The 57,331-nt window shown below is 70.5% G+C and carries 48 protein-coding genes and 1 pseudogene (1 of these 49 running past the window's edge); 28 read left to right on the top strand and 21 right to left on the bottom strand.

Annotated features, from left to right (window positions below; genetic code table 11):
• A protein-coding gene (locus tag TFC3_RS22155; RefSeq protein WP_153040331.1) for an App1 family protein crosses the window boundary here: on the top strand, positions 1 to 276 show its 3' portion. It extends 765 nt beyond the left edge of the window; only the last 276 of its 1,041 coding nucleotides appear in the window; its start codon lies off the left edge, out of view; the stop codon is at positions 274 to 276.
• 21 nt (positions 277 to 297) lie between these two features.
• Here TFC3_RS22155 and TFC3_RS22150 read toward each other — a convergent pair whose 3' ends face one another.
• Positions 298 to 480: a hypothetical protein gene (locus TFC3_RS22150; protein ID WP_067503183.1), complete on the bottom strand. Its 183-nt coding sequence runs from the start codon at positions 478 to 480 to the stop codon at positions 298 to 300.
• Between the two features lie 17 nt (positions 481 to 497).
• On the opposite strand from TFC3_RS22150, the gene TFC3_RS22145 reads away from it, so the two are divergent.
• Positions 498 to 1,139, top strand: coding sequence for a hypothetical protein (locus TFC3_RS22145; RefSeq protein WP_067503180.1), 642 nt, complete (start codon positions 498 to 500; stop codon positions 1,137 to 1,139).
• A gap of 72 nt (positions 1,140 to 1,211) precedes the next feature.
• Here the strand turns inward: TFC3_RS22145 and TFC3_RS22140 are convergent, their stop codons facing one another.
• The gene (locus TFC3_RS22140; protein ID WP_067503177.1) at positions 1,212 to 2,846 is read right to left on the bottom strand and encodes a DEAD/DEAH box helicase; all 1,635 of its coding nucleotides are present in this window, start codon (positions 2,844 to 2,846) and stop codon (positions 1,212 to 1,214) included.
• A gap of 246 nt (positions 2,847 to 3,092) precedes the next feature.
• Between TFC3_RS22140 and TFC3_RS22135 the strand changes: the two genes are divergently transcribed.
• The gene (locus TFC3_RS22135) at positions 3,093 to 3,935 is read left to right on the top strand and encodes a sigma-70 family RNA polymerase sigma factor (RefSeq protein ID WP_067503174.1); all 843 of its coding nucleotides are present in this window, start codon (positions 3,093 to 3,095) and stop codon (positions 3,933 to 3,935) included.
• 102 nt (positions 3,936 to 4,037) lie between these two features.
• Complete coding sequence (locus TFC3_RS22130) at positions 4,038 to 6,356, top strand: ATP-binding domain-containing protein (RefSeq protein WP_067503172.1); 2,319 nt, start codon at positions 4,038 to 4,040, stop codon at positions 6,354 to 6,356.
• Between the two features lie 49 nt (positions 6,357 to 6,405).
• Here the strand turns inward: TFC3_RS22130 and TFC3_RS22125 are convergent, their stop codons facing one another.
• Together TFC3_RS22125 and TFC3_RS22120 are read right to left on the bottom strand one after the other, a co-directional pair.
• Complete coding sequence (locus TFC3_RS22125; RefSeq protein WP_067503169.1) at positions 6,406 to 7,308, bottom strand: sigma-70 family RNA polymerase sigma factor; 903 nt, start codon at positions 7,306 to 7,308, stop codon at positions 6,406 to 6,408.
• Between the two features lie 168 nt (positions 7,309 to 7,476).
• Positions 7,477 to 8,106 (bottom strand): PIG-L deacetylase family protein, encoded by a 630-nt coding sequence (locus TFC3_RS22120; RefSeq protein WP_067503165.1) that lies wholly within the window; start codon positions 8,104 to 8,106, stop codon positions 7,477 to 7,479.
• Positions 8,107 to 8,239: 133 nt separating this feature from the next.
• On the opposite strand from TFC3_RS22120, the gene TFC3_RS22115 reads away from it, so the two are divergent.
• Positions 8,240 to 8,737, top strand: a complete 498-nt coding sequence (locus TFC3_RS22115; protein WP_067507245.1) for a DUF456 domain-containing protein — start codon at positions 8,240 to 8,242, stop codon at positions 8,735 to 8,737.
• Positions 8,738 to 8,752: 15 nt separating this feature from the next.
• Here TFC3_RS22115 and TFC3_RS22110 read toward each other — a convergent pair whose 3' ends face one another.
• Together TFC3_RS22110 and TFC3_RS22105 are read right to left on the bottom strand one after the other, a co-directional pair.
• Positions 8,753 to 10,138: a D-alanyl-D-alanine carboxypeptidase family protein gene (locus tag TFC3_RS22110; protein WP_067503162.1), complete on the bottom strand. Its 1,386-nt coding sequence runs from the start codon at positions 10,136 to 10,138 to the stop codon at positions 8,753 to 8,755.
• Positions 10,135 to 10,641 carry a hypothetical protein gene (locus TFC3_RS22105; RefSeq protein ID WP_236718251.1) on the bottom strand — a complete coding sequence of 169 codons (507 nt, stop codon included), beginning with the start codon at positions 10,639 to 10,641 and terminating at the stop codon, positions 10,135 to 10,137. Before TFC3_RS22105 ends, TFC3_RS22110 begins: the two co-directional genes overlap by 4 nt.
• Positions 10,642 to 10,878: 237 nt before the next feature.
• Here TFC3_RS22105 and TFC3_RS22100 point away from each other — a divergent pair, with 237 nt between their 5' ends.
• Positions 10,879 to 11,226 (top strand): Lsr2 family protein, encoded by a 348-nt coding sequence (locus tag TFC3_RS22100; RefSeq protein WP_067503159.1) that lies wholly within the window; start codon positions 10,879 to 10,881, stop codon positions 11,224 to 11,226.
• A 306-nt stretch (positions 11,227 to 11,532) separates the two neighbouring features.
• On the opposite strand, the gene TFC3_RS22095 is transcribed toward TFC3_RS22100, so the two are convergent.
• From TFC3_RS22095 to TFC3_RS22080, 4 genes are all read right to left on the bottom strand, one after another.
• Entirely contained in the window at positions 11,533 to 12,408 is an 876-nt protein-coding gene (locus tag TFC3_RS22095; protein WP_082772220.1) for an LLM class flavin-dependent oxidoreductase, read from the bottom strand.
• A 26-nt stretch (positions 12,409 to 12,434) separates the two neighbouring features.
• Positions 12,435 to 12,899, bottom strand: coding sequence for a MarR family winged helix-turn-helix transcriptional regulator (locus tag TFC3_RS22090; protein ID WP_067503153.1), 465 nt, complete (start codon positions 12,897 to 12,899; stop codon positions 12,435 to 12,437).
• Positions 12,900 to 12,965: 66 nt separating this feature from the next.
• Complete coding sequence (locus TFC3_RS22085) at positions 12,966 to 14,063, bottom strand: PP2C family protein-serine/threonine phosphatase (protein WP_153040330.1); 1,098 nt, start codon at positions 14,061 to 14,063, stop codon at positions 12,966 to 12,968.
• A gap of 84 nt (positions 14,064 to 14,147) precedes the next feature.
• A complete protein-coding gene (locus tag TFC3_RS22080) occupies positions 14,148 to 14,549 on the bottom strand; it encodes an ATP-binding protein (protein WP_067503149.1) in 402 nt (133 codons plus the stop codon).
• A gap of 232 nt (positions 14,550 to 14,781) precedes the next feature.
• Here TFC3_RS22080 and TFC3_RS22075 point away from each other — a divergent pair, with 232 nt between their 5' ends.
• Together TFC3_RS22075 and fgd are read left to right on the top strand one after the other, a co-directional pair.
• Positions 14,782 to 16,638 carry a sigma-70 family RNA polymerase sigma factor gene (locus TFC3_RS22075; RefSeq protein ID WP_067503146.1) on the top strand — a complete coding sequence of 619 codons (1,857 nt, stop codon included), beginning with the start codon at positions 14,782 to 14,784 and terminating at the stop codon, positions 16,636 to 16,638.
• A 9-nt stretch (positions 16,639 to 16,647) separates the two neighbouring features.
• Positions 16,648 to 17,652 carry a glucose-6-phosphate dehydrogenase (coenzyme-F420) gene (gene fgd / locus TFC3_RS22070; RefSeq protein ID WP_067503143.1) on the top strand — a complete coding sequence of 335 codons (1,005 nt, stop codon included), beginning with the start codon at positions 16,648 to 16,650 and terminating at the stop codon, positions 17,650 to 17,652.
• Here the strand turns inward: fgd and TFC3_RS22065 are convergent.
• Positions 17,642 to 18,589, bottom strand: coding sequence for a glycosyltransferase family 2 protein (locus TFC3_RS22065; protein WP_067503140.1), 948 nt, complete (start codon positions 18,587 to 18,589; stop codon positions 17,642 to 17,644). The two genes, fgd and TFC3_RS22065, sit on opposite strands and share 11 nt — an antisense overlap.
• A gap of 200 nt (positions 18,590 to 18,789) precedes the next feature.
• On the opposite strand from TFC3_RS22065, the gene TFC3_RS22060 reads away from it, so the two are divergent.
• Both TFC3_RS22060 and TFC3_RS22055 read left to right on the top strand, forming a co-directional pair.
• Positions 18,790 to 19,656, top strand: coding sequence for an LLM class F420-dependent oxidoreductase (locus tag TFC3_RS22060; protein WP_067503138.1), 867 nt, complete (start codon positions 18,790 to 18,792; stop codon positions 19,654 to 19,656).
• Positions 19,653 to 20,309 (top strand): HAD family phosphatase, encoded by a 657-nt coding sequence (locus tag TFC3_RS22055; protein WP_067503129.1) that lies wholly within the window; start codon positions 19,653 to 19,655, stop codon positions 20,307 to 20,309. The genes TFC3_RS22060 and TFC3_RS22055 overlap by 4 nt, the downstream gene beginning before the upstream one ends.
• On the opposite strand, the gene TFC3_RS22050 is transcribed toward TFC3_RS22055, so the two are convergent.
• Positions 20,281 to 21,450, bottom strand: coding sequence for an FAD-dependent monooxygenase (locus TFC3_RS22050; RefSeq protein ID WP_067503127.1), 1,170 nt, complete (start codon positions 21,448 to 21,450; stop codon positions 20,281 to 20,283). The two genes, TFC3_RS22055 and TFC3_RS22050, sit on opposite strands and share 29 nt — an antisense overlap.
• Before the next feature lie 78 nt (positions 21,451 to 21,528).
• Between TFC3_RS22050 and TFC3_RS22045 the strand changes: the two genes are divergently transcribed.
• On the top strand, positions 21,529 to 22,167 hold the full coding sequence (locus TFC3_RS22045) for a TetR/AcrR family transcriptional regulator (protein WP_236718250.1): 639 nt from the start codon (positions 21,529 to 21,531) through the stop codon (positions 22,165 to 22,167).
• On the opposite strand, the gene TFC3_RS22040 is transcribed toward TFC3_RS22045, so the two are convergent.
• Positions 22,151 to 24,745 (bottom strand): glycoside hydrolase family 97 catalytic domain-containing protein, encoded by a 2,595-nt coding sequence (locus TFC3_RS22040; RefSeq protein WP_067503121.1) that lies wholly within the window; start codon positions 24,743 to 24,745, stop codon positions 22,151 to 22,153. The genes TFC3_RS22045 and TFC3_RS22040 overlap by 17 nt on opposite strands.
• Positions 24,746 to 25,051: 306 nt before the next feature.
• Here TFC3_RS22040 and TFC3_RS22035 point away from each other — a divergent pair, with 306 nt between their 5' ends.
• The 8 genes from TFC3_RS22035 (at position 25,052) to ggt (ending at position 37,744) form a co-directional block, all read left to right on the top strand.
• Complete coding sequence (locus tag TFC3_RS22035) at positions 25,052 to 26,731, top strand: sodium:solute symporter family protein (protein WP_067503118.1); 1,680 nt, start codon at positions 25,052 to 25,054, stop codon at positions 26,729 to 26,731.
• Positions 26,732 to 26,740: 9 nt separating this feature from the next.
• The gene (locus TFC3_RS22030; RefSeq protein ID WP_067503116.1) at positions 26,741 to 27,061 is read left to right on the top strand and encodes a hypothetical protein; all 321 of its coding nucleotides are present in this window, start codon (positions 26,741 to 26,743) and stop codon (positions 27,059 to 27,061) included.
• A 114-nt stretch (positions 27,062 to 27,175) separates the two neighbouring features.
• Positions 27,176 to 27,424 (top strand): hypothetical protein, encoded by a 249-nt coding sequence (locus TFC3_RS22025; RefSeq protein ID WP_236718249.1) that lies wholly within the window; start codon positions 27,176 to 27,178, stop codon positions 27,422 to 27,424.
• Positions 27,425 to 27,543: 119 nt separating this feature from the next.
• Positions 27,544 to 30,588, top strand: coding sequence for a M14 family metallopeptidase (locus TFC3_RS22020; RefSeq protein ID WP_067503114.1), 3,045 nt, complete (start codon positions 27,544 to 27,546; stop codon positions 30,586 to 30,588).
• An 89-nt stretch (positions 30,589 to 30,677) separates the two neighbouring features.
• The gene (locus TFC3_RS22015; protein ID WP_067503111.1) at positions 30,678 to 32,171 is read left to right on the top strand and encodes an alpha/beta hydrolase; all 1,494 of its coding nucleotides are present in this window, start codon (positions 30,678 to 30,680) and stop codon (positions 32,169 to 32,171) included.
• A gap of 24 nt (positions 32,172 to 32,195) precedes the next feature.
• The gene (locus TFC3_RS22010; protein WP_067503108.1) at positions 32,196 to 33,965 is read left to right on the top strand and encodes an ABC transporter ATP-binding protein; all 1,770 of its coding nucleotides are present in this window, start codon (positions 32,196 to 32,198) and stop codon (positions 33,963 to 33,965) included.
• Between the two features lie 2 nt (positions 33,966 to 33,967).
• Positions 33,968 to 35,902, top strand: a complete 1,935-nt coding sequence (locus tag TFC3_RS22005) for an ABC transporter ATP-binding protein (RefSeq protein WP_236718433.1) — start codon at positions 33,968 to 33,970, stop codon at positions 35,900 to 35,902.
• A gap of 39 nt (positions 35,903 to 35,941) precedes the next feature.
• Positions 35,942 to 37,744 (top strand): gamma-glutamyltransferase, encoded by a 1,803-nt coding sequence (gene ggt / locus TFC3_RS22000; protein WP_067503102.1) that lies wholly within the window; start codon positions 35,942 to 35,944, stop codon positions 37,742 to 37,744.
• Here ggt and TFC3_RS21995 read toward each other — a convergent pair.
• Both TFC3_RS21995 and TFC3_RS21990 read right to left on the bottom strand, forming a co-directional pair.
• Entirely contained in the window at positions 37,735 to 37,962 is a 228-nt protein-coding gene (locus tag TFC3_RS21995; RefSeq protein WP_201787196.1) for a hypothetical protein, read from the bottom strand. The genes ggt and TFC3_RS21995 overlap by 10 nt on opposite strands.
• Before the next feature lie 216 nt (positions 37,963 to 38,178).
• Positions 38,179 to 40,173, bottom strand: coding sequence for an IPT/TIG domain-containing protein (locus TFC3_RS21990; protein ID WP_161952656.1), 1,995 nt, complete (start codon positions 40,171 to 40,173; stop codon positions 38,179 to 38,181).
• Between the two features lie 173 nt (positions 40,174 to 40,346).
• Between TFC3_RS21990 and TFC3_RS21985 the strand changes: the two genes are divergently transcribed.
• Positions 40,347 to 41,894, top strand: coding sequence for a methyl-accepting chemotaxis protein (locus TFC3_RS21985; protein WP_067503094.1), 1,548 nt, complete (start codon positions 40,347 to 40,349; stop codon positions 41,892 to 41,894).
• Here the strand turns inward: TFC3_RS21985 and TFC3_RS21980 are convergent.
• Entirely contained in the window at positions 41,877 to 42,632 is a 756-nt protein-coding gene (locus tag TFC3_RS21980) for an alpha/beta hydrolase family protein (RefSeq protein ID WP_067503092.1), read from the bottom strand. The two genes, TFC3_RS21985 and TFC3_RS21980, sit on opposite strands and share 18 nt — an antisense overlap.
• A 216-nt stretch (positions 42,633 to 42,848) precedes the next feature.
• On the opposite strand from TFC3_RS21980, the gene TFC3_RS21975 reads away from it, so the two are divergent.
• From TFC3_RS21975 to TFC3_RS21950, 6 genes are all read left to right on the top strand, one after another.
• Positions 42,849 to 43,496, top strand: coding sequence for a hypothetical protein (locus tag TFC3_RS21975; protein WP_067503089.1), 648 nt, complete (start codon positions 42,849 to 42,851; stop codon positions 43,494 to 43,496).
• A gap of 189 nt (positions 43,497 to 43,685) precedes the next feature.
• Positions 43,686 to 44,648 (top strand): PD40 domain-containing protein, encoded by a 963-nt coding sequence (locus tag TFC3_RS21970; RefSeq protein WP_067503086.1) that lies wholly within the window; start codon positions 43,686 to 43,688, stop codon positions 44,646 to 44,648.
• 37 nt (positions 44,649 to 44,685) lie between these two features.
• Positions 44,686 to 45,354 carry a tRNA (guanosine(46)-N7)-methyltransferase TrmB gene (gene trmB, locus TFC3_RS21965; protein ID WP_236718248.1) on the top strand — a complete coding sequence of 223 codons (669 nt, stop codon included), beginning with the start codon at positions 44,686 to 44,688 and terminating at the stop codon, positions 45,352 to 45,354.
• A gap of 59 nt (positions 45,355 to 45,413) precedes the next feature.
• A complete protein-coding gene (locus TFC3_RS21960; protein WP_067503079.1) occupies positions 45,414 to 47,495 on the top strand; it encodes an ATP-binding protein in 2,082 nt (693 codons plus the stop codon).
• A 24-nt stretch (positions 47,496 to 47,519) separates the two neighbouring features.
• A complete protein-coding gene (locus tag TFC3_RS21955; protein WP_067507234.1) occupies positions 47,520 to 48,161 on the top strand; it encodes a hypothetical protein in 642 nt (213 codons plus the stop codon).
• 7 nt (positions 48,162 to 48,168) lie between these two features.
• Positions 48,169 to 49,551, top strand: coding sequence for a selenium-binding protein SBP56-related protein (locus TFC3_RS21950; protein WP_067503073.1), 1,383 nt, complete (start codon positions 48,169 to 48,171; stop codon positions 49,549 to 49,551).
• Positions 49,552 to 49,554: 3 nt separating this feature from the next.
• Here the strand turns inward: TFC3_RS21950 and TFC3_RS21945 are convergent, their stop codons facing one another.
• From TFC3_RS21945 to TFC3_RS21930, 4 genes are all read right to left on the bottom strand, one after another.
• Positions 49,555 to 50,400, bottom strand: a complete 846-nt coding sequence (locus TFC3_RS21945) for a hypothetical protein (RefSeq protein ID WP_067503070.1) — start codon at positions 50,398 to 50,400, stop codon at positions 49,555 to 49,557.
• Positions 50,401 to 50,411: 11 nt separating this feature from the next.
• Entirely contained in the window at positions 50,412 to 51,317 is a 906-nt protein-coding gene (locus TFC3_RS21940) for a proteasome assembly chaperone family protein (RefSeq protein ID WP_067503067.1), read from the bottom strand.
• A gap of 108 nt (positions 51,318 to 51,425) precedes the next feature.
• Positions 51,426 to 53,060, bottom strand: a complete 1,635-nt coding sequence (locus TFC3_RS21935) for a methyl-accepting chemotaxis protein (RefSeq protein ID WP_082772218.1) — start codon at positions 53,058 to 53,060, stop codon at positions 51,426 to 51,428.
• A 99-nt stretch (positions 53,061 to 53,159) separates the two neighbouring features.
• Positions 53,160 to 55,478 carry a bifunctional diguanylate cyclase/phosphodiesterase gene (locus tag TFC3_RS21930; protein WP_161952655.1) on the bottom strand — a complete coding sequence of 773 codons (2,319 nt, stop codon included), beginning with the start codon at positions 55,476 to 55,478 and terminating at the stop codon, positions 53,160 to 53,162.
• Positions 55,479 to 55,736: 258 nt separating this feature from the next.
• Between TFC3_RS21930 and TFC3_RS21925 the strand changes: the two genes are divergently transcribed.
• Both TFC3_RS21925 and TFC3_RS21920 read left to right on the top strand, forming a co-directional pair.
• Positions 55,737 to 56,342, top strand: coding sequence for an EcsC family protein (locus TFC3_RS21925; RefSeq protein WP_236718432.1), 606 nt, complete (start codon positions 55,737 to 55,739; stop codon positions 56,340 to 56,342).
• Positions 56,343 to 56,412: 70 nt separating this feature from the next.
• Entirely contained in the window at positions 56,413 to 57,027 is a 615-nt protein-coding gene (locus TFC3_RS21920; protein WP_067503064.1) for a fibronectin type III domain-containing protein, read from the top strand.
• Here the strand turns inward: TFC3_RS21920 and TFC3_RS38185 are convergent.
• Positions 56,997 to 57,331 (bottom strand): annotated as a pseudogene (locus tag TFC3_RS38185) (NAD(P)-dependent oxidoreductase); the annotation flags it as partial. The gene TFC3_RS21920 and the pseudogene TFC3_RS38185 sit on opposite strands and share 31 nt — an antisense overlap.

Genomic DNA, 57,331 nt, shown 5'->3' with positions numbered 1-57,331 from the left:
CGGCTGTCCAACGAGTTCCCGCACATCCGCTGGCTGCTGATCGGCGACGACGGGCAGCACGACCAGGAGATCTACTCCGCGTTTGCGAACGCCCACCCGGACAACGTGGCCGCGGTGGCGATCCGGCGGCTCTCGCCCACCCAGGCCGTGCTCGCCGGTGCCATCCCGGGGCCGTCGGGCACCCCCGAAGCGGTCGGCTCCGGGGGCAAGACGTGGTTCGCCGCGCCCGACGGGGCCGGCCTGTGGTCGCTGCTGCGGGATTCCGACGTTGTCTGACCCCGCGGCGGCGGTGCGGGGTCAGTCGTCGCCGGCGATCACCGACTCAGGAGTATTCTCCGCTTCGGCGACCCGCGCGTGCAGCCGCTCGCGGATCTCCTCGGGCGTGTACGCCCGGCGCCGACGTTCCTGTCGTGCCAGCACCGCTCCGGTGGCGGCGATGCCCGCCAGCCCGGCCAGTCCCGCTACTTTCCACAGACGCATCAGCCGAGGATAGACAAGTGGTTGCCGATATCAGTCTCGAAGATGCCATCGACTTGACCCGCACCGGGGATATCTGGATTTTCCGGGGTCGCTCCGGGCCCGACCGCGCCATCCAGACCATGACCAACAGCCCGGTCAACCACGTCGGCATGTCGATAGTTGTCGAGGACATGCCCCCGCTGATGTGGCACGCCGAGCTAGGCAAGTCGCTGCCCGACATGTGGTCCGGCACATTCCAGCGCGGGGTGCAGCTGCACGACCTGCGCGACGCGGTAACGGTCTGGGCCCATCGCTACGGCCAGCGCGGGTGGCTGCGCCAGTTGGAGCAGCCGGTCACCAAGGAAATGGAAGACAAGGCGCTGAGGACGGTGGCCCGCCTGGACGGCACGCCGTTCCCGTCGAGCACCCAGCTCGCGTGGCGCTGGGCGCGGGGCCGGGTGCCGCAGATCCGGCTGCCCTGGCAGGAATCGCGGGCCACGGCCGACCCGGAGACGGCGTACTGCGCGGAAGTGGTCGCGGTGACGTACGAGGAAATGGGTCTGCTGCCGCGCGGGCGCAAGGCCAGCTGGTACGACCCGGGCCGCTTCTGGAGCGGGGACGAGCTGGAGCTGTGCGACGGATACCGCCTGGGCGGGGAGATCGCCGTCGCAACGCCGTAAAGGGCCGCCGGCAGAGCAGCGTCCGGGAGCTTGAACACAGCTCCCGGACGTCAATTCTGGTGGCGAAGGACCTCAGCGGCCGCGGCGGCCACCGACGCGGCTGCCGGCGGAGAAGGCCGCGGCGCCGCCGGACTGCGTGGTGTGCACCGGGGTCGAGCCCGTGCCCCCACGCCGGCTGCGACCCTGACCGCTGCCGCCGCCACCCTGCGCCGCCTGCGAACCACCACGCGCCGAACCCTGGCCGCCCTGAGCCCGCCCAGCACCCTGCGAACGGCCACCCTGCGGCGAGCCGCCCAGCGAAGGACCGCCCTGAGCCCGCCCGGCCCCGCCGGCACCGCTGCGCGAACCCCGGCCCGAGCTGCTGCCGCGGGAAGAACCCGGTGCGGAACCGCCGGTCGGCTCGGCCCGCCCGCTGCCACGCCGGCGTCCCCGCCCGGCCCGGGCGCCCTCAGACGACGAACCAGCGGAAGACGACGCAGCAGAGGATGAGCCGCCCGCCGGAGCAGCCGCGTCCATTACCGACGCGAAGTCGGCCGGCGCGGTGTACGAGCGTTCGCCCGGCGCCAGCTCGGCCAGCAGCGCGTCGCCCGGGCGGGTCTTGGTGGTGGTCGGCTTGATGCCGGCCTTGCGGGTCAGGTCGCGCACGTCGCCCTGCTGGTCGTCGGTCATCAGCGTGATGACCGTGCCGTGCGCGCCGGCCCGGGCCGTACGGCCGGAGCGGTGCAGGTAAGCCTTGTGCTCGACCGGCGGGTCGGCATGGATGACCAGCGCCACATCGTCGACGTGGATGCCGCGGGCCGCGATGTCGGTGGCCACCAGGGTCTGGGCGCTGCCGTCGGAGAACGCCGACAGGTTGCGGTTGCGGGCGTTCTGCGCGAGGTTGCCGTGCAGCTCGACCGCCGGCACGCCGGCCTGCACCAGCTGGCGGGTGAGGGTCTTGGCGCGGCGCTTGGTGCGGGTGAACACCACCGTGCGCCCGGGGGCGGCGACGAGGTCGACCAGCACCGGGAAGCGGTCGTCGTGGCGTACGTGCAGCACGTGGTGCGACATCTGCACCGGCGCCTCGGCCGCGGAGTCCACGTGGTGCGTGATGGGCTGGCGCATGTAGCGCTTGACCAGCACGTCCACGCCGTTGTCGAGGGTGGCCGAGAAGAGCAGCCGCTGGCCGTCGCGCGGGGTGGCGTCCATCAGGCGCCGGACCACCGGCAGGAAGCCGAGGTCGGCCATGTGGTCGGCCTCGTCGAGCACGGTGATCTCCACCGCGTCGAGGCTGGCGTGCCCGCTGCGCAGGTGGTCATCGAGGCGCCCGGGGCAGGCGACGAGGATGTCGACGCCGTTCTTGAGCCCGCGGATCTGCGGGTTGGCGCCCACGCCGCCGAACACGGTGAGCGTGCGCAGGCCGAACGCGGTGGCCAGCGGGGCGACGGTGGCCTCGATCTGGGTGGCCAGCTCGCGGGTGGGCGCCAGGATCAACGCGCGGGGGCGGCCGGGGCGCCGGGGTGAGCCGGAGGCGGCCAGCCGGGCGACGACCGGCAGGGCGAACGCGTAGGTCTTGCCGGAGCCGGTGCGGCCGCGGCCGAGCACGTCGCGTCCGGCCAGGGTGTCGGGCAGGGTGGCGGTCTGAATCGGGAACGGGCTGGTGATGCCGAGGCCGGACAGGACCGAGTCGAGCTCGGCGGGCACGCCGAGGTCGGTGAACGAGGTCATCAGGTGGGAACTCCGTATGTCTTTGGGGGTCAGGGTCCTTCCCGGCGCGGGCCGCGCGGCTGAAAAAGAACCGCGCGTGAGTCGCTGCTCGTGGAGGCCGACCCGAAGGCGAGATCAAGTGTACGCGCCCCCCCACCGCAACCCGGCTGCACCCGAACGTGACCCTGGCTGCACTCAGCGAGCCGGACCGTACTCCTCAATGCCGGTGTATCCCCCGAACCGGCCGGTACCTCGAGGAGAACCCCCATGAGCGGTGTTGCTGAGACCGATCGCCGTCGCGACGACGTCGTCCGGGCGCACATGCCTCTCGTCGGTCACCTGGTGCGCGAGATGCTCGTCCGGGTGCCCGCCCACGTCAACCGTGACGACCTGTTGTCGGCTGGTTACGCGGCCCTGGTTGCGGCGGCTCGCGGGTTCGATGACTCGCGTGGCGTGCCGTTCGCCCGGTTCGCCGCGGCGCGGGTTCGTGGCGCGCTGCTGGACGAGCTGCGTGGCCTGGACTGGGCGAGCCGCTCGGTCCGCCAGCGGGCCCGGCGCACCGACTCGGCGCGCCAGGAGCTGACCGCCGAGCTGGGCCGGACGCCGACGGTGGCCGAGGTGGCCGAGCGGCTGGGTTGCATGCCCGAGGACATCGAGGCGGCCGATGACGACGTGCAGCGCGCTGTGGTGTTCAGCCTGCAGGGCTTCGCCACGGCCGGCGCCGACGACATGGTGACCGAGCCCAGCGCCGGCCCGGAGGAGATGCTGATCCGCCGCGAGCGCCTGGGCTACCTGCGGCACGCGGTGGACGTGCTGCCGGACCGGCTGCGCGCGGTGATCACCGGTTACTTCTTCGAGGAACGGCCGATGGCGGCGATCGCGGCCGAGCTCGGGGTTACCGAGTCGCGGGTGTCGCAGCTGCGGGCCGAGGCGTTGTCGCTGCTCAAGGACGGTCTCAACACGCACCTCGAGCCGACGCTGGCCACCGACGTCAAGGACGGTTGCGTGGCGCGGCGCCGGGCGGCGTACTACGACCAGATCGGCACCCGCGGCACCCTGCACGAGCGCCTGGCCCTGACCGGCGTCGACGGACTGCCGGTAGCGGCGTAAGGGGGGCAAGAAGCGGCACTGCCGCCGGTGACACTCGTGGGCTATTCTTTTCGTTTGCACCGGAACGAAAAGAGCGGCCGTTAAAGGCCGCTGACCTGGCGAATGTTACCACAGCAGGGAGTGGTTTTGTCAAGCTCCGCCGATACCGACCTCGAGTCTGAGCAGACCTATCTCACCGCTCTCTATTCCCGTCTGGACGTGCTCCGGGAGCAGGCCGCCGACCGGTTGCGCGGCATCCTGCTGGAGGACGGCGGCACACCGCAGGGCCGTTCGCAGCGCGAGGCCGTGCGCAGCCACTGGGCCGAGCAGGTCGCGCAGATGAACTCCGTGGAGAACGCGCTCTGTTTCGGCCGGCTGGATTTCACTGCAGACAACCCCCGCTACATCGGCCGCATCGGACTGTTCGACGAGGACCGCGAGCTCGATCCGCTGCTGATCGACTGGCGGGCGCCCGCCGCGCGCCCGTTCTATCTGGCCACCGCCGTGTCGCCCGAGGGGGTGACCCGGCGCCGGCATCTGCGTACCCGCGGGCGTCAGCTGGTGGACATCGATGACGAGGTGCTCGACCTGGACGCCGGGGGCACCACCGGGCGCGAGGACGTGACCGGTGAGGCTGCGTTGCTGTCCGCGCTCAACGCCGGGCGTACCGGGCGGATGCAGGACATCGTCGAAACCATCCAGGCCGAGCAGGACGAGGTGATCCGTTCCGGGTTGCCCGGCATCATGGTCGTGCAGGGCGGGCCCGGCACCGGCAAGACCGCCGTGGCGTTGCACCGGGCGGCGTACCTGCTCTACACCTATCGGGCGCAACTGACCCGGCAGGGCGTGCTGATCCTCGGTCCTAACGCGACGTTCTTGCGCTACATCTCGCAGGTGCTGCCCTCGCTTGCCGAGACCGGTGTGTTGCTGGCCACTCTCGGCGACATGTTCCCCGGGGTGGTCGCGCGCGCGAACGAGGCGCCCGAGGCGGCCGCCGTCAAGGGCCGGCTGGGGATGCTCGACGTGCTGGCCAAGGCGGTGGCCGACCGCCAGGAAGTGCCTGACGACTTCATCGAGGTCGACCACGACGGTTACCCGCTGCGCATCGAGCGCGCGGTGTGCGAGGACGCGCGCGCCGCAGCCCGGCGTTCGGAACGCCCGCACAATGTGGCCCGGCAGATCTTCGTGACCGAGGCCATCCACGCGCTGTCGCTGCAGATCGCCGAGCGCATCGGTGCCGACCCGCTGGGCGGGGAGAACCTGCTGGAGGAGGCGGATCTCGCCGAGACGCGCCGGGAGCTGCGCGAGGACCTGGACGTGCAGCAGGCGCTGTTCGACTTGTGGCCGGTGCTGACCCCGCGGCAGGTGCTGCGGGACCTGCTCAGCGACGCCGACCGGCTGCAGTCGGCCGGTGTCGAGCTCAGCACGGCCGAGCGGGAGCTGCTGCTGCGTGAGCGCGACGGCAAGTGGACACCGGCGGATGTGCCGCTGCTCGACGAACTGGCCGAGTTGCTCGGCGTGGACGACACCCTGCGGGCGCGGGCCGTGGCGCAGGAGCGGCGGCAGGCGATCGAGTATGCCGAGGGCGTACTCGAAATTGTCGAAGGTTCGCGGTCCTTGGATTTCGAGGACCAGGAGGAAGAGATCCTCTCGGCGACCGACGTGGTGGACGCCAGTGCCTTTGTCGAGCGCCATGAGGTGCTGGACACGCGCACGGCGGCCGAGCGGGCGGCGGCGGATCGCACGTGGGTGTTCGGGCACGTGATCGTGGATGAGGCGCAGGAGTTGTCGCCGATGGCGTGGCGGTTGCTGATGCGCCGCAACCCGAGCCGGTCGATGACGGTGGTCGGCGATGTGGCCCAGACCGGTGACCTGGCCGGCACCACCACCTGGGATCAGGTGTTCGAGCCCTACGTCGCGCAGCGCTGGCGGCTGGCCGAGCTGAGCGTCAACTACCGCACGCCCGCGGAGATCATGGCGGTCGCGGCGGACGTGCTGGCGTCGGTGGACCCGTCGCTGCAGCCACCCCGCTCGGTGCGGGAGGCCGGTGTGGCGCCGTGGGCCCGGCGGGTGGGGCCGGCGGCGCTTACCGAAGAACTGATTGCGACGGTACGGTCAGAGTCCGCCGTTGTTGCCGATGGGCGCGTCGGTGTGCTCGTACCGGATGCGCTGGAGCAGTCCCTCGGTGATGCGCTGACCGCAGCGATTCCCGGGGCGGCCGTGGGGGAGCAGCCCGACCTGCTCAACCATGTCGTGCTGATGACCGTGAAGCAGGCCAAGGGGCTGGAGTTCGACAGCGTGCTGGTCGTGCAGCCGGACCAGATCATCGCCGAGAGCCCGCGGGGCCTGAGCGACCTCTACGTCGCCGTGACCCGGGCCACCCGTCGCCTCGGCGTGCTGCACACCGCCGAGCTGCCCAAGGAACTCAACTCGCTGGCCTGACGCGAAGGGCCGGTGCACCAGGCACCGGCCCCATCGTCGAGAAGTCCGGTCAGGCGACGGCCGCCGCGAGCGTGGTGTGGCCGTACGCGTTGGTCAGGGCCAGCCGCGAGTGCAGGTTGGTGTTGCCGGCGATCGAGGAGTAGTAGGAGGCGCGGCGGCGGGCGGTGATGCCCTCCGGGTTCTCCGGGACCGGCGCCAGGTGCGGGTCGAGGTGGGTGTTGAGGCCGTCCTTGAGCAGCGACAGCGCCTCGGCGCGCAGCTGCGACACCCGTGACTCGGTCACGCCGAGGTCGGCGGCGATGTCGGCCATCGGGCGCTCCTTGAGGAAGTACTCGGTGATGACCAGCTGCAGGCGCTCGGGCAGCGAACCGATCGCGTGGTGCAGGTAGCCGATCTGCTCGCGGCGGATCAGCATGTCCTCCGGGCCCGGCGCGGCCTCGGTGACCAGGTCGTCGGCGCTGCTGGTGGTGAAGCCCTGCAGCGACAGCACGGTGGCGCGCTGCACGTCGTTGTCGGTCTGGTTGAGCTCGGTGGTGGTGGTGCCCAGCGCCTGCGCCAGCTCCTCGGCGGTGGGCGTACGGCCCAGCGTGGTCATCAGGCTCTGCCGGGTGGCGTCGGTGTTGCGGGCCTTGCTGCGCACCGAGCGGGTGGCCCAGTCGAGCGAGCGCAGCTCGTCCAGGATCGCGCCGCGGATGCGGGTGCTGGCGAAGCGGTGGAACGGGATGCCGCGCGTCGGGTCCCAGCCGCGGGCCGCGGTGACCAGCGCGTGCAGGCCGGCGCTGGTGAGGTCGTCGCGGTGGATGTGGTTCGGGATGCGGGTGAGCATGTCGCGCACCAGGTGGCCGACCAGCGGCATGTGCGAGCGGATCAGCTCTTCCTGCTCCGCGGCGGACAGGGCCGGCACGGCGGTCGTGGTGTCGGCAGTGATGTCGGCAACGATCGTGCTGGTCATGTCGTTTCCCCCCGGAAGCGCTGGTCGGCAGGCCCGATGTGCGGGGCCGTACCGGCTGACAGGGAGAACTTTCGAGGACGTGGGGTTCACGTTCCGGTCACGCTTGGTTGCGTACCGGTTGCTCTCGGACTTTCTGCGGCGGCGGCAATCCGAGTCCCGGGCTTTTCCTCAGCGGCGGTCCAGGTCCCAGACGAAGCGGTCGGGGGCGAAGGCCTCGGCGTAGCGCACCCGGGCCTGGGCGCCGAAGTGCCGCGCGGTCGCGGTGGACAGCTCCGGGTCGGCGGAAACTTCGAGCTTGTGCTGCAGGTACGGCGTCACGTCGACGTACAATGCGGGGTCGAAGCGCAGCGTGGATTCCCCGGCGTAGTGCAGCACCCGGCTGTTGTGCCGCGCCGCCACGATCGTGGCCTGTGCGGCCGCCCGGCGTTCGGTATTCGCGTCCTCCGGGGCGTGCACGTAGATGACGTCCGCGTCGACGCCGGTCAGCACGTTCTCGATGGCCGCGGTGACCGGCGGGCGCCCGGGCATGACCCGGCGCTCGCCGGCCCCGCGTTCCCGCTTGCGCCGGTCCACCGCATGCCGGCGCTCGGCCGCCTCGGGACCCCAGAGCAGCAGGCAGTCCAGCGACTTGGCAGCGGCCTCGGCGCGCTTGGTCGACGGCGCATCGGGGCCGTCGCAGGCCAGCACGAGCATGGTGACGAAGTCGCTGGCGGCCCGGTGCGCGGCGAGCGTGCCGGCGCAGCCCAGCTCCAGGTCCCCCGGGTGCGCGCCGACCGCGAGAACGCTGCGCGGGGTCATCGCTCATCCCGTTCGACTCGGCCCATGACACACCCTCCGCTCGGGCGCCGCGGATGGTGGCGGCGCTAGCTGTCCATCGGTTGCCCGGGACCCGGCTTGAGAGTTGTTGCGCGACTACGGCACGGTTGAGCCCATGGACCTCAGTGACAGCGGTACGACGGTCACGCTCATTGCGGGCATCGCGATGCTCGTCGGCGTGCTGGGCGTCGTCATCCCGGTGCTGCCCGGTCTGCTGCTGTGCTGGGCGGCAGTGCTGCTCTGGGCCCTGCTGGGCGATGCGGGCGGCGGCCGCTGGGTGGTGCTGGCCCTGGCCACGCTGCTCGCGCTGGCCGGCACGCTGATCAAGTATCTGTGGCCGGGTAAGCGGCTCAAGAACACCGGCGTGCCAACCACGTCGCTGCTCGCCGGGGGCGTGCTCGGGGTGATCGGCTTTTTCGTGGTGCCGGTCGTGGGGCTGGTGCTCGGCTTCGTGCTCGGGCTCTTCCTGGCCGAGCGGGTCCGGCTGGGCCCCGGGCAGGCGTGGCCGTCAACCCGGGCGGCGCTCGGCGCGGTGGGGCTCTCGCTGCTCGTCGAGTTCACCGCCGCGCTCGGCGTCGCCGCCATCTGGGTCGCCGGGCTGATCTGGGCCTAGGTTCTGGCGAGCCGGTCAGTAGAACGCTTGCGAGCGGCGGCGGGTGCGGCGACGCAGACGGCGGCGGCGCTGGGTCAGCAGGAGCAGCAGCGGGGCGGCGGCCAGCACCACGGCGACGACGGCCGCGACGGCCAGGGGGAAACGGGGGCCGGCGGCCGGCTGGGCCGCTGCGGGCGCCGGTTTGGTGGCGTCGGGTGAGGCTGCGGCCGGGGCGTCGCTCGCGGCGGTGGCCGTGCCGGTGGCGTCCTTGCCGTCCGGGGCCACCAGCTTGCCCACCGAGGCGTCCTTGGGCTGGGCGAAGCCCCAGTCGAGCAGCGCCGCGCCCTGCTGCCAGCCACGCAGCGGGGCCGCCTCGGCGCCGAGCAGGGTGGCAACCAGCCGGCGCCCGCCGCGCTGGGCCGCACCGACGTAGCTGTGCCGGGCCAGCTTGGTGAAGCCGGTCTTGCCGCCCAGCGCGCCCGGGTACGTGAAGATCAGCTTGTTCTCGTTCTGGATCTGGAACCCGCCCTTCTTCAGCTGCTTCTGCGCCGGGATCTGGGTGTTCCTGGTCAGCGCATACTTTCGGAAGTCGGGCTTGGCCAGCACGTCGCGGGCGATCAGGGCCAGGTCGTACGCGCTGGTGAACTGCCCGGGCCCGTCCAGCCCGGATGGCGTGACCGCATGCGTCTGGTACGCCCCCAGCTCCTTGGCCTTGGCATTCATCGCCGCCACCGTGCCCGGCACCCCGCCGGCACCGCCGCCGAGCCGGGCGAGCGCGTTCGCCGCCTCGTTGCCCGACTGCAGCAGCAACCCCAGCCACAGCGTGGCGATCGTGTACCTGCCACCCTTGAGCAACCCCACCGCCGAGCTGCCCGGCTCGATGTTCAGGTCCGCGTCGGTGACGGTGATCGTCTTCTTGGCGTCGAGCTTGTCCATGACCGTCGCCGCGAGCAGCAGCTTCTGCACGCTGGCGGGGGTGCCGTAGACGTGCGGGCCACAGGCGCCGAGCACCTCGCCGGTGTCCAGGTCGGCGACCAGCCAGCTGGTGGCGGTCAGGGCCGGGGGCTGCTTGGCGCCCGCGGGCACGACCAGCCCGTTGGTGTTCAGGTCGTCACCGCCGACCGCGCGCAGCACCGGGTCGTCCTTGGGCGGGGTGGGCCTTGCCGGACGCCCGGCCGGCGGCTGCACGTCCGGCTTCGGGCACGGCACCTCCGCCTTGCGCGCCGCAGCTTTCCCGGCCGTCGCGCCTTCCTGTAACGGCGCCGCGGCGTGGCCGGCGGATTGCAGCGCCGCGGCGTGCCGGGAGGCTGGTGGCGGCGCGGCGGCTGCGGGACCGGACAGGGCGCCGACAGCCAGGGCGGCAGCGGACAGGGCCGCGAGCGCGCGACGGCCGGACGGGGATGCGGTGAAGCCAGAACTCACGGCCAGAGGGCTCCTGCGGTCAAGCGGCGCTCCAGCAACTGCGCCAGGGAAACGGTTTCGCCATCGCCGCCGCCCGCCCCGACCACGAGCCGGGGGGTGCTGGGCGCCACGCTCGCTCCGGTGAAGCGGGCGCGCAGCGACGAGGGCACGGTCAGGATGTAGTAGCCGCCGTCCGACCCGACGGCCACCGAGCGGTTGGACTTGAGATACCAGCCTTGCAGGGTTGTGCGGAACGTGGAGTGCCCATCGAAGGAGATCGCTCGCAACGGGTGCGGGGCTAGACCGGTCCGGGCGGCCTGCCGGACGAAATCCGCGAGCAGCGCGCCCGCCTTCGCCGCTTCGGCGGCCCGGTCGGCCGCCAGCGCCGCTGCGTGCCCGGCCACGGCCTGCCGGCGCTGTGCCGGCCAATCCCGCGGCCCCGGCGCAGCCGCGTCAGCCTCGGACAGGACGGGGGATGGGCCAGGCGGGACGGCGTGCGAGGGGGCACGGTCGTCGGCGTCCATGGCGACGACCCTAACGGCATCCGGCGCCCAGTGCCCACCCGGCGGTGGGTACGCAGTTGCGGGCCATACCGGGCCCGCTGATTTGCCGCCAATAGTGGGCGCGCAATTCTGGTGATGGCGGTCGGCGTTAATTGGCTGGGCTCGCCGATATTCTGAGAAATTCGGCAGAACTGTTGCGCATACCGTGCCGCACAGGCCAGACTGAGCGCGTTCTTCGGATTCTTCTCAGGAGTCGTTATGGCGCGGCAGGTAATCACCACCCTCATCGACGACCTCGATGGAAAGCCAGCCGATCGCACGGTCGAGTTCAGTCTCGACGGCACGGCATACACCATCGACCTTTCCGAGGCCAATGCCGGCAAGCTGCGCAAGGCCCTGGATCCGTTCATCAGCGCGGGCACGCGAATCGGCCGCACCGGCGCGGCGCGAGTAGTGGGCCGGCCGGCTCCGGTGCGCACCGCGGGCAGCCGGGACGAAAACCGGCTGATTCGTGAGTGGGCGGCCGAGCACGGTCACCAGATCTCCGAGCGGGGTCGCATCCCGCAGAGTGTCAGCAGCGCCTATCGGGCCGCGCACGGCCGCTGAGCAGCGCACAACGCAATACCGTGGCCGGCCGGAAACGGCCGGCCACTTTGGTGAGCGGATCGGATGCCCGAGCTCGTCACCATTGTTGATCGGGTGGCCGCACGCACCGGTGGACGGGGATGTCCCCGCCGGTGCGGGCGGCCATTATTGCGTCGAAAGGCGGCCGATCGCGTGTCCGCCGATGCCTTACCGGGGGAGAGAATGAGCGAGGCGGGTACTACGCGATAAGGCTAGAACTTCTACGCGATACGCATCGTCCAACGTCGCTGCGTACCGGAAAGATTGCAGGGAGTGGCGGTAAGCAGTTCAGGAATCGCGGAGTTGCGCCAGCATGGTGGCAACAGTTTCCAGCACCTTCTCGTCTCCGGCGTACCAGCTGGACTCGCGCGGCCAGTGTGTGAGTACGTCGGTAAAGCCCAGTTCGCGTGCCCGGCCCACGGCATCTGCGAACGCTTCGGAACTGCTCAGCGAATACACCGGTGACGAGTCGAGATTGAGGTATCGGTCGACGCCGGTGCGGCCTGCACCGGCCAGTGCCGCGGTGAAGCGTTCACCGGTTTCGGCCACCGACTGCCACCACGCCCGCTCGTCCCCGGCGCCCTGCATGCCCGTGGTCACCCAGCCGTCACCGTGGCGGGCGGCCAGGCGCAGCGCCCGGGGCCCGTTGGCCGCCACGATCAGCGGCGGGCGCGGCTGCTGCACCGGGCCGGGCAGCGTCCGGGCGTCCACGGTGCGGTAGTAGCTCCCGTCGTACGAGACGTGGTCCTCGCCCATCAGCCGCCCGAACAGCTCGAGGAACTCGGCGAAGCGGTCCACCCGTTGCCGCGGGGGCAGCTCGGGCTCGCCGAACACGCCGGTGTCGAAGCCTGTCCCGCCGGCGCCCACCCCCAGCAGCAGCCGGCCGCCGGAGATGTCGTCGAGCGCCAGGGCCTCCCGGGCGAAATGCACCGGGTGCCGGAAGTTGGGCGAGGCGACGAAGGTCCCCAGACGCAGCCGGCTGGTGACCCCGGCGGCCGCGGTCAGCGTGGGGACCGCGTCGAACCACGGCCCGTCGACGAGGTCACGCCAGCCCAGGTGGTCATAGGTCCACGCGTGGTCGAAGCCGTATTCCTCGGCGCGACGCCAGCGGGGAGCGGCCCGGGACCAGCGCCGGTCGGGAAGGATCACGATGCCGATACGCACCGGGCGACCGTACCGGAAAAGGATCTTCAGGCGGTTCGCAGCCCGTCGGCGGGTTCCTCGGTGGCCGCGCTCGCGGCATCCTCGAAGGCGGCCAGCGACCGGACCAGCTCGATGCGCCGGGCGGGCGGCATCCGGTCGAGCACCTCGGCCAGCGCGGCACGGCGGCGCTCGCGCAGCTCATCGAGCAGGCGGCGGGCGGCCGGCGTGGGCAGCAGCCGCACCTCCCGGCGATCGCGGGGATCCGGTACGCGCCGCAGCAGCCCGGTGGCCTCCAGCCGGTCGCACAGCCGGCTGGCCGAGGACGGGACCACGTCGAGCATCTCGGCGAGCCGGCTCATGTTGACGTGGTCGTTGCGCGAAATGATGGTGAGCACCCGCAGCTGAGCCGGGGGTGTCGCCGGGGTCTGTGCGAGCCTGGCGTTCTCGAACACGCCCAGCAGCGAGTCCACCGTCGACTCAACTGCCGCGGCGATGTCTGTGGCGCGCTCCATGCCGATGCCCGTCTGAACGCAGGGACTGATTCGCCACCCCTACCCCCTGGGCGGGGATTTGATGCGTCATCGTCGCCAGTCAAAGCAAACAGTGACGGCGTCATCGTCGGGGTCCGACCCCCTGTGGTACTCCCGGAGGCTGCGCATCACCGTACCGACTGCCTCGGTGGCCGGCTGCAACCGCGTCCCGCGCAGCGCGCTCAGCAGCGTGGATTCACCGTACGGGGGTCGTCCGCCCGGACTGGCCGCGTGCACCCCGTCGCTGACCACGAGCAGCCGATCGCCCGGTGCGAGGGCGAAGGACTGGATCTCATAGCGGGTCTCGCCGAACATGCCCATCGGTAGCTGCTGCTCCAGGGTGACCGCGCGGACCTCACCTTCGCGGGCGATGATCGCGCGCGGCGACCCGGCGTCCACCGCCTGCACCGCCCCGCTGACCAGGTCGACCTCCAGCAGCAGGGTGGCGGGGCAGGCGGCGCCGCCGTAGCGGGCGTAAATGGCGTCGGAGGCGAGTTCGGCCTGTTCGACGATGCCGGCGCCGGAGCGGCGGGCGTTGCGCATGGCGTTGACGGCTACCGTGCTGAGCACCGAGGCGTCGAGGCCGTCGCCGTCGCCGTTGAGCACCGTCACGGTGAGCAGGTCCCCGCTCAACGACCAGTCGAAGTGGTCGCCGTGCACCGCGTACGCCGGTTCGAGCTGCCCGGCGATCAGGAACCGCTCGTCACCCAGCGAGCGGCCGGGCAGCAGTTCCCACTGCAGTTCGGCGGCCATGGTGAGGCGCTGGCGGCGGATGGCCCGGCGATAGCGGTCGGTGACCACGTCGGCGGCTCGCAGCGCTACCGCGAGTTCGTCGGCGGTGGCGCTGAGCTGGTCGACCGAGGCGTCGTCCGAGGCCTCGGCCGTCAGCACGCCGAGCCGTTCGCCCCAGACGGTCAACGGGAGGAAGGCCGTGCGGGCCTCGATGACCGGGCGCTGGCTGCCGAAGCACCGCTGCGCCGGGCCGGTCTCGAACCGCCGGGCCGGTTCGATCAGCGGCCACAGCCCGGTGAGGGTGAGATCGCCGAGCAGCACTTCCACACCGTTAATGCCGTAGTGGCGGCGCAGCTGCTCGGCCACCACCTCGGGCAGGCGATCGGGGGGAGCCGCGCGGAGCACTGTCCCCACGGCGGTACGACGGTCCGGCAAGCTACCCACTTTCTCGTTCGCGCCACGGCTTATTTGCCGTAGGGCAACGATGATAGGGGTTCCTCAGCGCGCTCCCGCGAACGCCTTCTCGAAGTGGATGAGGCTCCCGCGCCGGGGCGACGACTGCATCCGCACGTTCTCGCTGAGCGCCTTGATCAGAAACAACCCGCGGCCGTGCTCGCCGGCCGAGGTCGGCTCGTCGACCGCGTCGGCGTCGAAGCCCTCGCCGTTGTCGGCCACATCGATCGCGCACCGGTCCTCAGCCACGTCGAGACGCACCTCGATGGTGTCCGCACCCTCGGCGTGGCGCACCACGTTGGCGCACGCCTCGGTCAGCGCGATCTCGAGATCGTTGCCGATCTCCCGGTCCACCTGGAAGGTGTCCAGCGCGCACCGCAGCAACCGGCGCACCGCCGGGACGCTGTCGACCTCGCGCGGCAGGTTCAGATGAAGCGAAACGCGCATGCCGCCGACCCCTTCCGCTGACTCGTATGATCCTCGTCTGCCGATGGCGTTGATGTTCCCGGTCCGAGCCGGTGCTAACCATGGGTGCGGTTGGCATTGCCGTGTGCGAGGTGGTGAACATTTTCCCGAAGTTCCTGTTATCGCAGGCTAGGCGGGCCGTCTCCCTTCCCGTGGCCGGCGAAATCGCTGACGCGAGCAATGATCGATGCTCCACGGAGAGGCACTGACACCCATGGCGTTACAACCGGACACCGCGACGGTGGTTGCCGCGCGCGCAGGCGACGCGGCAGCCATCGACCGCCTGGTCGCCGGCTACCTGCCGCTGGTCTACACGATCGTCGGGCGCGCGCTGGACGGGCACGCTGACGTCGACGACGTCGTGCAGGACACCATGCTGCGGGTGCTGCGCAACCTCGGTGATCTGCGTGACCCCGAGGCGTTCCGGTCCTGGCTCGTGGCGATCACCGTGCGTCAGGTCCGGGAGCGTTACCGGGTACGCCGAGCCGCCCCCGACGCGCTGCTGCCCGACGACGTGCGCGACCCCGGCGCCGACTTCACCGACCTGGCGATCACCCGGCTGGAGCTGGCCGGGCAGCGCCGGGAGACCGCCGAGGCGACCCGCTGGCTCGACGAGGACAACCGCGAGCTGCTGTCGCTGTGGTGGCTGGAGGCCTCCGGCGAGCTGACCCGCGACGAGATCGTGGACGCCATCGAGGTGACCCGCCAGCACGCGGCCGTACGGATCCAGCGGATGAAGGGCCAGTTGGAAACCGCCCGCGTGGTCGTCCGGGCGCTCGAAGCCACCCCGATGTGCCCCGAGCTGCCGGCGCTGCTCAGCGACTGGGACCGGCGCCCGAGCCCGCTGTGGCGCAAGCGCATCGCCCGGCACACCCGCGACTGCCGGCAGTGCTCGCCCGCGTGGTCGGGCCTGGTCGCCGCGGAGAAGCTGCTCGCCGGCATGGCGCTCGTGCCGGTGCCCGCCTCGCTGGGCGCCGGGTTCACGATCGGCGGCGCGCACGTGGCTGGCGGTTCCGGCAAGCTGCTCGCCACCAAGATTGCGGTCAAGGGCACCGTCGGCGTCGGCCGGCGGGTGCTTACCGCGATGCTCGCCACCGGCGCGGTGGCCGGCGGCGGGGCGGCTGCGGTGGTCTACACCCACGACGACAAGCCGGCGGCGAACGCGGCTGTGATCACCACCGCGGCCCCCGAGCCGCGGCTGGCCCTGCCCGCATCCCCGTCGGCCGCCCCGAGTTCGGCGAAGCCCTCGAAGTCCCCATCGGTCAAGCCTTCGCCCAGCAAGACCACGAAGGCCCCGGCCAAGGCCCCCGTCCCGGTCCCACCGGCGTCCGCGTCGGCCAAGAAGGGCGTGGGCACCTGGCAGTTCAACGGGATCAAGGGCGCGCTCGACGACGTCGGCGCCGGGTGGTACTACAACTGGTCGCCCGGCAACGACTCGATGCCCGGCCCGGCCGACGTCGAGTTCGTGCCGATGATCTGGGGCAAGGCCAACGTCACGGCGGCCACGCTGAGCAAGGCCACCAGCGAGAGCAAGGGCAAGGTGCTGCTCGGCTTCAACGAGCCGGACATGGCGGGGCAGTCCAACATGAGCGTGGAGGACGCGCTCGCGGCCTGGCCCAAGCTGCAGGACACCGGGCTGCGGCTCGGAGCGCCCGCGGTGGCGTGGGGCGCCGACCAGGACGGCAAGTGGCTCGACCGCTTCATGAAGGGCGTCAAGGACAAGGGCCTGCGGGTCGATTTCATCCCGATCCACTGGTACGGCTCGGACTTCAGCGACGCCGCGGCCGGGCAGTTCCTCGGCTACGTCGAGGCGGTGCACAAGAAGTACAACCTGCCGATCTGGGTCACCGAGTACGGCCTGCAGAACTTCAACGGCAGCCCGAAGTACCCGAGCGCCCCGCAGGAAGTCGCGTTCATCAAGGCCACCACCAAGGCCCTGGAGTCCCGCTCGTACGTCGAGCGCTACGCGTGGTTCGGGCTGCCCGCCGTGGGCGACAGCGTGGACTTCGGCCTGTACACCGACGCCAGCACTCCCACCGAGGCGGGTAAGGCGTACAAGGCCGCGGGCTAGGCTCGGCAGATGATTCGGTTCGGGTACAAGGCTTCGGCGGAGCAGTTCGCCCCGCGCGAGCTGCTCCGCTACGGCATCGACGCGGAGCAGCACGGATTCGACTCGGTGTTCGTCAGCGACCACCTGCAGCCGTGGCGCCACGACGGCGGGCACGCCCCCGCCGCGTTGCCCTGGCTTGGCGCGCTCGCCACCAGCACCGAGCGGGTCCTGATCGGCACCAGCGTGCTCACCCCGACGTTCCGTTACCACCCGGCCGTGGTGGCGCAGGCCTTCGCGACGCTGGGCTGCCTGGCCCCGGGCCGGGTCATCCTGGGCGTCGGCTCGGGGGAGTCGCTCAACGAGGTGCCCCTCGGGTTGAGCTGGCCGGAGGGCAAGGAGCGCTTCGCCCGGCTCAAGGAGGCGGTCCAGCTGATCAAGCAGCTGTGGACCGAGGACCGGGTGAGCTTCGAGGGCCAGTTCTACCGCACCGAGCTGGCCACCATCTACGACAAGCCGGAGCAGCCGGTGCCGGTGTACATCGGCGCGTCCGGGCCGGCCGCCACCCGGCTGGCCGGGCGCATCGCCGACGGGTTCATCACCACCAGCGGCAAGGGCCATGAGCTCTACACCGACACCTTGCTGCCGGCGGTGAAAGAGGGCGCGGGCAAGGCCGGCCGCACGCTTGCCGACCTCGACCTGATGATCGAGGTCAAGGTGTCCTTCGACCCCGACCTCGAGCGGGCGCGCAACGACACCCACTACTGGGGTGCGCTGGCGCTGTCGCCGGAGGAGAAAACCGGCGTCGAGGATCCGATCGAGATGCAGCGCCGGGCCGACGCGCTGCCGGTCGACCGCACGGTCACCCGCTGGATCGTCTCGGCCGACCCCGAGGAGCACGCGGCCAAGGTCGCCGAATACCTCGACATGGGCTTCAAACACCTGGTGTTCCACGCGCCGGGCCCGGACCAGGACCGTTTCCTGCGCGTCTACGGCGAGGAGATCCTGCCCCGGCTGCGCGAGCGGGTCACGACGTAGCGCGATACGGGGTCTGGTCGTCCCAGCCCTGACCCTCGCCGCGGATCACCCGCAGATCGGTGCGGCGGCGGGGACGGGGAACGGCGTGCCGGCCGCTGGATTCCTGCGGCGGCACCGGCCGCAGGATCTGGCTCTCCGGAACCTCGGCGGCGCGCCCGGCCGGGCGACGGGGCCGCCGGCTCCAGCGCCGGAAATACTCGGTCAGCACGGTGCGCAGCACGCGCGCCGCCCCGGCCAGCGTGCGCCGCGGCCGGTAGCCGTGGATGCGGGGGTAGCCGACCGTGGCGACCTCGACCACGCGCAGCCCGCGGGTGGCCATCCGCACCGTGATCAGCGTTTCCACCTCCGGGCCGTCGCCCCAGGCGGGCCGGCCGCGGCGCAGGCCGGCGATCACCGGCGCGGGCAGGTCGAGCACCGGCAGCAGCTCCCGCCAGTACGCGTTGTAGCCGCAGCTCAGATCGGTGAAGCGGGTGTGGAACAGCAGGTTGACGGCGTGGCTGAGCGCGGCGTGGCCCCAGCGTTCGGCCGGCGCGGCGTCGCGGTGCTCGCCGCCATAGCGGAAGCGCGAGCCGTGGGCCGCCTCGGCGCCGGAGAGCAGCGCGTCGACGAAGCGCGGGATCTCGCCCGGGTCGGCCGAGCCGTCGGCGTTCAACGTGATCACGATGTCACTGGTGGCGGCGGCGAACCCGCAGGCGAGCGCGTTGCCCTTGCCCGAGCGGGTCTGGCGCACCACGATCACGTCGGGGCGTACCTCGCGGGCGACGGCGACCGTGTCGTCGTCGGAGCGCCCGTCCACCACGATGACCTCGTCAACGGGCGGCAGGTTCTCCAGCACGAGCGGAAGGTTGTGTTCCTCGTTGAGGGCGGGGATCACCACGGTCACGGTGGGTGACCAGAACGCGTGCGACGGGATCGAACGTCGCGGCGAGGGAGGCATGGCGGTGGCTCCTCGGGCGGCTGGGCAAATGCGGGGGCGGGACACAACTTACCAATCGGCTACTGACGGTCTACCACGCGGGCACGTTGTGCTTAACCGGTTCACCCATGGTCACGATCCACTACGGACGGTGATATAGGCCAGGGCTGCCCCGGTACGGGGATAGTGTTCGAGGTGATTTCCCATGGAGAGGACATCTCGTGAAACTGGGTCTGCACATCGCTGACTTCACGTGGCCCGACGGCTCAGCCCGGCTCGGACCGCGGCTGGCCGAGATCGTGTCCGCCGCCGACGAGGCCGGGTTCGAGCGGATCAGCGTCATGGATCACCTCTGGCAGATCTTCGGCAATCCCGAGGCCGAGATGCTGGAGGCGTACACCGCGCTCGGGTTCATCGCCGCGCACACCAAGCGGGCCAAGCTGCTCACGCTGGTGACCGGGGTGACGTACCGCGATCCCGGTCTGCTCGCCAAGGCCGTGACCACCCTCGACGTGCTGTCCGGGGGCCGGGCCATGCTCGGCATCGGCGCGGCCTGGAACGAGGAGGAGTCGCGCGGGCTCGGCTTGTTCTTCCCGCCGACCGCCGAGCGCTTCGAACGCCTGGAGGAGACGCTGCAGATCTGCCTGCGCATGTTCCACGGCGAAGAAGCGGCCTTCGAGGGCAAGCACTACCGGCTGGGCCGGCTGCTCAACCACCCGTTGCCGCTGTCCAAGCCGCACCCGCCGATCCTCATCGGCGGCGGCGGCGAGAAGAAGACGCTGCGTTTCGTGGCCAAGTACGCCGACTCGTGCAACCTGTTCGACAGCCCCGAGATCGAGCGCAAACTCGACGTGCTGCGCCAGCACTGCGAGAACGAGGGCCGCAACTACGACGACATCGAGAAGACCGCGCTGCTGCAACTCGATCCGGGTGAGAAGGGCGAGAAGGTCGACGAGATCCTGGCCAATGCCACCAAGCTGGCCCGGCTCGGCTTCACCATCGGGCACGGCATGATCCCCGGGGTGTCCGACCTGAGCAAGATCGAGATCATCCGGGACCAGGTCGTGCCGGCGGTCGAGAGCCTGTGAGGATCGAGGCGGTCGTCTTCGACCTCGACGGCGTCATCATCGACACCGAGGAGGTCTGGGAGGACGTGCGTCGCGGCTATGTCGCCGAGCACGGCAAGCAGTTCCTGCCGGACAGCCAGACCCGGATGATGGGCATGAGCACGCCGGAGTGGTCGGCACACCTGAGCCAGGAAGTCGGCGTCCCGCGCACGCCCGAGCAGGTTGCCGAGGACGTGCTCAAGCGGATGGCCGAGCGCTATCAGGCGGCCGTACCGCTGATTTCCGGTTCCGTGGCGGCGGTCCGCCGCATTGCCGAGCAGGTCCCGGTGGCGCTGTGCAGTTCCTCGGCCCGTCTGCTCATCGACCAGGTGTTGGAGAGCGCCGGGCTCACTGACGTGTTCGAGACAACGCTGTCCACTGAGGAAGTCGAGCGTGGCAAGCCGTTCCCGGACGCCTACCTCGAGGTGGCCCGGCAGTTGAAGAAGGACCCTGAGGTGTGCGCGGCGGTGGAGGACTCCAGCAACGGGCTGCGGTCGGCGGGTGCCGCCGGGCTCGCGGTGATCGCGATCCCGCACGGCATCTATCCGCCCGCTGACGACGCCCTGGCGCTGGCCGGCCTGGTGCTGCACGACCTGGACGAGCTGACTATCGACGCGGTGCAGAAGCTGCGCTGAGGTCGTAATCCGGCAGCTCGATGCGGGTCGCCCGTTCGGTGGCGATCCGCATCGTGAGCCGGATGATCAGGTTCTGGTTGTGCAGCCAGTTCCGCAGGCGCAGGCCGCTTGCGGTGCGAGGCGCAAGGAAGCGCCCGGCGGTGTCCCCGCCCTTCTGGGCCCGCCGGGCGAACCCCGCCAGCCGTCGCTCGTAGCGGGCGAACGCGGCCCGGTGGTCGCCACCGGCCGTGGCCAGCTCGCCCGCCAGTACGTACGCGGCGATCAGCGCTGTGCCGTTGCCCATCCCGCCGAGCGTCGCCCCGCAAGCGGCGTCGCCGATCAGCGCGATCCGGCCGGTCGACCACGGGGTGATGTCGACCCGGCAGATCTGGTCGAAGTAGAGGTCGCCGGCGGTGTCGAGGGCGGCCAGGATGCGCGGCACCTCCCAGCCCAGCCCGGCGAACTGCGCGCGGATGATCTGCTTCTGCGCCTCGGGATCACGCCGGTCGTAGCTCAATTCCGCAGGCGACGAGAACGCGATGAACGCCTGCCCGTCCCCGACCGACGCCAGCTTGCCGGGCACGTTGAGGCCCGCGCCCTCGCCGGTGCAGCCGGGCACGGCCCAGCCACCCAGGTAGTACCCCAGGTGCCGGACGTAGGCCGACTCGGCGCCGAACGCCAGCCGGCGCACCCCGGAGTGCACGCCGTCCGCGCCGATGACCAGGTCGAACGAACGCTGCGAGCCACCGGCGAAGGTGACCTCGACGCGATCGGGCAGCTCGCTCAGCGCCGCGACCCGGTCACCGAAGATCCACTCGGTGCGGTCCCCGGAGGCGGCGGCCAGGATCCGCGAGAGATCGCCGCGCCGCACCTCCAGCTCGCCACCGGCGAAGCCGGCGGGCATCTGCATCGTCGGCCGGCCGTGCTCGTCGACGAAGCGCATGGCGGTGCCGTGGGTCTGCACCTCGCGCAGCTGGTCGAGGATGCCCATGCGCGTCAGCAGGCCGAGGTGGACCGGGCCGCGGTAGTCGACGGCGCTGCCGCCGGTGCGCAGGGCCGGGGCTGCCTCGACCACCGCCGGCTCGAAGCCGTGATGGGCCAGCCAGTAGGCCAGGGCGGGACCGGCGAGGCCGGCGCCGGAGATGAGAACGGAGGTGGGCACGGTGAATCCCCCATAACTGTGTCCATGGGAAGCAGTTGTTTCTGTGTACGGTAGACGCAGTTATGGGAGGTGGCAAGAGTGGGCAAGCGCGGACCAAAGCCGGCGCTGAGTCTGACGGGGATCGCGGACGCGGGGATCGCGGTGGCCGACGCCGAGGGACTGGCCGCGGTGTCCATGCAGCGGGTGGCAGCCGAACTCGGCTACACCAAGATGTCGCTGTACCGGTATCTGCCCGGCAAGGCCGAACTGGTCGCGCTCATGCTGGAACAAGCCATCGGGGAGCCGCCCGAGCTGACGTCTCAGGGCTGGCGGGCGGGGCTGGAACAGTGGTCACGCAAGCTGCTGGAGCGCTACGTCGCGCACCCGTGGGCCATCGAGGCGACGGTGGGGCAGCGACCGCTGGGTCCGTACGAGATGAGCTGGATGGAAGTTGCCTTGAGCCGGCTGGAAGGGTTGCCGCTCAAGGGATCCGAGCGGCTGGACACCATTGCGACGCTGGCCGGGCACGGACGGATGCTGGCCCAGCAGGCGGCGTCGATGGTCGGCGAGGCGGAGATGACCCAGGCCATCGCGGCGATGTTGCGCGAGCACGGCGAACGGTTCCCGCACCTGATGGCGGCGATGGGGGAGGCCGGTCAGGGCGCGGGCCAGGCGTTCGAGTTCGGCCTGGCCCGCATCCTGGACGGGCTGGAGGCGCTGGTCAGCCGGCGCAGCTGAGCCGGGCGTCACCCCAGTCGGCGTGGTCGAAGTTCTTGCCGTCACCGCCGTCGGTTGCGCGCAATGTCAGGATCCGCACACCGGTGACATCAACATCAAGAGCCAGGGCAGGATCAGCGCTTCGCCGTACGCCCGAAGCCCCCAGAACCTGCCCGTCGTCGCCCAGCACCTGGAAATCAGCCGAGCCGGACTCACCCACCTCATCGTCGATGCCGACCTGGGCGGTGAACGACGTGCACGTGCCGCCCAGCCAGACCGTCACCTCGCCGGGGGCGTGCATCCCCAGCCCCTTGGCGTATACCGTGCCGCGGATGGTGAGCGGGTGACCGTCCCCGCCGGCCGCCTCGCCGTTGGAGCTGTCCCGCTCCACCGGCCCGTACCCGTTGGCCTCGCTGAGGAACGGCAGGTCGCTGATCGCCGCGGTGCCGCTGGGATCCGGCGGGGTCACCAGCGTGCGCACCGCCTGTTCGACGTGGACGGTCTGCGCGCCGGGCCGGTCGGGGTAACCCGAATCACCGGCGAAGGTGAACTCGGCGGCAACCGGCAGGTCCACGTAGCCGGGGGTGATGCCGGGGCCGGGCTGAAACGTCCATGTGCCGGTCAGCTTCTGGCCCGCCTTGAGGGTGGCGGCGCTCACGGTGGGACCGCTGACCGTCCAGCCTTGCGGGGCTTGGGGCTGCAGCCGTACCCCTCGCAGCGGACCACCGGCCGGAAGCGTGAAGACGGCCGTGACCACCGTGCCGGAGGCGGTGACCGTCAACGAGGTCGCGGGGACTTGGCGGACCGGCTCATCGCAGGTCGCCGAGCCGGTGTACTTGCACAGCACGGTTACGAACCCGCCGTTGGCCACCTCGGCAACGCTCAGCGTGTCACCGCGGCGCACGATCCGGCTCTCGCGCACCAGGCCGTGGTCGCCGTCGCGCAGCGTCTCGGCCAGGTAGCGCCCGCCCTTGAGAAAGTCCAGGTTGGCATCGACGGTGTGCGCGGCGACCGCGGAGATGCCACCCACGTACCAGCGGTCGTCGTGACGTCGCGCCACCACCGTCTCGGCTCCGGGCGCGCCGGTGAGCAGCCGCGACTCGTCCCAGGTGGTCGGCAGCCGGCTCAGCGTGCGCAGGGCCTCGGGGTGCGACTCGTAGGTCTCCGGCTTGTCGGCCAGGTGGGTCCAGCCCGATTCGTAGACCAGCGCCAGCGCGACCTCGTGCGCGTCGGTGGTGTCGCGGTCGGTGACCGCCCAGGTGACCGGCGTGTAGTCCATGCTGCCGGCCACGTTGCGGGTGTACGGGAAGATCGTGTTCTGCGCGGCCCGGGTGCGGAACTGCTCGGCGCCCCGGATGGCTTCCAGCGTCATCACGTGCGGCCAGGTGCGCTGGATGCCGCGCGGGATGGTGGCGCCGTGGAAGTTGACCATCAGGTGCTGATCCGCCGTGGCCTTCAGGATCGCGTCGTACCACTGGAAGCGGGCCTGGCTGTCGGAGTCCATGAAGTCGATCTTCAGTCCGGCAACGCCCCACTGCTTGAACCGCGGCAGCAGGGTGGCGCGTTCCTGCTCGGTGTCCAGGTCGGTCCAGTGCAACCACAACAGGACCTCGACGCCGCGCGCCCGGGCGTAACGCACAACCTCGGGCACCCATTGCGCCCTCCAGCCCTCATCGATCAGGACGAACGGCCAGCCGTTGCGCGCGGCGAAGTCGATGTACTGCCGCTGGCGTACCGGATCCGAGGGGCTGGCGTGCTCCGACAGCCAGGACCAGGCGACCATTCCCGGGCGCACCCACGAGGCGTCCGTGAGCTTCGAGGCCGGGGCCAGATCGTCAACCAGCATGGACCCGGTGACCGTCGCCAGGTCACCCACGACGGCCACCCGCCACGGCGTGGACAGCGGACCGGTCGCGCTGATCCGCGGGTCGGCCAGTTCGATCCGGTACGTCGCCTCGCCCGCTGTGTGCGTCAGGCGCGCCCCGTCATAGCGGCCGTCCACGTCGGACTCGGTCAGCAGGGCATAGGTGGTCCCGACCCGGAACAGCGAAGGGAACCCGTAGTCCCCGGTAGCCGCGGCGCCGGCCGTCGTCGGGACCCGCGGCTCCTCGTAGTTCGGCGTGTACGGCAGCAGCCAGGCCGGTGCGTCCACCGGCACCGACCACGACGACGCCTCCCCGGTCACCGTGGCCGCCGACGGCAGCACGTACCGGTAGGCGGCCCCCTCAGCGGAAACCCGGACAACCACCTTGAGCTGCTGGAAGTCGAGCGTGGATTCCTTGAGCGTGACGTCGCGTTCGAGCTGCTTGCCGGTGGTCCGGGTGTAGCGCTCGCGGACCGTACGGTCGGTGCGGGACTTGAACGTCAGCCCGGTGCTGAGGTCGGCGGTCGTGGTGGTCAGCCCGATCGGGGCCGGGGCCAGCACCGCGCTGCCCTGCCGGTCGACGCCGAAGCTGAGCCGGCCGGTGTCGTCGAGGACGAGCCGGGCGGTGACCGCACCGCCCGGCCCGTTTACCGTCCATGACGTCGCCGCTTGAGCCGGGCTGGCGCCCACCGCAGCGATCGGCGCAACCAGAAGTGCGATACCCAGTAGCCGCATGTCATGGACATTAACTGATATCTATTCGAGGCGCTTCAGTTCCGGGTGCGGGCCCGCGGTCAGCCCGCAGCGTGACGTGCGGGCTGCCGCGGATGTGGGTGGCTGCGGAGTTGCGGCCTGCGCGGGAACTGGCGCCGCGAACGCTGCGGCGAGCGCCGCGAGGAGGACAATGCTCATCGACCTTATTCGATAAGATCGGGCGGCTGAGGTGGGGCGGAAACCTCAAGTTTTCTCCTGGTGGGGACAATCAGGTGTGAGGGATCTTCAGCTCGGGTAAGCCGCGCGGCACATGCACAGGAGGTGCCCATGGGCGTCGTACTCGCGGCCGAAGGGCCCGGGCTCAGGCTCGATCTGGACTTTTTCGACTACATGATCCTCGTGATCTACTTCGCGACGGTCCTCGGCGTCGGATTCGCCGCCCGCAGGGCCATCAAGACCAGCTCCGACTTCTTCCTGTCGGGCCGCTCGATGCCGGCCTGGGTGACCGGCCTCGCCTTCGTCTCGGCGAACCTGGGCGCGCTGGAGATCATCGGCATGGCCGCCAACGGCGCCCAGTACGGCCTGATGACCCTGCACTACTACTGGATCGGCGCCGTGCCGGCCATGGTCTTCCTCGGCATTGTGATGATGCCCTTCTACTACGGCTCGAAGGTGCGCAGCGTCCCGGAGTTCCTGCGGCTGCGCTTCAACCGCCCGACGCACTGGCTCAACGCCTGGATCTTCGCGATCGCTCAGGTGCTGATCGCCGGCGTCAACCTGTACGCCCTGGCGCTGATCCTGGACGCGCTGCTCAACTGGCCGCTGTGGCTGTCAATCGTGATCGGCGCGGCGATCGTCCTGTTGTACATCGGTATTGGCGGTTTGTCCTCGGCGATCTACAACGAGGTGCTGCAGTTCTTCGTGATCCTCGCCGGTCTGCTGCCGCTGACGATCGTCGGCCTGGTCAAGGTCGGCGGCATCGACGGGCTGTTCGACGCAGTCCGCAACAGCGATCTCGGCGACGCGGCGCTGCATACCTGGCAGGGCACGGCGAACGCGGACAACCCGCTGGGCGCCAACTGGATCGGCATCGTGTTCGGCCTGGGCTTCGTGCTTTCGTTCGGCTACTGGACGACCAACTTCGCCGAGGTGCAGCGGGCGCTGTCGGCAAAGAACATGAGCGCGGCCCGTCGTACCCCGATCATCGGCGCCTTCCCCAAGCTGCTGATCCCGATCGTCACGGTCATCCCGGGCCTGATCGCCATCATCACGGTCAAGGGGCTGGGCGCCAAGACCGGCGACCTCACCTACAACAACTCCATCCCCCTGCTCATGCGTGACCTGCTGCCCAACGGTGTGCTCGGCGTCGCGGTGACCGGCTTGGTGGCCTCGTTCATGGCGGGCATGGCGGCCAACGTCAGCGGCTTCAACACCGTGTTCACCTACGACATCTGGCAGTCCTACATCCGCAAGGGCCGCTCGGACGACTACTACCTGCGCGTCGGCCGGTGGGCCACCGTCGGCGGCATCATCATCAGCATCGGCACCGCGTTCATCGCCTCGGGTTACGACAACATCATGAACTACATCCAGGCGTTGTTCTCGCTGATCAACGCGCCGCTGTTCGCGACGTTCATCGTGGGCATGTTCTGGAAGCGGATGACCCCGTGGGCGGGCTTCTTCTCGCTGCTGCTGGGCACCCTGTCCTCGCTCACGCTGTACCTGCTGTACCTGGGCGACGTCGTGACGTTCAACTCCGACCTGGAGGAGAGCTTCTGGGGTGCCGGACTGGCCTTCGTCACGGCCGTGGTGGTGGCCGTGGTGGTCACGCTGTTCACCAAGCCCAAGCCCGACAACGACCTGCGTGGCCTGGTGTACGGCCTGGCCGGCAGCTCCACCTCCGGCGAGGTCGTGCTGGCCGCCGACAAGGTCTGGTGGCGCAACCCGGCGCTGCTCGGCGGCATCGCCGTCGTGCTCGCCTTCCTGCTGTACATCCCGGTGTGGTGAGGAACTGACATGGCTGAGGACAACCGCCCCCACGACGAGCTGATCGACCAGGGCGAGGAGTTGCAGCAGGCCTCCGCGGCGGCCCGGCTGTTCGACGTGCGCCGGGTCATCGGTGGGCTGTTCGTGGTGTACGGCATCATCGTCACGCTGCTCGGGCTCTTCGACTCCAGCTCGGAGATCGACAAGGCGCAGGGCGTGCGGATCAACCTCTGGATGGGCCTGGCGATGCTGGCCCTGGGCGCGTTCTTCCTGGTCTGGCAGTGGCTGCGCCCGGCCGAGGGGCCCAGCAAGGAGGACCTGGCCGCCGAAGATGCTCCCCGCGGCCACTGATCAGCAACCGGCCACGGCCGTTTGATGGAGAACCCGGTGCGGACCGGGTGCAGCTCGGTTGCACAGCATCCCCATACCTTCCAGTGGGGGTGCCGTGCTTCCGATACTCAGGGCATGGAACCCCTCGCCTCAGTAAGCCTGGCCAGCGGAGCCTCGCAGCGCTCCCCCGGCTGGCAGATGCAGCTTCGTGTTGACTACGTCGTCAACAAGGTCATGCAGACGCACCGCGGGCAGTCCGAGGATGCCGTCCGCCAGGCCATCCAGGATCAGCTCCGCAGCGTCGGCGTGGTGCCGAACGGCCGGCAGGTCGCCCAGTACGCGGCGGTGATCAGCCAGCTCCCGCTGCTCCCGCCGAACAATTGACACCCGACATCCCCCGCTCATAGCCGTCCCGAGCGGGGGATATCGGACGCGATGCTTGACAGGGTCTCGGCTTGGCCGGGAAGGTCCAAACACGACCTTCCCATCCATGGAGGCTCTACATGTCACCAGCCCGCTGGGCGACCGCCTGCGCGCTCTCGTTCGTGACCGCGGCCGCCGCGGTCCTGCCCGGGATCGCACCGGCCGCCGCGGCTCCACCCGACGAGACTTTGGGCGTGTATGTCGGCACCCTCGACGCCACGCAATTCGCACGGCTGCGCGCCGCAGGCGTCGACGCCGATGAAACCCCCGTGTCCGCGGCCGGCAACGGCAAGATCAACGTTGAGACCATCATCAGCTCGCAGCAGGCAGCCGCGCTCGTGCGCGCCGGCGTGCCGCTGACGGCCAAGGCCACCACGGCCCGGATGCGGGCCAAGGCCGCAGCCGCCCCCACGGTGTTCCGGCCGTACAACAGCAAGGGCGGCATCCGGGAGGAGCTGGCAGCCACCGCCGCGGCCAACCCGCGCATCGCCAAGCTGGAGACGATCGGCACGTCGCTGCGGGGGGTGCCGATCCAGGGCGTCAAGCTGACCCGCGATGCCCGTACGGTGCCCGACGGCCGCCGCCCGGCGGTGCTGTACATGGGCAGCCAGCACGCCCGGGAATGGATCACCCCGGAGATGACGCGGCGGCTGCTGCACTACTTCGTCGACGGGTACGGCAAGAACCCGGAGATCACCAAGCTCGTGAACACCACCGAGCTGTGGTTCGTACCGGTGTCGAATGTCGACGGTTATGACTTCACCTTCACCGAGGGCAACCGGCAGTGGCGCAAGAACCTGCGCGACGTCAACGGCGACGGCAGGATCACCACCGGCGACGGGGTGGACCTCAACCGCAACTTCCCCTACAAATGGGGCTACGACAACGAGGGTTCCTCCGACGACCCGGCCAGCGAGACCTACCGCGGCACCGGGCCGAAGTCCGAGCCGGAGACCAAGGCGTTCGACGCGTTGTTCCGCCGGGTCGGCTTCGAGTTCCTGATCAACTACCACTCGGCCGCCGAGCTGCTGCTCTACGGCGTGGGCTGGCAGGTGGCCACGCCGAGCCCGGACGACGAGATCGCCATCGCGCTGGCCGGCGACGACGCGCACCCGGCGATTGCGGGCTATGACCCGGACATCTCCGCCGAGCTGTACACCACGAACGGCGAAACCGACGGGCAGGCGCAGGTCCGCTACGGCACCATCGCGTTCACGCCCGAGATGAGTACCTGCGCCACCGCCTCGGACCTGGACCCCACCGACCAGTGGGACGCCAAGGACTGCGCGAGCGTCTTCACCTTCCCCGACGACGAGAAGCTGATCCAGGGCGAGTTTGAGAAGAACGTGCCGTTCGCGCTGTCGGTGGCCAAGTCGGCGCGCACCCCGGACAACCCGGTCTCCTCGGTGGGCCGCACCGCCCCGGACTTCCGGGTGGACGGGTTCGATGTCTCGTACGGCTCGGACCAGCAGGTAGCGGTCACGGCCAAGCGCCGCCTCGGGCCGGTCACGCTGCACTACTCGATCAACGGCGGCCGGGCGAAGACCGTGCGGACCAAGGAGTGGCGCGGCGGTGAGCGCTACGGCGACGGCATGGACAAGTACTACGCCGAGCTGCGCGGCAAGGTGAGCCGGGCCCGCCCCGGTGACAAGGTCAAGGTGTGGTTCACCGCACGCCGGGCCACCTCGTCGAGCTTCACCTACACCGTCAACACCAAGATCGGCGGGGACGTGCTGGTGCTCGCGGCCGAGGACGTCACCGGCACCTCGCCGGACGCCACCGACGGGGCGACCAGCGCCCGCTACGCCGACGAGTACGTGGCCTCGCTGCGCAAGGCCGGTAAGCGGGCCGACGTGTACGACCTCGACACCCACGGTGGCAAGGCGCCGCACCCGCTGGGAGTGCTCTCGCACTACAAGGCGGTCGTGTGGGAGACCGGTGACGACGTCATCCCGCGGGTGAAGGGCCAGCCGGCCGGCACCCTGGCGCGCGCCGCGGTGGACACCGAGCTTGCCGTGCGCGACTACCTCAACGAGGGCGGCAAGCTGCTCGAAGCCGGCCAGTACGCCGGGTACGCCGAGGGCACCAACGGCGGCTACGCGTACCTGCCCGAGGGGCCGGGGGAGTGCGCCGCGGCCAACAGTGCCGCCTGCCTGCCGCTGCTCAACGACTTCCAGCAGTACTGGCTGGGTGCGTACTCCTACGTTGACAACGGCGGCAGCGCCCCCGGCGGCACGCCGTACCCGGTGACCGGCACGCAGGGCAAGTTCGCCGGGTTCACCGGCACCCCGTCCGCCGGGCACACCGCATCGTTCCTGTCCACCTCCAGCTTCCTGCCGCCGGCGCAGTTCCCGCAGTTCAAGAGCGCGGCGCCGCTGGACTGGAAGCTGCCCGGCGCCCAGCCCTACGACCCGTACGACGGTAGCTGGTACGTCTGGAGCGAGCAGGCCGACTCGGCGTACAAGCGGCTCACCCGCACTGTCGACCTGAGCGGGGCCACCAGCGCGGCACTGACGTTCCAGACCTCGTTCGACACCGAGGCGGGCTGGGACTTCCTGTTCGTCGAGGCGCACGAGGTGGGCACCGACAACTGGACCACGCTGCCCGACACCGGCGGCTTGACCAGTACGAGCACCGGCGACAGCTGCGCCGCGGGGATCGCCGGACTGCACCCGTTCGTGGCCCACTACCAGGGCGCGGACTGCTCCTCGACAGGCACGACCGGCACCTGGAACGCGGCGAGCGGCAACAGCGGGGGCTGGAAGCAGTTCACCGCCGACCTGTCGGCGTACGCGGGTGAGCAGGTCGAGCTGTCGATCTCGTACATGTCGGACTGGGGTACCCAGGGTCTCGGGGTGTTCCTGGACGACGCCCGGGTGGAGGTCAACGGCACCGTGGCCGCGCAGACGTCGTTCGAGAGCGACCTCGGTGGCTGGACGGTGGCCGGCCCGCCGCCGGGCACCGGGGCCAACAGCAACGACTGGACCCGCAGCCAGCTGGCGTTCGACTCGGGCGCCGGGATCACCACCGCCGACACCGTCTACCTGGGCTTCGGCCTGGAGACGCTTACCACGGCGCAACGCGACGATCTGGTGCGCCGCGCGTTGAAGCACCTGAAGGTGTAGGAAATCAAGGAACGGTAGTGGGCGCCGCGTGCCAGGGGTAGACCTCAAGGCGCGCGGCGCGCTGCCGTGCAGGGCGGAGATTAATCGCGGTGCGCGCAACCACCCGGCCGATCCTGGCCGCGTTTCTTGCTGTTCTGGCCACGGTGGTTGGGGCCACCCCTGCTGCGCAGGCGTCGCGCGGGGGTGATGCGCTGACCTGGAAGCCGTGCGCGGAGGACAAGACGGCGCAGTGCGCCACTCTGGCCGTACCGGTGGACTGGTCGGACCCTTATGGTCCGCGCGCGTCGGTCGCGCTCGCCCGGCGCCCAGCCACCGATGCGAAGGCGCGGTTGGGCACGTTGATCGTCAATCCCGGCGGACCGGGCGGCTCGGGCGTCGACTTCGCGCTGGACAGCGACTACTTCTTCAGCCCGCAGGTGCGCCGGCGCTTCGACATCGTCGGCTTCGACCCGCGCGGCGTTGCCCGCAGCAGCCCGGTGGTGTGTTCGGCGTCGTTGCTGGCCGCCGGGCCGTCGATGATGATCTCCACGGCTCGCCTGTACGACCAGAATGTCGCCTACAACCGCAAGCTCGCCGCCGACTGCTTGCAGCGCAGCGGCCCGCTCTTCGGCCACAGCGACACCATCAGCGTCACCCGCGACATGGACGCCATCCGCGCCGCGCTGGGTGAGCAGACGATCAGCTTCTACGGTGCCTCCTACGGCACCCTGCTGGGCGCGCAGTACGCCGAGCGCTACCCGCAGCGCGTCCGCGCCCTCGTGCTGGACAGCGTGATGAACCACAGCGGCGACACCGCCAGCTTCCTCGCCGACCAGACGGCGGCCGCGCAGGATTCCTTCGATCAGTTCGTGGCCTGGTGTGATCGCAGCACCTCGTGCGCGCTGCACGGCGAGGACGTGCGCTGGGTGTGGCGGGCGCTGCTCAACCGGGCCCGGCGCGGCGTGCTGCGCGACCCGTACGACCCCAGTTTCCGCCCCGGCGAGCTCGACCTGCTGCAGGTCGCGTTCAGCTCGTTCTACGACCCGCAGTGGTACTCGCTGGCCTTCTACCTCAAGGAGGCGCTCACCCCGGTCGCCGGTCGCCGGCCCAAGCTGACGATCACCGAGGCCGAGAACAGCTTCCCGGCGGTGTTCTGTGACGACTGGGCGGTGCCGGTGGCGGGCTGGCCCGACCTGCGGGGCAAGCTGGCCTCGCTGGCCCGCGCGCACCGGGACATGCCGGTGTCGCCGCTCGGGCTGACCTCGGTGGCGAGCTGCCTGGGCACACCACTGCCCCCCGACAACCCGCAGCGGCGGCTGGCCCCGGCGAAGACCGGCCCGGTGCTGCTGATCAACTCGGCGCACGACCCGGCGACGCCCTACGCCTGGGCCCGCTCGGTGGCCGAGCAGCTCGGGCCGAAAGCGACGCTGGTCACGTACCAGGGCTGGGGCCACACCGTGTACGGCCGCAGCTCCTGCGTGAACGCCCTGGTCGACCGCTATCTGCTCACCGTGCAGGCCCCGGCCGCCAAGGCTTCCTGCCCGGGGGTGGAGCCGTCGCCGGGCGGGGTCGGCGGCATCTCCCGGCGACCGGAGTATCGTTAGCCTGGCTAATAACCAGGAGGCCCCTTGACCCGTCGCGCGCCCCGGGCGTCCATCGACCCGGACACCGGCAAAACCTGGCTGCGACGGGCGATGCCCCTGGTCAAGGCCCACCGGGCGCTGCTGGCCACCTCGCTGCTGATGTCGTTCGCGGGCCTGGTCGTGCAGGTGCAGATCCCGAACCTGCTGCGCATCGGCATCGACAAGGCCATCGTCGAGCGCACCGCGCAGTTGTCCACGTACGTGTGGTGGATCGCCGGCCTGGCCCTGCTCCAGGGCTTGATCAACTATCTGGCCCGGCTCTACCTGCTGCGCACCGCCTACGAGATCGAGTACGACCTGCGTAACATCGTGTACTCGCACCTGGTCCGGATGCCGTTCGGCTTCTTCGACAGGGTGCAGTCCGGCGAGCTGATGTCGCGGTCGAGCTCGGACATCCGGGCCGTGCAGATGTACCTGTCGTTCGGCCCGTCGATCCTGGTCCAGTGCCTGATCGCGGTGGTCGCCTTCGGGCTCATGCTCAGCATCAACGTGCCGCTGGCGATCGTCGCGATGGTCACCATGCCGGTCATCGGGTTCCTCGGCGTGGGCATGCGCAAGGCCATCTTCCCGGTGTCCTGGCTGATCCAGGCGCGGCTGGCGCAGATGGCCACCATCGTCGACGAGAACATCCAGGGCGTGCGGATCGTCAAGGCGTTCGCCGCCGAGGGACGTCAGCTGCGCTCGCTGGGCGAGTCGGCCGACCGGATCCGCTGGGCGTATCTGCAGGACGCGCGGATCCGCAGCCGGTGGACGCCGGTACTGGACAACCTGCCGCGCCTCGGGCTGGCGCTGGTGCTGCTGGTCGGCGGGCTCATGGTGCTGCACGGCGGCACCACGGTCGGCACGATCGTGGCGTTCAACTCCTACGTGCTGATGCTCCAGCCGCCGTTCCGCCTGCTCGGCATGATGATCATGCTGGGTCAGCGGGCCTCGGCCTCCGCCCGGCGCATCTACGAGATCCTCGACACCCCGAGCGACGTGGTGGACGCCCCGGCCCCGGTCGACGCCGCGTTGCGGGGTGCGGTGCGCTTCGAGGCGGTCAAGTTCTCGTACCCGAACGGCACGCTCGCCCTCGACGGCCTCGACCTGCACATCCACGCCGGCGAGACGGTGGCCGTGGTCGGCGCCACCGGCAGCGGCAAGTCCACGCTGGGCCGGCTGCTCGCCCGGTTCTACGACGTCAGCGCGGGCCGGGTGACCATCGACGGCCACGACGTGCGGGAGCTGCGCCTGGCCGCCCTGCGCGCGCAGGTCGGCATCGTGCCCGACGAGCCGTTCCTGTTCTCACTGTCGATCCACGACAACATCGCGTACGGCCACCCCGGCGCCGCCCGCGACGAGGTCATCGACGCCGCCCGTGCAGCCGGGGCCGACGAGTTCGTCCGCGCGCTGCCCGAGGGCTACGACACCGTGGTCGGCGAGCGCGGCTACACCCTGTCCGGCGGTCAGCGTCAGCGCCTCGCCATCGCCCGCGCGCTGCTGGTCAACCCCCCGGTGCTGGTGCTCGACGACGCCACCAGCGCTGTCGACGTCACCGTCGAGCAGGCCATCCACGCCTCCCTGAGCGCCCGGATGCGGGGGCGCACCACGCTGATCGTCGCGCACCGGCTCTCCACCATCGGGCTCGCCGAACGGGTGATCCTGATGGCGGCCGGCCGGGTCGTCGCCGACGGCACCCACGAATCCCTGCTGGCGAGCGAGCCGCGCTATGCCCGCGTGCTGGCCACCGAGCTCGACCAGGAGGTAGCGCCGTGAGCATGTTCGGTGGGGGCTTCGGCGGCTTCAACGCCGGTGGCCACTCCTCGGTCGGTGCGGCCGGGCGCAAGGGCAACGGCCTGCCGTTCGCCGGCATCCCGGAGGACCTGGCCGAGGGCGTGGCCAAGCTGGAGGCCCGCGAGCCCGAGCACGGCGACCCGCACACCCCGTTCGACCCGGTGGCCGATCAGGGCGGCCCGGTCACGATCACCCGGCTGCTCGGCGGGCGCCCGCGGCTGCTGGTCGCGGCGACCGTGGCGGTGCTGGTGGAGACGCTGCTGCTGCAGGCCGGGCCGCTGCTCGTGCAGATCGGCATCGACCACGGCATCACCGGGCGCAACCTGCCGGTGCTGATCGGCGCGACCGTCGCGTTCGTGGCCGCGGTGCTGCTCACCGGGGTGGCCACCAGCGCCCGCATGCGCCAGAGCGGCCGGCTTGCCGCGTCGGCCACCCGGGACCTGCGGATCCGCATCTTCGCGCATCTGCAACGCATGTCGCTGGACTACTACACCCGCGAGAAGGCCGGCGTCACGATGACCCGGATGACCTCCGATGTGGAGGCGCTGCAGAGCCTGCTGTCCGACAGTTTCGCCCAGTTCGGCATCCAGGCGCTGACCATGATCGTGGTGACGGCTGTGCTGTTCCACTACAACGCCGAGCTTGCGTTGATCACGTTGCTGCTGGTCGTACCGCCGCTGACGGTGTTGTCGCTGTGGTTCCGCCGGGCCGCCGACAAGGGCTACAACCGCCAGCGTGACGCGATCGCGGCGATGTTCGCCGACCTGTCCGAAAGCCTCAACGGCGTGCGGGTGGTCACCGCGCACAACCGCCAGGAACGCAACATCATCGCGCACCGCGACGTGGTCGGCGGCTACCGCGACGCCAACGATCACACCGGGCGGATCAATGCGGTGTACGGCCCCGGCTCCTCGGCCATCGGCCTGCTCGGCATGGCCGCGCTGCTGTTCGCAGGCGGGCGGATGGTGCTGCGCGGTGAGCTGAGTATCGGCGAGCTCACCGCGTTCGTGCTCTACCTCAACGCGTTCTTCCAGCCGGTGCAGCAGCTCGTGCAGATCTACACGCAGTACCAGCAGGCCCACGCGGCGATCGGGAAGATCAACGGTCTGCTGGGGACCGTGCCGTCGGTGCGCTCGAACCCGGGGGCCACCACCCTGCCCCCGGTCCGCGGCGAGATCGTGCTCGACGACCTGTCCTTCGGCTACCTGCCCGATCGACCGGTGCTCGAACACGTCACCCTGCGCATCGCCCCGGGTGAGACGGTGGCTTGCGTCGGGCCCACCGGGGCGGGCAAGTCCACGCTGGCCAAGCTGGTCACCCGGCTCTACGACCCGACCGGCGGGCGGATCCTCATCGACGGCCACGACCTGCGCGAGGTCACCCTGGCCTCGCTGCGGCGCCAGATCGGGGTGGTGCCGCAGGAGCCGTTCCTGTTCGCCGGCACGCTGCGCGACAACATCGCCTTCGCCCGCCCGGAGGCCTCCGACGCCGAGGTGTGGGCGGCCATCGACGCGGTCGGCCTGCGCGAGCTGGTCGAACGCTCGCCTGAGGGGCTGCTGACCCCGCTGCACGAGCGCGGCCAGTCGGTGTCGTCGGGGGAGCGGCAACTGCTCGCGCTGGCCCGCGCCTTCCTGGCCGAACCGCGGGTGGTGGTGCTCGACGAGGCCACGTCCAGCCTGGACCTCAACAGCGAGCTGCGGGTCGAGGCGGCCTTGGATCACCTGCTCGACGGCCGTACGGCGATCCTCGTCGCGCACCGGCTGTCCACAGCGATGCGCGCCGATCGGATCATCGTCGTCGATGAGCGCGGCATCCTGGAGTCCGGTACCCACGAGGAGCTGGTGGCCCAGGGTGGACGTTACGCCTCGATGTACGCAACCTGGGCCGCTCCGGTTGTGCCAGACGGTCATCACCTGTAGGCAGAGAATGACTGTCCGTCTTCTCTCCCCGGAGGCCCGATGCGCTTGTCGAGTGCGCTAGCCACCACTGCCTCGTTGACGCTGCTCACCGCGGCAGCACTGCCCAACGCGGCAATTGCCGCGAGCCCTGCGAACCCGAAGATCGGCGCCACCGCGGTGGGCTACGGCGGCGCGGTGACCTCGGTCGATTCCACCGCCACGGCCGTCGGCCTCGAGGTGCTGCGCCGCGGCGGTAACGCGGTCGACGCCGCAGTGGCCACGGCTGCCGCGCTCGGCGTCACCGAGCCGTTCTCGGCGGGCATCGGTGGCGGCGGCTTCTTCGTGTACTACGACGCCCGGCGCGCAACCGTCAGCACGATCGACGGCCGCGAGTCCGGCCCGGCCACGATGACCGAGGACATCTTCGTCGACCCGGCGGACCACCAGCCGTACGACTTCCCCGAGGCCCGGGTCAGCGGCCTGTCCACCGGCACCCCGGGCACGCTGGCGACCTGGGAGGCAGCCACCCGCAAGTGGGGCACGCGCTCGCTGAGCAGCCTGTTGCAGCCGGCCGCCAAGGTCGCCGACAAGGGCTTCACCGTTGACGCCACGTTCCGCCAGCAGGTCGCCGACAACGCCGCCGCGTTCGGGCAGTTCGAGTCCACCAGCGACCTCTATCTGCCCGGCGGTCAGCCGCCGGCGGTCGGCAGCACGCTGCGCAACCCCGACCTGGCCGACACCTACCGGTTGATCGCCCGCCGCGGCACCGACGTCTTCTACAAGGGACAGGTCGGAGCCGACGTGGTGCGCACGGTGCAGCACCCGCCGGTGGCCGGGCAGCCCATCGGCACCTGGGCGTACCCGATCCGGCCGGGCACGCTGAGCCGCTCCGACCTGGCCAAGTACAAGGTCAACTTCCCCGCGCCGACCACGTCGGACTATCGCGGGCTGACCGTTTATGGCATGTCGGCGCCCTCCAGCGGTGGCACCACGGTGGGCGAGGCGCTCAACATCCTCGAGAAGACCAACCTGGCCAGGACCTCGAAGATCCAAGCCTTGCATCGGTACGCCGAGAGCACCGCGTTGTCGTTCGCCGACCGTAACCGCTATGTGGGGGCGTACACCTCGCAGGCGGTCGTGAAGAAGCTCTTGAGCGATAGCTGGGCGAGCCAGCGCGCCTGCCAGATCGACCCGGCGCACGCGCTGAAGAAGCCGGTCCCGCCGGGCGACCTGAACGCCCAGGGCTGCACCCCGGCCAGCGTCGGCGGCCCGGTTGAGCTGGGGCAGAGCACGACCAACCTGACCGCGACCGACCGCTGGGGCAACGTCGTGGAGTACACCCTGACCATCGAGCAGACCGGCGGCAACGCCATGGTCGTGCCCGGTCGCGGCTTCCTGCTCAACAACGAGATGACCGACTTCAACTTCACCAACACCCAGGCCCCGGCGAGCGACCCCAACCTGCCCGGCCCGAACAAGCGGCCCCGCAGCTCGATGGCCCCGACCATCGTGCTCAAGCACGGCAAGCCGTTCCTGGCGCTCGGCTCACCCGGCGGCGCCACCATCATCACCACGGTCCTGCAGGTGCTGATCAACCGGGTCGACCTGGGCATGACCCTGCCGCAGGCGATGGCGGCCCCGCGCGCCTCGCAGCGCAACACCGCCGGCATCCAGGCCGAGCCCGCGTTCCACCAGCAGTACGGCCCGGGCCTGGAAGCGCTGGGTCACACCTTCGGCCCCGACGTCGCCGAGCTGGGCGCGGCCACCGCCATCGAGTTCACCCGGCACGGCGGCCTGATCGCGACCGCCGAACCGGTGCGCCGCGGCGGGGGTGCGGCCGGCGTGGTGCGCTCTCACCGATAGATCTCTCCCAGGGCGTGGTATGCCGCTTTCGGCTCCCACGCCCTGGCCGGGTCTTCGAACACCTTGACGATGCCGTAGCTGGCCAGGTCCAGATCGTCCCCGGTTTCCCGGTGCCGGAAGCCGTGCAGCGCGAAGGCGAACACGAACGCACTGTCCACGCCCTGCTCGTCCAGGATCTGGGAGGCCGGCCCGCAATCCCTGCACCCCCGGGCCGCCACCGTGCCCATCGTGCTGCTGCGCAACGAATTCGTGACCCGCGGCGTGCCCTCGGTACCGGACCAGGTGCTCATCGAGATCGTCGACGAGGTTTTCCTGCCGCTGACCCGCAACCGCGCTACTTGACGTAGGTGAAATCAAGGCCCCCGGCCGACGAGGCGGTGCTGGTGACTGCACCGGCCGGGTGGCGGACCAGGGTGACTGTCATCTTCGTGGTGCTACCGGTGCTGCGGGCTCAGCGACGTCAGGCTCGCCGGGACCGTGGCGGCGTACGTGAAGGTCTTGCCCGTGCTCGTACCGCCCGGGCCGACCACCACGACGGCGACCTTGCCCGCTCGGTGCTTGGCCGCGGTGAAGCGCAGCTGGGTGTCCGACACCCGGGTGAACGACACCGCCCGCCCGCCGATCGAGACGCGGGTGGCGGCGGTGAACCCGGTGCCGGTCACGGTGACCGCGGTGCTGGCCGTGGTCAGCCCGGCGGCCGGGCTCAGCGACCCGATCACCGGCTTGGCCGGCTTGACGGCGGTGTACGGCAGCGGGTTGCTGGTGCCCGCGGCGGTCGTGACCACCATGGACGCGGTCCCGGCCGGGCGCGCCTTGACGAACACCTTGAGCTGGGTGGTGCTGACCACGGTGTAGCTCAGCGTCGTGGTGCCCAGCTTGACCGAGCGGATGTTGCTCAGGTTGGTGCCGGTGACCACGACGGTGGTGGTCGTGGTGGAGGCACCCGTGCCCGGGGTCAGTGCGGTGAGCGTCGGGACGCTGCCCGCCACGTACGACAGGTAGCGGTATGCGCTCGTGCCGCCCGGCGTGGTCACCGACACCGGGACGTTGCCGCTGGCGTGCGCCGGGGCGACGAACGTGACGCTGGTGCCGGTCACGGTACCCGGCGCGACGGTGCTCGTACCGACCTTGACGGTGCTGGTGCCGAGCAGGTTGGTGCCGGTCAGCGTGATGGTGGCGCCGCCGTCCTGGCTGGTGGTGCCCGGCGTGATCGCGCTGAGCACCGGCGGCGGCTGGGTGAAGGTGAAGTCGTCGGCCGTGCCGCTGGTGTCGCTGGTGCCGGCCGCGTTCGTGACGGTGACGTCGGCCGGGCCGGCCGCGTGCGCCGGGGCCGTGGCCACCAGCCGGGTGACGCCGTTGGCGACGGTCTTGGAGAACGTGGCGGTGGTGCCGCCGAACTTCACGCCGGTCGCCCTGGTCAGGCCCGCTCCGGTGAGGGTGACTGAGGTGCCGGCCGAGCCCTTGCTGGTCGACAGCGCGGTGACACTCGGGGTCACGGTGATCGGGGACGCCGGCGCGGTGATGCCGGAAATCGTGTACGCGCCGTTCACCACCGTCTCGATGAAGCCCCAGGACACGTGGGCATCGCCGTTGTTGCCCCAGCCGGTGCCCCACTGATTGCGCAGGTAGACCCCGTCGTCGTCGTAGCCGAACGCGGTGACCATGTGCCCGCCGAGGCTGGTGCCGCTGGTGGTGGTGTAGAGGCTGTGCGCGCCCAGGTCCATGAAGTCCTGGTACACCGGGAAGCCGAGGGCCACCGGGGTGTTGTTGGCCAGCGCCTGCTCGATCACCGTCTGCGCGTTCTGGCCCTGGTTGGCCCCGCTCCACAGCCGGGTCCAGCCGCTGATCTTGTAGTTGCCGGCGTTCGCGATCTGCGCCGAGGTCGGGGCCACCTTGTAGTTGCTGGTGCCCTGGAAGTAGTCGTCCTGGCTGTCCACGCCGTTGGCCTGCACGTTGGCGAGCACGGTGTCCGGGTTGAGGCCCCGGGAGGGGGCGCCGCCGGCGACGACGTTACGCAGATAGAGGAACAAGGGGGCGTACGGCGAATCGACCTTGTTCGTGCGGTTCGCGTAGTAACCCATGAGGTTGCGGGAGATGGTCCACGCCACGCACTGCCCGACCGAGCCCTGGTCGCCGACGGCCGGGGCGTAGGAGCGCAGGTCCACCGACGCCGGGATGGAGTCGGCGTGCGCGGTGCCCGGGGTGGCCAGGTAGCGCTCGGTGTTCGCGATATAGCCACCGACGTGCGGGTTGATGTCCTCGATCGCGGCGCTCTCGTCCCACGGGTCGTACTGCGGGTCGTCGGTCGTACCGTCGGCGGGGGTGCCGGTCTGCGGCGCCGGCACGGACTTCGCCACCGCGGCACCCGGGCGTGCCCCCGTCAGCAGCGTGAGCACGGTGACGAGCAGGGCCACAAAAATCCGCGTCATGCTCATCTCCGATCCCCCGGGCTGATGTCCTGGCTGTCAGCGCTTCAGATCGGTTCCATCGGCTGCGGGTTGAGGGCCGAGCGCTGTGGGATCCGGCATTCTCCAGTCCGCAACGCCCGGGCTGTCCCATGATGGGGGGAACCTAGCGCGTAACGAGTGACAGGAGTTCCGCGGTGGTCTCATTCCGGTCGCGAGCGGCGGAGAGCAGGAACGACGCCGAACGGGCGATTCCTCGCGATGTCGAGAGCCTCGAGAAGCTGATCGTCGACCTGGGCAACGCCCAGGACGAGCAGACGGCGTGGCAGATCACCGTCGACAGCACGGTGAGCTCGCACAACTTCAGCTACGGCGCGGTGTGGTTGCCCACCCGCAACGGCGAGATGGCGGTTGCCTACGAAACCGGCACGCTGACCCGCGAGATGCAGGCCGTGATCCACGGCAAGCCGGTGCCGGCCGATGCGGGCCTGGTCGGGCGGGCGGTGCGCACCAAGCAGCCGGTGTACGTCGACGACATGACCCGCTGCGACGACTGCCAGCGCTGCCAAGCCGCAGCCCGCAGCGGCATGCAGGCTGCCGTGATCACGCCGGTGCTGCGCGATGGCGCGGTCATCGCGGTGCTGGAGTACTTCTCCGCCGTACCGCTGTATCTCGAAGGTCCGCGCAGCGAGAAGTGGGCGTCGATCGCGCGCATCGCCGAGCAGGCCCGCTTCACCGCGCTGGCCGCCGCCGAGCTGCGCCAGGTCGCCGACGACCGGCTCGCCGTGACCGGCGTGGTGACCGCGCTGGGCGAGGCCCGCGACTCGACCTCGGCGCTACGGGTCGCGCTCGACTCGGTACGCACCGCGTTCGGATGGGCGTACGGCTCGTTCTGGGAGGTCGACGAGCGCGACAACGTGCTGCGCTTCAAGGTCGAGTCGGGTTCGGCGGGCGACGAGTTCCGCAAGGTCACGCTGGCGGCGACGTTCGCCGAGGGCGTGGGCCTGTCCGGGCGCGCGTGGCGGGCCAAGGACCTGGTGTTTGTGCGCGACATCGGCGAGCTGACCGACTGCGTGCGGGCTCCCGCGGCGCAGCGGGCGGGGGTGCGCTCGGGTGTGTGCTTCCCGCTGATCAGCCATGGCCGGATCATCGGCACGATGGACTTCTTCACCACCGAGTTCATCGAGCTGTCCGATTCCCGGGCCTCCGCGCTGCGCAACGTCCAGCAGTTGGTGTCCCAGCGGCTTGACATCGTACGGGGAAACGAAACCGCGACGGAGAATTCCCGCAGCTTGCTCGACACTGTTTCGCGGTTGCGGGCGGCCAGCGACGACGCGACGCGGGTGGCGCAGGAGGCGGTCGCGCGGGCCTCGGAGATGACGCAGGAAGTCGAGGCGCTGGGCCAGGCGTCCACTGCGATCGGCGACGTCATCAAGATCATCTCGTCGATCGCCGACCAGACCAACCTGCTCGCCCTGAACGCCACCATCGAGGCGGCGCGGGCGGGCGAGGTCGGCCGCGGGTTCGCCGTGGTCGCCGGCGAGGTCAAGGACCTGGCGCGCGAGACCGCTGAGGCCACCCAGCGCGTGTCGGAGCAGATCAACGGTATTCAGAATTCTGCGCGTACGGTCTCCAGTGGCATTCTCACCACCAGTGACACGATCGGGCAGATGGACGCCGTGCAGGCCCGGATGAACGAGGTGCTCGAGGAGCAGGCGCGGATGGCCTCAGCGCTGCAGATGTGAGGCCGGCGCAAGCCAGTCCAGCACGCTCCGGATCTCCCGGTCCCAATAACCCCACTCGTGGGCGCCGGGGCTGTACTTCGCGTCGATCGCGATGCCGTTGCGCTCGCAGGCCGCGACGAAGTTCTGGTTCTGGTGCAGCGTATGGTCCTCGGTGCCGCAGCGCAGCAGCAGCTCCGGCAGGTCCTGCGCTGTGGTGTCGCTGAGCAGGTGCAGCAGGTCGTCGCCGGTGCCTTCCGGGGAGCGGTCGCCGTACACGCGGGCCATCAGCTCGACGATGTGCGGGCGCTTGTCGTGCTCGTAGAGCCAGGCGACGTCCAGGGCTCCGGACAGCCCGGCCGCGGCGGCGAAGCGTTCCGGCTGGCGCAGGGCCCATTTGAAGGCACCGTACGCGCCCATCGACAACCCGGCGACGAAGGTGTCCTCGCGCCGGGTGGAGACGTTGAAGAACGCCTGCACGGTGGCTGGAAGCTCCTCGGACAGGAAGGTCCAGAACTTCAGGCCGTACCGCTCGTCGGCGTAGAAACTGCGGTGCACCTGCGGCATCACGACCGCGAGGCCCTTGTCGGCGGCATAGCGCTCGATCGAGGTGTAGCGCGTCCAGGCGGTGTGATCATCGGTGAGCCCGTGCAGCAGGTACAGCACGGGCGGCGGCTGGGGAGACGGGTTCGGCAGCACAACGGTCATGGCAGTGCCCAGCTCAAGGGCTTCGGAATAGAAGTCGCACCGGATCAGAGGCATCCGTCGATGATCTACCGGGTGGGCGCCTCCCGCCAGCCTCCCGCCAGCCTCCCGCCGGTCTTCGGCCGGTCTTCGGCCGGACCCTCGCCCTTCACCGCGTCGTAGCAGGTGCGGGCCGGCGGTCCCAGGCGGTTGGGAATGTCGTACCCATCGATTAGAATGTGTGTACGAAAAGGGCTCCTGACCTGCGGGGAGATCAACGTGACCACGCCCGTTATGTCCAATCCTGCTCCTGCGATTCCGCCGTACGCCACCATGCTCGGCTTCACCCGCTACGTAGCCCGCACCGGCCCCGCCAAGGCCACGTTCGTCGGTGGGCTGCGCCGCCAGCGGGAACGCCGCACCGGCTTCAACCCGCACAGCCAACTCGTCAAGGCTCTCAAGGCCGACATCGCGTTCCGCACCGGCGGCAGCTACCTCGAAGGCGTGACCGCCCTGGTGAAGGACCGCTGGAAGCCGCTGTACGAAGCCGTGAGCGCCGGCGCCCTCACGTACCTCACGTCCCTCGGCGCCCCCGACGAGGTCGGCCTGGCCCAGACCCGCGAAGCCATCGCCACGGTCGGCCCGCTGGCCGTGAAGATCAACCCCCACTTCGGCATCCGGTACGCCGGCAACCGCCGCGAGGCCGTCCGGCTGCACTTCGACGAGCAGCCCCCGACTCCCGAGGTCATCACCGCCACCCTGCACCTGATGACCCGGCACATGGATCAGATCCTGCCCAGCGCCGAGGCGGTGCTGGTCGACGTCCGCCGGGGCGTCACCTACCGCCGCGACCCCGCTGCGAAGACGGCCGACATCGAGCGCTGGCTGGCCGGGGAGGCCGCCGCCTTCTCCAGCATGTGGACCACCACTACCGCCGCCTGACCCGGCTGCAGCCCCCGCCGGCCGGTGACTCGGTCGGCGGGGGTGCGCTGTGGACGTACCGGGTGAGGGTGGATCGTCCTTTTGGTTTGGAATTGATTGGGTTTCGGCGTGGGAAGTTCTTAGGTGCAGGGCGGTTGCGACGATGCTTGCGGTGTAGGCGAAAGTGCGGCGCGTCGGGGGGCGTGGAAAATGCGGGTTGCGGTGCGGATTGCGGTTGCGGTTGCGGGCGTTGCCGGGGCGGGGGCCGGGGTTGTTCCGGCTCAGGCGGCTTCGGTGCCGAGCGTGGGCAGCTTGGTCGCCTACGTGCGCGGCGGGGATGTGTACGTCAGCAAGGGCACCACGGAGACCCTTGTCGCCACCGGCGGCAGCTGGGCCCGGCCGCGTTGGTCGCCGGACGGCAAGACGCTGGCCGCGCTCAAGGGCGGGCAGCTCTGGACCATGAAGGCCGACGGCAGCGCCAAGCACCGCATCACCACCCGCGCGGCCAGTGGGCCCTCCTGGTCGCCGGACGGCAAGTCGCTGGCGTTCGCTTCGGCGTCCTGCTCGGGCGGGCCGGGTGTCTTCACGATCTCGGCTACCGCTGCCAACGCCGTTCCCGAGGCTCTCTTCCCCAGCTACTGCCGCGGTGAGGAACTGCCGCAGGAGCCCGAGGCCCGCGCGGCCGCTACCGGCTCGTTGAGCGAGCGGCTGCGCTTCGACGACGCGGTGGCCTGGTCGCCCGACGGTACGAAGGTGGCGTTCCGTGGCGGCGACTGCGAGTCGATCTACGACGCCTGCTTGACCGTGGGCACCGTGGCCACCGGTGGCGAGAAGACCGTGGCCGCGTACGGCGGTGGCAGCCTGCAGGACGGGTTCGCGGTGGTTCCCGGCTGGCGCGGTGACGGCGCGAAGCTGGCCTGGACGGCGTACCAGCGCGGCGAGACCGAGACGACCGATCAGCCGGTGCACGTGGTGGAGTACGACACCGTCACCGGCTCCAAGCGCGACCTGGGTGCGGCTCAGGACCGCGAGCTGGCGTACGTGGACAGCAAGAGTGCCGTGGTGACCGGGACGTACAAGGGTGGCTCGTGGGTTCTGGTGGTCAACACCGCGACCGGCGCGCGGACCCCGTTCCACCAGGGGTCGCAGCCGGCGGTTCAGCCCAAGAAGTAGCGCGCCTATCGTTGGCGCCACGATGAGTGAGTCAACGATGAGACCCGTACGCACCTTCCATCCCCGGCGCGGGCGGATGAGCAACCGGCATGCCGACGCCTTCGCCGACCTGTGGCCCAGCCTGGGGATCACGATCGAGGATGGGGATCGCCGGCCGCTCGACCTGGTCGAGTTGTTCGGACGGCGGGCGCCGGTGGTGCTGGAGATCGGGTTCGGCATGGGGGAGTCCACGGCGGTGATGGCCGCCGCCGACCCGCAGCGCAACTATCTCGGGGTCGAGGTGCACACGCCGGGCATCGGCAACCTGCTGGCGCTGGCCGGTGAGCGCGGGCTGACCAACCTGCGGGTGGCCCACGGGGACGCGATGGAGTTGGTCCGCCGCCTCCCCGAGGGTGGCCTGGACGCGGTGCACGCCTTCTTCCCCGACCCGTGGCCCAAGGCCCGCCACCACAAGCGGCGCCTGATCCAGCCTGCTCACGTGGCCTTGCTGCGCGAACGGCTGCATCCGGGCGGGACGCTGCACACCGCCACCGACTGGCCGCACTACGCCGAGGCGATGGCGGAGACGCTGAACGCCGATCCCGGGCTCGTCAACGCCTTCGACGGATTCGCCCCGCGGCCGGATCACCGCCCGGTGACCAAGTTCGAACAGCGGGGGGTACGGGCCGGGCGGGTGATCGCCGATCTGATCTACCGGCGGCGATAAGGGAGATTTGCCGGTTTTATCGGTTTCCTGCCTCTACCCTGGGAGGCGGAGGTCGGAGCATGCCACCTAGCGATCTTGACCTCGAACGACCACGCGTCGAGGACAAGCAGCACGCGCTCACCAGCGGCGCAGCTGACCACCTGGCCGCGCTCATCGCCCGGTCGGTGGGGGCCAGCTGCGGGCTGGTGCATTTCCTGGAGGGCGACCGGCTGCGCTTCTACGGCGGCTACGGGCTCGAGTCGCCCCGCGAGCAGCTCTCCGAGATCCCGGTCGCCGACAGCCTGTTCGGCCTCGTGGTCACCCGCGGCCATACCGTGATCATCGAAGACCTGGCGGCCGACCGCTCGACCGGCTCCTTCCTGCGCAAGGGGGCCAACCGGCGGCCCGGCGCGTTTCTGGGTCAGCCCATCCGCGACGAGAGCGGCCGGATCCTGGGCGTGTGCTGCGCGGTGGATGCCCAGGCCCGGCACTGGTCCGCCGACGACATCGCCGCGCTCGGCGAGGCCGCCCAGGTGGGCACGCTGCTGATCACCGAGCAGCTGACCCGCCACGAGATCGACCGGCAGCGGCGCTTCCTCGACGCGGTGCTCGACAGCCTGCACGACGGGGTCACCGCCTGCGACGCCCACGGCCGGGTGGTGCTGGTCAACGCCCGGATGCACGAGCTGTGGGGCGACGCCTGGCGGCCGCGGGCGCTGGACGAGAGCGCCGCCGCAGCCGGGCTGACCGACGCGCAGGGCCAGCCGATGGACCACAAGGACGTCTCGCTGCTGCGGGCCCTGCGCGGCGAGCGGCTGCGCGGCGACGAGGTGGTGGTGCACGAGCGGGAACGCCCGGCCAGGCACTACGTGATCGACGCGCAGCCCATCATCGGGCCGGACGGGCGCACCCTCGGGGCCGTCCAGGCCGTGCAGGACGTCACCCGGCGCAAGCGGGCCGAGCGGTTCCGGACCTGCGAGCTCAGCGTGATCACCGCGCTGGCCGACGCGCCGGGCATCGAGGCCGCCGGTCCCAAGGTGCTGGAGGCCATCGTGCGCACCTTGGGGTGGACGCACGCCGAGTTGTGGCTGGTCGACGATGCCGGTGAGGCGATCCGCTCGGCCGCGCAGTGGAGTGCCCCCGGCTGGGAGTCCGACATCGAGGTGCCGGCCGAGCTGCCGTACGGCGTGGGCCTGGCCGGTCGCGCCTGGCAGGCCGGCAAGCCGCTGTGGATCCGCGACGTGGGCCGCCCGCAGAGCCTGATCTCGGCCGAGACAGCCGCCGAGTCGCAACTGCATGCGGCTCTGGCCATCCCGGTACGGCACGGGCTCGAAGCTTTCGGCGTGCTGACCGTGTTCGCCGGCAGCGCCGAGGGCCCCGACGACGAGCTGCTCGCCCTGATGTCGGGCATCGCCGCGCACATCGGGCAGTTCGTCGAGCGGCGGCTCGTGGAGGACCTGCAACGCCAGCTCGCGCGCACCAAGAACGAATACCTCGGGCTGATCGGGCACGAGCTGCGCACCCCGCTGACCTCGATTGCCGCCTACACCCAGCTGCTGCGCGAGGCCGACGCCGAGACGCTGTCCACCGAGGGGCCGGCGTTGCTCGAGGTCATCGAGCGCAACACCAACCAGCTGCGGTACATCATCACCGAGCTGCTGGAGCTCTCCGCCCTCGACGCCGGGCACGCCAACGTGCAGCTCGCGCCGCTCGACCTGGCGGCCGTGGTGCGCGAAGCGGTCGCGCGCACCCGGGAGGCGGTGGCCGGGGAGCCGATCACCGTGGACGTCAACGTGCCGGGCGAGCTGATCCTGCCCGGCGACGGCAAGCGCCTGCGCCAGGTGGTCGACAACCTGCTCGGCAACGCGGTCAAGTACAGCCCGGACGGCGGGCACGTCACTGTCACCCTGCGCACCGCGGGCCGGGTGGCCGAGCTGGCCGTCTCGGACACTGGCATCGGCGTCTCACCCGATGAGCGGGAGAAGATGTTCACCGGCCTGTACCGCACCAGCCGCGCCCGCGACCGGGCGATCCCGGGCACCGGGCTGGGCCTGACGCTGAGCCGGGCCGTGGTGCAGCGCCATCACGGCACAGTGGAGCTGGTGGACCATGAGGGTCCAGGCACGACGGTGGTGGTCAAGTTGCCGCTGGACGCGCGCTGACCCTTTCGTGTGAAGATGGCGGGCATGACCGGGGGACAGCTCGCCGCGCTCGCCGGGCTGGGCGCGTTCCACGGACTGAACCCGGCCATGGGCTGGCTGTTCGCGGTGGCGCGGGGCCTGCAGGAGGGCAGCCGCCGGCACACGTTCGCGGCGCTGCCGCCGATCGCCGCCGGGCATCTGGCCTCGGTGGCCATCGTGGCCGCTGTGGTGTCGGCGACCCGGTCCGCCGTGACCGGCAGCATCCTGGCGATCGCGGGCGGCGTGGTGCTGGTCGCTTTCGGACTGTGGCGGTTGCTGTCCGAACGCCACTTCCGCTGGGCCGGGATGCGGCTGTCACCGGCGCAGCTGGCCGGCTGGTCGTTTCTCATGTCGTCGGCGCACGGGGCCGGGCTGATGCTGCTGCCGGTGCTCATGACCGCGCCGGTCGCCACCCCGATGGGTCATGCGATGCCCGGCGCCGTGGCGGCGGGCGGGGCGCTGACCGGACTGCTCGCGGCGGGTGTCCACACGGCAGCCATGCTCGCCGTGATGGGATTGTGCGCCTTTGTCGCGTACCAATTCGTGGGCTTGAGTATCTTGCGCCGGGCCTGGTTCAACATCGACCGGCTCTGGGCCGCGGTGCTCGTGCTGGCGGGCGCGTTGACAATCGCTGTCTACCGGCCATGATGACCACATGGCCCGGTGGACTCCTGACCCGACGTTCTATGCCTCGCCGCGCGACGCTGTCACCGCGCCGCCCGAAAAGCTGGTCTATGTCGCGGCCTTCGATCGCTCCGCCACCCGCCCCGACGCCATCGCGGTGGTGGACACCGATCCCGGCTCCCCGTCGTACGGCACGGTCGTTGGATGGACCGACCTGCCGCACCTCGGCGATGAGCTGCACCATTTCGGATGGAACGCCTGCAGCAGCGCGCTCTGCCCCACCTCGCCGCACCCGCACGTGGAACGCCGCTACCTGATCGTGCCGGGCCTGCGCTCCTCGCGCATCTACGTGCTGGACACCAAGGACGACCCGCGCCACCCGGTGGTGGTCAAGGAGATCCCGGCCGAGGAGCTGGCCGGCAAGGCGGGTTACTCGCGCCCGCATACGATCCACTGCGGACCCGACGGCATCTACGTCTCGGCGCTGGGCGGGGGCGACTCGGACGGGCCAGGTGGCATTGCCGTGCTGGATCACACGACCTTCCAGGTGCGCGGGGCGTGGGAACGGGACCGCGGAGATCAATATCTGGCGTACGACTTCTGGTGGCACCTCACCCGCGACGTGCTGGTCTCCTCGGAATGGGGCACCCCGTCGATGATCGAGGACGGGCTGAACCCGGAGCTGCTGCTGGGCCGCGAGTACGGGCACCGCCTGCACTTCTGGGACCTGGCCAAGCGCACCCTGGTGCAGACCGTCGACCTCGGTGACCAGTACCAGATGGCGCTGGAGCTGCGCCCGGCCCACGATCCCCGCAAGGAGTACGGCTTCCTCGGCGTCGTCACCAGCGTCGAAGACCTCTCCGCGTCGGTGTGGGTGTGGCACCGCGACGGCGCCGGGTTCGCCGTCACCAAGGTCATCGACATCCCGGCCGAACCCGCCGACGCCGCTGATCTGCCCCCGGCGCTGCAGCCGTTCGGCGCGGTGCCGCCGCTGGTCACCGACATCGACCTGTCAGTGGACGACCGCTTCCTGTACGTGTCGTGCTGGGGTACGGGCGAGCTCAAGCAGTTCGACGTCACCGACCCGTTCCACCCGGTGGAAACCGGCTCGATCCATCTCGGCGGCATCACCCGGCGCACGAAAGGCGTGGCCGGTGGCCCGCAGATGGTGGAGGTCTCCCGCGACGGCCGCCGCGTGTACGTCACCAACTCGCTGTACGGATCCTGGGACGACCAGTTCTACCCCGACGGCGTGGGCGCCTGGCTGGCCAGGATAGACGTCAACACCGAGTCGGGCGGCATGACCTTGGACGAGCGCTTCTTCCCGCACGGCGACGACTTCCGCGGCTTGCGCGTGCACCAGGTCCGGCTGCAGGGCGGCGACGCATCCTCGGATTCCTACTGCTTCCCTTAACCGTCAGGCCGCCTGCAGGATCAGGAGGTTCTGCAGCGTGGCGTAGCCGCGCCACTCCAGCGCCGCCGCCGGGCTGAAGATCGGGTAGTCAACGGTCCAGCCGCCGTCGTCCTGCTGCTGCGCGGCCAGCCGGGCCACGTCCGCCTTGATCGCCGAGGGGGACAGCAGCTTGCGCGATGGCGCGTCCGGGCGGGGTGAGAAGTCGAGCGGGTGCAGCTCCTCGCCCTGCGCGCCGCCGGTCACCGGGGTGGGCCCGTCGGTGTTGACCAGCCCGGCGACCCGCGTCAGCAGCGTCGCGGCTTGCGACGACCGTTCGGCCACGGCGTCGAGGAAACGCATCACGAACATCAGCTCGTACGCGTGGGCAGTCTCGTCCAGCCCCTCGATCGCGGTCAGGCAGTAGGCCGTCGCCCCGGCCAGCCACGGGTGCTCGCGGACCGCGGGGATGCGGTGGGCCTGTGCCGCGAGCTGGGCGGTCATCTGCAGCGACGACGTGGTGGGGTCGGCGTTCACCCAGTGTCCCGCGCTGCCGGCGGTGTCGGCGTACGGCAGCCCGAACGGCACGCCACCGTCGGGCCGGCTGTGCCGGGCGAGCCAATCACAGATCTCGGTCGCCCGTGAACTGTGCAGCGCGGGCAGCGAGGCCAGCACCTCAAGAGCGTGCATGGCGGCCACGGGCTGGCTGGTGGTCGTCCGGCAGTCGGGTTCCAGGCCCCAGCCGTACCCGCCATCGGGGTTGCGATAGGCGTCCAGGGCGGCAACGGCCCCCTCCGGGGAGGAGTCGAGCCGTCGCCGCTCCAGCAGACGCGCGTGCGTACCGATGAAGGTGATCGCCGCATCGAGATCCATGCGGACAGACCTTAGTCGCTGTCCTTGCTCTGCTCGGCCAGGAAGCGCTCGAGTTCGGCGCCGAGCTCGTCGGCGCTGGGCAGGTCGCTGGCCTGGTCGGCGAGCAGGTTGCCCTCGCGCCCGCGCAGGAACGCGTCGTACTGGGCTTCCAGCGAGGTCACCAGCCGGGTCGCCTGCTCGTCGTCGGCCACCTGCTTGTCGACTTCCTCGCGTACCTCATCGGCCGCCTCGTGCAGGGCCGCGGTGGGCAGCACCAGCCCTGTCGTGTTGGCCACCGACTCGATCAGCAGCTCGGCCGCGGCCGGATAGGTGGTCTGCGCCAGGTAGTGCGGGACGTGCGCGGCGTAGCCCATGGCGTCGTGACCGGCCTCGCCGAGTCGGAACTCCAGCAGACCGCCGACGCTGGCCGGTACCTGGACGCGCTGCAGCCAGGACTCGTGCTCGCCGAGCAGGCGCTGCTCGGTGGCGTGGGCGGTGACGCTGACCGGGCGGGTGTGCGGCACCGCCATCGGGATGGCGTTGAGGCCGACGGTCACGCTGACCCCGAACCTCTCGATCAGCGCGCGGACGGCCTTGATGAACCGCTCCCACTGCAGGTCGGGTTCCGGGCCGGCCAGCAGCAGGAACTGCGTACCGGTGAGATCCTTGACCAGATGCAGCGCGAGGGTGGGCTGCTCGTAGCTCTCCCAGTGGTCCTCGACGAAGATCATCGGTGGGCGGCGGGAGCGGTAGTCGAGCAGTTGGTCCAGGTCGAAGGTCGCCACTACCTGGTTCTCGAAGTGCTCCAGCAGGTGGTCGCGGGAGAGCTGGATCGCGCTTCCCGCGTCGACGAACCCGGTGAGTGCCTGGACGAGCACCACGCCGCCCAGCTCAGGCAGGTCGTCGGCCACCTCGTAAAGCCCCTGTGGGTCGAGCACGCTGCGGACCTCCTCGTAACGATGCCCGCGACGTCCCGGGCATTGTCGGTCCAACAACCGGCCGTCCGGGGAAATTCCGAACACCGATGATCTTTGCGTACGACCGGCTCAGACCTTGAACTGGGACACCAGCGACTGCAGTTCCTCGGCCAGCCGGGACAGCTCGGAGGCGGTGCGGCGTGACTCGTTCACCCCGTCGTTGGTGCTCAGCGCGGCGTCGGCGACATCGGTGATCGTACGGGCGATCTCGGTCGATCCGCCGGCCGCTTCGGACACGCTGCGGCCGATCTCGCTGGTGGTGGCGGTTTGTTCTTCGACGGCGGAGGCGATGGTGTCGGAGTAGGCGTTGATGCGTTCGATGACCTCGGCGATCTGGCCGATGGCGTCGACGGCGGCGGTGGTGTCGGTTTGGATGGCCTGGATGCGGCTGGAGATTTCTTCGGTGGCCTTGGCGGTTTCCTGGGCGAGGTCTTTGACTTCGGAGGCGACTACGGCGAAGCCTTTGCCGGCTTCGCCGGCGCGGGCGGCTTCGATGGTGGCGTTGAGGGCGAGCAGGTTGGTTTGTTCGGCGATGGAGGTGATGACTTTGACGATGTTGCCGACTTCGGCGGAGGAGACGCCGAGTTTGGCGACGGTGTTGTTGGCGGATTGGGCGACTTCGACGGCGCCGCGGGCGACTCCGGCGGCGTCGGCGGCGCTGGTGGCGATCTCGCGGATGGAGGCGGTCATCTGCTCGCTGGCCGCGGCCACGGTGTCCACGTTGCTGCTGACCGTGCTCGCCGCCGCCGACACCAGCCCGGCCCGCGAGCTGGTCTGCTCGGCGTCGTTGGCGATCCGGTCGCTGACCCGGGTCATCTCCTGGGCCGAGCCGGCCAGCGTGGTGCTGCTGCCGGTGATCCGCGAGATCGTGCCGCGCAGCGTGGACGTGGCCCGGTCGAGCTGACCGGCCATCCGGCCCACCTCGTCCTTCGAGGTCATGTTCAGTTGCTGGGTGAGGTCGCCCTCGGCGATCCGGTCGATGCCGGTGGAGACCGCCTTGACCCGGCTGACGATGCCGCGCGCGATGACCAGGCCCAGCGCCGTCGCCAGCAGCAGGCCGGCGATCAGCACGATGATCACCGTGTTGCGGGCCGTGCGGTAGGTGGACGCCGCGTCGGCCAGGCCTTGCTGGGCGTTGGCCGCTTCCGCGGCGGTGAGCTGGTCGAGGTCGTACTTGGCGCGGGTGATCGCCGGCTGCACCAGGGTGTCACGGGCGGCGAGGGTGGCCGCGGGGTCGCCCGCGTCGGCTGCGGTCAGGTAGGTGTCGCGCGCCGTCTTGTACTTGCCCCACAGGTAGATCGTCTGGTCCATCAACACCGGATTGGCCGTGGTGGCCCGGTACGCCGAGTTGTCCGCCTCGATCGCCGTGTCGAGCGCCTTGATCTGCGCGCGTACGTCGGGCGAGGGGGACTGGCCGTAGGTCAGCACCAGCGCGTGCATGGTGCCCACATCCGCGATGATCTTGTTGAGCTGCTGCTCCGCGATGAAGCTGCTCCGGTACAACTTCTCGACGGCGTTGTTCAGATTCGCCATCCGGAGCACGGCGACCACGCCCACCACCGCCGCGACGATCGTCAGCGCGGCGACGATCGCCATGATCTTGGTGTTGAGGGAGCGGTCCTCGATCCACCGCCGGCCCGGGTTCGGACGTCGGGCGCCACGGGAGCGGCGGGCAACGGCAGACTTCGCGGCGGCGGAAGGCATCGGGGCGACCTCGGAGGTAGGCGAACGGGACAGGCGTGTCCCTTCCCCACTATCGGTCGCCGGAGGGGCGTGCTGAGGTCAAATCCGGGAGTTCGCGACTCAGACGGCCACGGTGCGCGCGCCGGCCAGGCGCTCGGTGACCTGTTCCGGGGACAGCGGCCTGTCGAAGTGGTAGCCCTGAGCGAAGCGGTAGCCCAACCGGTACAGCGTCTCGGCCTGCTCCGCGGTCTCCACGCCCTCGGCGATGGCCTGCAGGTGCAGACCGTTGGTGATCTGGATCATCGCAGTTGCGATCACCGCCTCCTCGGAACGCCCGCCGATGCCGTCGACGAACGACTTGTCGACCTTGAGCGTGTCCGCCGGGCAGGTGCGCAGCAGCCCGAGCGAGGAGTGCCCGGTGCCGAAGTCGTCCAGCGCCACCTTGACCCCGAGGGCCACCAGGTCGCGCAGCGTCTCCACGGCGATGCCGCCGTCGAACACCGCGGTCTCGGTGACCTCGACGACCAGCCGTTCCGGGTCCAGCCCGGAGTCGGCCAGCGCCGCGCGAACCTCCGCGGCGAACCCGGGCTCGCGCAACTGGCGGGCCGAGACGTTGACGCCGATCTCGGCCGGGGCCGCGGTGCCGTAGTCGGCCTGCCACTGGGCGGCCTGGCGCAGCGCGGTACGCAGGATCCAGTCACCCAGCGGGACGATCAGCCCGGTGCGCTCGGCGATCGGGATGAACACGTCCGGGCTGACGAAGCCGCGCTCCGGGTGCTTCCAGCGGATCAGCGTCTCCAGCGAGGTCCACTCGCCGGTGGGCAGGGCCACGATGGGCTGGTAGACCAGCGTCAGGTCACCGTTGTTCATCGCCTGGCGCAGCTCCGCGCCGAGTTGGGCGTCGGCCGCCTGGTCCTGTTCGAGCTTGTCGTCGTACACCGCGTAACGGCCCTTACCCCGCTCCTTGGCGGCGTACATGGCCAGGTCGGCGCGGCGCAGCAGCTCCTGGAAGCCGGCCGCGGGCCACGCCTCGGCGAGCCCGATGCTGGCCTTGACCAGCAGGTCGAAGCCGAGCGCGTGCACCGGGCGGGTCAGCGCCTCGGCGATGCGGTCCAGCACCTCGGTGGCCTCATCGGCGCGCAGGCCACGCAGCAGCAACCCGAACTCGTCGCCGCCGAAGCGGGCAACCACGTCGTCGGCTCGTACCGCCTCGCGCAGCCGCTCGGCCACCACCACCAGCAAGGCGTCGCCGACCGCGTGGCCCAGCCGGTCGTTGATGGCCTTGAAGTCGTCCAGGTCGATCATCGCCACGCTGAGCGTGGAGTCCGGTTCGGCCAGCGCGGCGCGCGACTCCTGCTCGAACAGCGCCCGGTTCGCCAGTTCGGTGAGATCGTCGTGGCTGGCCCGGTGGGTGAGCTCCAGCTGGTTGGCATGCACCCGGCGCAGCAGCAGCCCGTTGTCGCGCAGCGCGTTGACCTGGCGGATCACCACGAGCGCGGTGAGCACCACGGCGGACAGCGACACTGTCAGCACCAGCTGACCGGCGGCGCGGCCGACCACGATGAGCAGCGCGTCGGTGGCGGCCACGGCAAGGTACGGCACCACGCTGAACGAGCGGTGCTGGCGGACCAGGTGCCGTACGCCCGCGGCCCGGCGCTGGCGGTCCGCGGCGAACTCGACGCACAACAGGGTGGCCGGGATGAACATCATCGAACCGCTGACACCGGGGTGCACCGGGATGAGCAGCGGCAGCAGCCCGCCTCCGGCCGCACCGACCGCGGCGGCCAGCGCCAGCCAGCGCAGCGCGATCCGGTCGAGCGCGCCGAAGTCGCTCATCGCCACCTTGACGAAGGCCAGCGAGCCGATCAGCCCGAGCGCGCTGAGCGTGAGCATCGGCACGATCGCGGTCGGCCCGCTCTGCCACGTGTTCACCACCCGGGTGATCACGTACCAGGCGAAGATGCTGAGCGTGACGGCAACGGTGGCGGCGTCGAGCGCGAAGCGGACGAGCACCCGGTCCTGCTGATCGCGCTGACCCATCGGCAGGCGAAGCAGCGCCCAGAGCAGCACCAGGATGGCCAGCGCGTAGACCACCGTGGTCGGCAGGTCGTGCTGCTGATCGAGCGCGCCGGGGTGCACGGTGTAATACCGGGCGTCGCCCAGCACGCCGAACACCAGCAGGCCGCAGACGACGCCCAGGCTGCGCCACACGCGGGCGGTGATGGGCGACAGCCCCGCGGTGGTCGAAGTTGTGAAGCAGCTCCACGCCCCGAGCAGGGTGGCGGCTAGAGCCGGCGCCCAGAGCAGGAACACGCCGGTAGGGAAGCCGAAGTAGTTGACCGAGTACAGCATGATGGACACCAGCACGGTGCCCCCGGTGGCGAGCAGCGCAGGGCTGGGCCGCAGCCGCTGTACCTGCCGTTCCTCGCCTGCCATCATGCCGGCCCTTCCCGCAGTTGGTTTCCCTGTCGGTTTGACCATCGGTAGCGGTACGGGCGGCATGAGGGAATGCCCGTACCCACCGCGTCACGGCTCGGCTGCGGAAAGTACTTTCGGTCACCACCCTCCCGTGCACGTGCATCTGCAAGGCACAATGGGTACTCCTTGCCGACCTCTCCACCCCCCTCTCGGAGCGATCTGGTGAAAGAAGCAGCAGCACACGACGAAACCGGCCCGCCCGGCTCCCTCTGGGCGCGGATGAAGGCCGACCCGCAGTACGCCCCCGAACACCTTGCCCTCGAAGCCGTCCGCCGGCTCGGCCCGGAAGCCCGGTCCTGGGCCGAACACGCCCGCGAAGAGGACCCCGGCACCACCGCCGATGCGCTCGCGCAGCAGGCTGTGCGCCGCTTCACCAGCCACGCCCGGCTGTCCGGCGCGGTGTCCGGCGCCGCCGGTCTGCCCGGCGCGGTCGTCGACGTGGGGGTGCTCGCCTGGACCCAGTCCCGCATGGTGCTGCACATCGCGGCGGCGTACGGCATCGACCCGGTCGATCCGGAACGCGCGACCGACCTGCTCGTTCTGCAAAAAGTGCACAAGATCGCCGAGACTGCGCGGGTGGCGCTGGGCGTGGCCGCGGGCCGCGAGCGCGCCAACCGGCTCTTCGCCGACTCCACCGGCAAGCCGCTGTCGGGCGTGATGGTCAAGCTGGGCGTCAAGCTCGCGCAGATGGCCGGGGTACGCGCGGCCAAGCGCATGTTCGCCAAGGTGGTGCCCGGGGCCGCGGTGATCCTCGGCTCGTGGGTGAACTCGGCTGCAACCAAAGACCTGGCAAGGCGCACCCAGGCGCAGTACAGCGCTGCCTAAGGTGCCGGCACCGCCGGACGATGGGTCCCGGGTAACGACCGGGATCCACCGACCGCCGCGGGAGGCGACGTTGAGGCACCACCGGCGCTGGCTGCTGCTACTGATCGCACCGCTGCTGCTGCTCACCGGCTGCAGCATGCTGACCGGCTCGGCGGCGACCCCGGGGCCGGGTGCGAACGGTGCCGCCGGTCAGGCCGGCGCGGCCAACCCGTGGCAGGTCGTTGCCCGGGGCAGTGCCACGCCCACGCCGACGGTCACCAGCGGGGTGCCGCCGTACCCGTTCCCCACCGCGACCGGCTTCCTGCCGATCACCGGCGGCGGGACCCGGCCCACCCCGAGCCCGACGTGCGCCCCCGACACCGTGCACTTCTCCCAGATCAAGTCGCTGTCGGTCAGCGCGGGCCCCACCAGCGCGACCGTGACCTGGTACAACGTGGGCGGCTACAACCTGGTCGGATACCGCCTGACCGCGATCAGCCAGGACCTCAAGACCGGTAAGCAGCGCGACGTCGGCTGGAAGGAAATCAAGCCCGGCGCCGGCTGCGGCACCATGACGGCAACGATTTCCGGGCTGGACCGCAAGACCAACTACGTCCTCTCCCTGGACGCCGTCGTCGAGCGGCGCAGCGGTGACGGCACCCACGCCGGCACCCTTTACCGCTCCCCGGTTGTGCAGACCAAGTAGTCGTCGAAGGTCCGCACCGGCCGATACCCCAGCCCGATGGCCTTGCCGATGTCCAGCACCATCGCGTCGCTGAGCTGATCAGCGGCATACCGCGTCACCGTCGGAAGGGCCCGGAACAAAGCCACCGGAACATGCATCACCGGTACGTCCAAAGCCCGCCCCACCACGTCATCACGCGAGTAAGGCCCGCTGTCGGCGATGTTGTAGACGCCCCCCGGCCAGGTCAACGCGGCCACGCAGGCGTCCGCCAGGTTCTCCACCGCCGTCAAGCTCATCGACGTGTCGGCCCCCGGCAGCCAGACCC

This window comes from Actinoplanes sp. TFC3, assembly GCF_001553785.1.
GTDB lineage: Bacteria > Actinomycetota > Actinomycetes > Mycobacteriales > Micromonosporaceae > Actinoplanes.
The sequence above is the reverse complement of the archived record's forward strand: the minus strand, read 5'-3'. Positions and strand labels throughout refer to the sequence as shown.

Bases quoted from the DNA above. Each gene is read 5' to 3' on its own strand.
- TFC3_RS21970 (WP_067503086.1), top strand. From the start codon at position 43,686: ATGCGGGTTGCGGTGCGGATTGCGGTTGCGGTTGCGGGCGTTGCCGGG.
- TFC3_RS22025 (WP_236718249.1), top strand. From the start codon at position 27,176: ATGGAACCCCTCGCCTCAGTAAGCCTGGCCAGCGGAGCCTCGCAGCGC.
- TFC3_RS22020 (WP_067503114.1), top strand. From the start codon at position 27,544: ATGTCACCAGCCCGCTGGGCGACCGCCTGCGCGCTCTCGTTCGTGACC.
- TFC3_RS22130 (WP_067503172.1), top strand. From the start codon at position 4,038: ATGTTACCACAGCAGGGAGTGGTTTTGTCAAGCTCCGCCGATACCGAC.
- TFC3_RS22090 (WP_067503153.1), bottom strand. From the start codon at position 12,899: ATGGAGCGCGCCACAGACATCGCCGCGGCAGTTGAGTCGACGGTGGAC.
- TFC3_RS22140 (WP_067503177.1), bottom strand. From the start codon at position 2,846: ATGACCTCGTTCACCGACCTCGGCGTGCCCGCCGAGCTCGACTCGGTC.
- trmB (WP_236718248.1), top strand. From the start codon at position 44,686: ATGAGACCCGTACGCACCTTCCATCCCCGGCGCGGGCGGATGAGCAAC.
- TFC3_RS22075 (WP_067503146.1), top strand. From the start codon at position 14,782: ATGGCGTTACAACCGGACACCGCGACGGTGGTTGCCGCGCGCGCAGGC.
- TFC3_RS22135 (WP_067503174.1), top strand. From the start codon at position 3,093: ATGAGCGGTGTTGCTGAGACCGATCGCCGTCGCGACGACGTCGTCCGG.
- TFC3_RS21980 (WP_067503092.1), bottom strand. From the start codon at position 42,632: ATGCCTCTGATCCGGTGCGACTTCTATTCCGAAGCCCTTGAGCTGGGC.
- TFC3_RS22100 (WP_067503159.1), top strand. From the start codon at position 10,879: ATGGCGCGGCAGGTAATCACCACCCTCATCGACGACCTCGATGGAAAG.
- TFC3_RS21975 (WP_067503089.1), top strand. From the start codon at position 42,849: ATGTCCAATCCTGCTCCTGCGATTCCGCCGTACGCCACCATGCTCGGC.
- TFC3_RS22035 (WP_067503118.1), top strand. From the start codon at position 25,052: ATGGGCGTCGTACTCGCGGCCGAAGGGCCCGGGCTCAGGCTCGATCTG.
- TFC3_RS22125 (WP_067503169.1), bottom strand. From the start codon at position 7,308: ATGACCAGCACGATCGTTGCCGACATCACTGCCGACACCACGACCGCC.
- fgd (WP_067503143.1), top strand. From the start codon at position 16,648: ATGATTCGGTTCGGGTACAAGGCTTCGGCGGAGCAGTTCGCCCCGCGC.
- TFC3_RS22080 (WP_067503149.1), bottom strand. From the start codon at position 14,549: ATGCGCGTTTCGCTTCATCTGAACCTGCCGCGCGAGGTCGACAGCGTC.
- TFC3_RS22030 (WP_067503116.1), top strand. From the start codon at position 26,741: ATGGCTGAGGACAACCGCCCCCACGACGAGCTGATCGACCAGGGCGAG.
- ggt (WP_067503102.1), top strand. From the start codon at position 35,942: ATGCGCTTGTCGAGTGCGCTAGCCACCACTGCCTCGTTGACGCTGCTC.
- TFC3_RS22115 (WP_067507245.1), top strand. From the start codon at position 8,240: ATGGACCTCAGTGACAGCGGTACGACGGTCACGCTCATTGCGGGCATC.
- TFC3_RS21945 (WP_067503070.1), bottom strand. From the start codon at position 50,400: ATGGATCTCGATGCGGCGATCACCTTCATCGGTACGCACGCGCGTCTG.
- TFC3_RS21930 (WP_161952655.1), bottom strand. From the start codon at position 55,478: ATGATGGCAGGCGAGGAACGGCAGGTACAGCGGCTGCGGCCCAGCCCT.
- TFC3_RS21960 (WP_067503079.1), top strand. From the start codon at position 45,414: ATGCCACCTAGCGATCTTGACCTCGAACGACCACGCGTCGAGGACAAG.
- TFC3_RS22065 (WP_067503140.1), bottom strand. From the start codon at position 18,589: ATGCCTCCCTCGCCGCGACGTTCGATCCCGTCGCACGCGTTCTGGTCA.
- TFC3_RS22120 (WP_067503165.1), bottom strand. From the start codon at position 8,106: ATGACCCCGCGCAGCGTTCTCGCGGTCGGCGCGCACCCGGGGGACCTG.
- TFC3_RS22105 (WP_236718251.1), bottom strand. From the start codon at position 10,641: ATGGACGCCGACGACCGTGCCCCCTCGCACGCCGTCCCGCCTGGCCCA.
- TFC3_RS21955 (WP_067507234.1), top strand. From the start codon at position 47,520: ATGACCGGGGGACAGCTCGCCGCGCTCGCCGGGCTGGGCGCGTTCCAC.
- TFC3_RS21950 (WP_067503073.1), top strand. From the start codon at position 48,169: ATGGCCCGGTGGACTCCTGACCCGACGTTCTATGCCTCGCCGCGCGAC.
- TFC3_RS21990 (WP_161952656.1), bottom strand. From the start codon at position 40,173: ATGACGCGGATTTTTGTGGCCCTGCTCGTCACCGTGCTCACGCTGCTG.
- TFC3_RS21925 (WP_236718432.1), top strand. From the start codon at position 55,737: ATGAAGGCCGACCCGCAGTACGCCCCCGAACACCTTGCCCTCGAAGCC.
- TFC3_RS21935 (WP_082772218.1), bottom strand. From the start codon at position 53,060: ATGCCTTCCGCCGCCGCGAAGTCTGCCGTTGCCCGCCGCTCCCGTGGC.
- TFC3_RS22040 (WP_067503121.1), bottom strand. From the start codon at position 24,745: ATGCGGCTACTGGGTATCGCACTTCTGGTTGCGCCGATCGCTGCGGTG.
- TFC3_RS22150 (WP_067503183.1), bottom strand. From the start codon at position 480: ATGCGTCTGTGGAAAGTAGCGGGACTGGCCGGGCTGGCGGGCATCGCC.
- TFC3_RS22005 (WP_236718433.1), top strand. From the start codon at position 33,968: ATGTTCGGTGGGGGCTTCGGCGGCTTCAACGCCGGTGGCCACTCCTCG.